Consider the following 57,212-nt stretch of genomic DNA (forward strand, 5'->3'; position numbering starts at 1 on the left):
GCGCCTGCGGCTGGTGTCGTACAGCCCCATGGCCAGAAACGGCCCCAGCAGCAGGCAGCCGCTGGCCATGGACATGGTGTATTCGGGCCGGGTGCGGAACACCCAGCCCAGCACCACCGCCATGCCCCAGAAACACAGGCCATAGAACGCCGCAATGCCCGGCGCGGCGCGCACATCGTCCAGCCCCCGCATCAGCCACCGGAAGGGATCGGCCAGGCGCAACGGCTGCAACTGCACAGGCTGGGCCGTCTGGGCTTTGACGCGGTTGGCAATGGCCTCGGCCTGCCGGGCTTCCGAGGCGTCTGGCGTGCTGAGGGCGTCCGGTGCGGGCTTGGAGGATGTCGCGGTCATGCCGCCACACTAAGCCCGCCCGTTCGGCCGCGCCACTGAGGAAAGCCCGTAGCCCGGACGGCGTCGGCCGCTGGGGTTGGGGCCTGAATGCAAACTCAGGCGGCAGGGAAAGCCCGCTCCATCGCCTGCTGCAGGTCACGCCGCAGGTCCTCTACCGCCTCCAGCCCGATGGAAAAGCGCACCAGCGTGCCCGGTTTCAGGTGGGACGAAGGGCGGCTGCGCATGCTGGCGATGGTGTAGGGCACCACCAGGCTCATGGGGCCGCCCCAGCTGTAGCCTAGCTTGAACAGGCGCAGGCCGTCACAGAACGCATCCACCTGCTGCTGGGTATAGCGCGCGTCGATCATCACGCTGAATAAACCCGCCGCGGCGCCCTGCCCGCCGTCTGCGGCACCACACAGAGCCTTCCAGTGGGCGTGGCCGGGGGCACCCTCCAGCGCCGGGTGCAGCACCTGGACGATGGCGGGCTGCTGCTGCAACCAACGCGCCAGTGCGCGGGCTGCTTCGTCGTGGGCGCGATAGCGCAGGCCGATGCTGGGCAGCGCCCGCAAGATCGCCTCGGCATCGTTGGCGCCCACGCCCAGGCCCAGCCGCATGTGGGTGAGCTTGATCTTCATGTGCAGGCCCTGGTCGCGCGTGATGACGCTGCCCATGAGCACATCGCCCCCACCGCTGGGGTACTTGGTGAGTGCATGGGCAGAAATGTCCACGCCCAGGCTGCCGTCGCCCGTCAGGTCAAACGGCGCAAACGCCAGGCCCGCGCCCCAGGTGTTGTCCAGCGCGGTGGTCACGCCCCGTGCGCGGCAGATGCGGACCTGCTCGCACAGGTCGGGAAACTCCATGCTCACCGAGCCCGGCGCCTCCAGCCACACCAGCCGGGTGGCAGGCGTGATACGCGCGGCCAGGTCGGCCGGGTCCAGGGGGTCATAAAACGCATGGGTGATGCCGAAGCGGGCCAGCTCGCCATTGGCGAAGTCCTTGCCGGGGCCGTAGGCGTTGTCGGGGATCAACACCTCGTCGCCGGGCTTGAGCAGGGCCAGCCCCACGTTGGCGATGGCGGCCAGGCCGCTGGGCACCAGCACACACTGCAGGCCGCCTTCCAGTGCGCACAGGCGCTCTTCCAGGATGAAGGTGGTGGGCGTGCCGTGCAGGCCATAGGTGTAGCCGCTCTTGTCTTTCCATTCGCGCGATCGCATGGCCGCGACGTTGGGGAAGATGACAGTGGACGCCTTGTAGACCCCGGGCTGGGGGGCTTCAAAACCGGTGGGCGGCAGGTAGTCGTGGTGAACGAGGCGGGTGGCGAGATCGGTTTCGTGGTCTTTCATGGCGGCCATGGTAGCGCGCCGCCCAGGACAAGCCTGGGCGGCGCGGTGCCTGCGGGCTGCAACGGGTTTAGCTGGCGCTTACCACCAGCTGGTTGTTCACAGCGGTGACGCCGCTGATCGCCTTGGCAATGGTCTCGGCACGGTCACGGGCCAGGGTAGAAGGCGCAGGGCCGTTCAGCGTGACCTTGCCATTCACGGTGTCCACGTTGATCTTGACGGCGCTCAGATCGGGGTCCTTGGCCAGGCCAGCACTCACCTGGGCGGTGATGGTCGCGTCGTCGATCACGCCCTTGGCTGCCTCCGCTGCCTGCTTGGCCTTGGCCTCGGCGCTGACGGCGCCCTGCTCCACCTTGGTTTCGGCGCTCTGCATCGCGGCCTCGGCCTTGGCGCGGGCATCGGCAGCGGCCTGCTCGGTCTTCTCTACAGCCGAGTCAAGCCGCTGGCCCACGGTGGGCTCCTCGGTCTTGCTGCAGGCTGCCAGGCCCAGGGCCAGTGCGCTCACAGCCAGCAGGCTGGCCACGCGATGGGCGGGGTGGAAGTGGGTCGTCTTCGATGTGTTCATGCTGTGACTCCTTGCGGTTGAAACATGGGCCCCACTGTAGGCAGCGGCACGCGGCCACCGGGTCGGACAGGGCCGAAGTGCCTGTAGGACGGAGTCGGGGCACACCGCCGGATTTCCCCCGACCCATCCCTGCAGAGCGGCCTTGACACGCGACAATCGGGCCATGATTTCGCCGTCGCTGACCCGCTGGTTTCCGTTTCTCGCATGGCCCCGCCCCGACCGTCACCTGCTCAAGGGCGAGTTCTGGGCGGGCATGACGGTGGGCCTGATGCTGGTGCCCCAGGGCGTGGCCTATGCCGCGCTGGCGGGCATGCCCCTGGTCACAGGGATCTACGCCTCGCTGATCCCGGCGCTGATTGCCGTGCTGTTCAGCGCCTCCACCCGGCTGGGCGTGGGGCCGACGGCGCTCACCAGCTTGCTGATTGGTGCATCGCTCACCGGCCTGGCCGAGCCCGGCAGTGCTCAGTGGGTGGCCTTGGCGGCGTGGATGGCCATGCTCTCGGGCCTGCTGCAGCTGGTGATGGGGCTGGCGCGGTTTGGCTGGCTGCTCAACCTGGTCACATCGCCCGTGCTCAATGGTTTCACGCAGGCGGCGGCGCTGCTGATCCTGGGCTCGCAGCTGGGTGCGCTCACCGGCCTGCGGGCGGCGGAATGGAGCACGCTGCTGACCACGCCCTCGCCCGGCCTGTTCGACCTGACAGCTGCTGCCTTCGGGCTGGGCAGCCTGGCGCTGCTGATGCTGGCACGTCGCTGGAGGCCCAATTTTCCGGCCGCCATCGTGGTGGTGGGCGCAGCGGGTGCGCTGAGCTGGGCCCTGGGGTATGCCGACGCCGGTGGCGCGGTGGTGGGTTCCCTGCCCTCGGGCCTGCCAGCCCCCTACTGGCCGGGCACCCTGCCCTGGTCCAGCTTTTCTGCCTTGGTCATGCCGGTGCTGGTGGTCACGCTGGTGAGTTTTCTGGAGACGGCCTCCAGCGCCAAGGTCGAGAGCCAGCGCTCGGGCGAGCAATGGAACGAAAACCAGGACCTGATCGGCCAGGGCCTGGCCAAGATCAGCAGCGGCCTGTGCGGGAGTTTCGCCACCAGCGCCTCATTCTCGCGCTCGGCCATCAACCTGTACGCCGGTGCCAAAAGCGGCTGGGCCACGCTGTTTGCGCTGAGCCTGGTGCTGGTGGTGCTGCTGTGGCTCACGCCCGCGCTGTACCACGTGCCGCAGTCGGTGCTGGCGGCCGTGGTGGTCACGGCCGTGACCAGCCTCATCAAGCCCGGCACGATGCTGCGGCTGTGGCGGGTGTCGCGGGTCGAGGCCGTGATCGGCGGCATCACCTTCGCCCTGACCCTGGCCACGGCGCCACGCATGTACTGGGGCGTGCTGGTGGGGCTGCTGATCAACCTGAGCCACTTTCTGTACCAGCGGCTTCATCCGCGCATCATCGAAGTGGGCCTGCACCCGGACGGCAGCCTGCGCGACCGCCACCTGTGGCAGCTGCCCCCGCTCGCCCCCCGGCTGCTGGCGCTGCGCATGGATGCCGAACTGGACTTCGCTTCGGCCAGCGCCCTGGAGCGGCGGGTGGCCGAGCACCTCGCGCAACACCCCGACGTGGTGCACCTGTGCCTGCTGGCCCAGCCCATCAACCGCATCGACGTGACCGGGGTGGAGACCTTTGCGCAGCTGCTGGGGCTGATGCAGTCCCGGGGCGGAACCCTGCACCTGAGTGGCCTCAAGCTGCCTGCCGAGCAGGTGCTGCGGCAGGCGGGCCTGCTGGAGCCCCGTGCCGGGCTGGCCATGTACCGCACCGATGCCGACATGCTGGTAGCCATGCAGCACCTGCCCGAACCCACGCCCAGGGCGTAGAACAGCGCCAGACAAGCCCCTGCGCGGGTTTTACCTACACCCCGGGCAGGCGCTCGGGTGGCCCTTGCGCTGGTACACTGCGCAAACTCTCTTTGCTCCATTTGTGTCTGACTCTGCGGCCTCTCATCTGGTAGATCTGCGCGAGCTTCGCCTGGATACTGCTCACGCGCTGGTGGCTCAGGCCGGCGGCAGCGAAGCAGCGTTGCACCGCGAAGCCCCTTCGCGCTACTTGCAAGGCCTGATCGACGGCCTGTGCGAGCTGTCCCTCAAAGACCCCCTCACCGGCCTGGCCAACCGCAGGCATTTCCGTGCCGTGCTGGAGCGCGAGATCGACCGCGTGACGCGTTCTGGCGAAGCGGCCCTGCTGCTGATGCTGGACATCGACCATTTCAAGAAAGTGAACGACACCCACGGCCATTTGGCCGGTGACGTGGTGTTGCAGTCGGTGGCCCGTACGCTCAGCGCCTGTGTGCGCCCCATGGACACCCTGGCGCGCTACGGCGGCGAGGAATTTGCCGTGGTGCTGCCCGCCTGCCAGGCCGCGTTTGGCCGCGTGGTGGCAGAACGCATCCGCCGCGCCGTGGCCAACACCCCCATCCGGATCTCGCCCGGTGTGGAGCTGAACGTGACAGTGAGCGTGGGTGGTGCCTTTGCGATGCAGTGGATCCGCTCGACCACCCTGCTGTGGACCGACCGCGCCGACCACCAGCTCTACCAGGCCAAATCGGCCGGACGCAACCGCGTCAGCATTGAGGAGCAACCCGACAGCACCGTCAGTGCCGAGGAAAAAAGCCTGTTGTTTGGCCCGCTCTACACCCCCTCGGGTTGGGGCGACCTGCCTCCGCTGGACCCCAACCCCACAGGCAGCGCCTACTGAAAGTTAGATGATGAGCGACGCGCTGACCCCTCACCCCACCACGCCCGCAGCCCCTGCGGGCCCCGCCACACCCGCCGCCGCCACCCCGGATGGCGCCCGCATCATTGCAGTCACCAGCGGCAAGGGCGGCGTGGGCAAGACCTTTGTTTCCGCCAATCTGGCGGCCGCCCTCACCCGCCGGGGCCAGCGTGTGCTGGTGCTGGACGCCGATCTGGGCCTGGCCAACCTCGATGTGGTGCTGAACCTGCACCCCAAGATCACGCTGCACGATGTGTTCACCGGCAAGGCCGCGCTGGACGACGCCGTCATTACCGCCCCGGGTGGTTTTGACGTGCTGCTGGCCGGCTCCGGCATGGTGGAGTATTCGCGCCTTACCCCCGAAGTGCGCAACCAGTTCCTGAGCGTGATCCAGGCGCTCACCCCGCGCTACGATGTGGTGCTGCTCGACACCGGCGCAGGCATCTCGGATGTGGTGCTGTTCTCTGTGTCGCTGGCCTCCGAGGTGCTGATCGTAGCCACGCCCGAGCCCACCTCGCTCACCGACGCCTACGCCGCCATCAAGGTCCTGGCCATGCAGCAAAAACGCCAGCATGTGCGCATGGTCATCAACCAGGCCGCGCGCCCGGGTGATGGCCGCGCCATTACCAGCCAGCTGCAGCAGGTGCTCGACCGATTCGTCAGCACCGAATCCGGCCGCCCCATGCGCCTGATCCACATGGGCGACATCCCGGCCGACCCTTCGGTGCGCGATGCCGTGATGCGCCGCCAGCTGCTGCTGCTGCAAACCCCCGGCTGCCCGGCGGCGCTGGCGATTGCCCAGCTGGCCAACAAGATAGAGACCACGCTGCTGTCACCTGCAGCCTGACCGGCATATGCCAGGGCGCGCCTTGGCCACTGTGCCAACCTGAACCACAGGCCCGCCAGCGGGCCTTTGTGCATTTTTACTGCCGTGAACACCACCGACACCGTCCTCAACATCTCCTGCTACAAGTTCGTGCCGCTGCCCGATGCCGCTGCGCTGCGTGAGCTGCTGCACGAACGCGCGGTGGCCGCCCAGCTCAAGGGCACCATCCTGCTGGCCGAGGAAGGCATCAACTTCTTTCTGGCAGGCCCCGCCGATGCCGTGCGGGGTTTTGTCGCGCAGCTGCGCACCGATGCCCGCTTTGCCGACCTGGAGCCCAAAGAGAGCTGGTCGGCCACGGTGCCGTTCCGCAAGATGCTGGTCAAGGTCAAGCGCGAAATCATCCGCATGGACCACCCCACCATCCGCCCTGCCGCAGGCCGCGCGCCTTCCGTAGACCCAGCCACACTGCGCCGCTGGCTGGAGCAGGGGCATGACGACGAAGGCCGCGAAGTGGTCACGCTCGACACCCGCAACGCCTTCGAGGTGGACGCGGGCACCTTCGATAACGCCATCGACTGGCGCATCGACAAGTTCACCCAGTTTCCACCCGCCCTGCGCGCTCACAAGGCCGAGCTGCAGGACAAGACCGTGGTGAGCTTTTGCACCGGCGGCATCCGCTGCGAAAAAGCCGCCATCCTCATGCGCGAGGAAGGCCTGCCGCATGTCTATCAGCTGGAGGGCGGCATCCTCAAATACTTCGAACTGACAGACGGGGCGCACTACCACGGCGGCTGTTTTGTGTTCGACGAGCGTGCGGTGCTGGCCACAGATCTGTCGGCCCCGGACGCTGAATAACTATCAAAAGAGTAGCTTAAAAAGCTTACCCATCGCGCGCAGAAGGCCTTTTTACTCATATTTTTAGCCTCCCTGCAGCGCCTGAGCAAGGTCGGCGGCACAGGGCTGCTGCTGCAGGATCTTGCCGTACTCCCCCGACTGGCGCAGCGCTTTCAGGCCCCGGTTGAAGGCCTCCATGCGCTTGGCGCTGGCGGGCAGCTTTTCGCTCATCATCAGGTGGGTCGTGAAATCGGGCACAAACAGCTTGGGGTGCGCCCGCACGCGGCGCGCCTGCTCGCCCGTGAACTTGGCGCCCAGCAGGTCGCAGGCCACGTTGCGGTCCAGCGGCACCACATCCACGCGGCCCGCCAGCAACTTGTTGAGGTTGCTCACATCGTCGGGCGCCACGTCTGCGCGCAGGGTGCCGTCCTTCGCCATGCGCCAGAACGCGGGGGTGTAGGTGTAGTCGGCCACCACCCCAATGCGCAACCCCGCCAGGTCCTGCAGGCTGCTCCAGGTGAAGTTCCGGTCGCTGCGATAAAGAATCTGCCACTGCTCGGTCAGCACGTTGTCGCTGACCAGAAACCCCTTGTCGCGCTCGGCATTGCGGCCCCAGGCGGCGGTGGCGTCCCACTTGCCGTCGCGTGTCTCCACCAGGGCCCGTGTCCAGGGCAAGAAGACATATTCCACCTGCACCCCCGCCTTGGCAAAGGCCTGGCGCACGATGTGCAGGGAGATCCCCTGGTCGGGCCGTGCCGCGCTGGCATAAGGTGGCAGCTCGCCGGTGGCGATGCGCAGCGTTTCGGCCTGCACAGCAGCGCCCAAAGCACTCGCCAGCAGCAGCCCCCAGAACAGGCAAAGATGGCGTCGCATGGTGTGTTCCCTTTTTCCGGCCACGGAGGAAAACAACGTAACCACCTGTGTGCGTTGTGTCAACTTCCGCACGCCGACATAATGAATGAACCCGCCCCGCTGGCAAGATGATTGCTTGCATCCCCTGCAACCCGGCCGTTCAGCCATGGCACCTCTTCTTTCAAGCCCCCACGGCCCATGCGTTTGCTCCACCCCTCGTCGCTGACCTCCAAGACCCTGGCCTGGGTGGTTGTGGCCAGCCTGGTGGCATTTGCCGCCATCACCGGGGTGACTGTGTGGCAAGAAAGGGCCCGGCTGCTGGAGCGGGCGCACGAGCAGGCCCAGCGCAGCGTGCAACAAAACCTGCCCGCGCTCAGCGATAGCCTCTGGAACTTCAACAATGCCAGCCTGCGCGCCCTGCTCACCGGCATGGTCGGCGAAGGGGCCATCGTGCGGGCCGACATCCTGGACGGGGACCGCACGCTGATGACGGTGTCGCGCCCTGGCGAAGTCCCGCCCATCGACACCACCTGGACCCACGCCATCGCCGACCCCACCCACACCGGCCCGAACCAGCCCCAGCTGGGTGAGATCCGGGTGTACGAGTCCTATGCCGCCCTGCGTGCGCAGCAGGCCGAGACTGCCTGGCGCATCGCCATCGCCCAGCTGCTGCAGATCGCCAGCATCGCCGCCATGCTGGTCGTCATCGTGCGCTGGCTCATCATGCGCCACCTGTCGGCGCTGGCGCGGGCCGTCACCGGCCTGAACCCGTTGGACAACCGGGACCGCATCCGCCTGCAGCGCAAAACCAGTGGCACGCAGCCCGACGAACTCGACGCCCTGGTGGATGCCCTCAACCGCTTTCACACCGAACGCGCCACCGAAGCCGGGTTGCGCCTGCAGGCCGAGCGCGCGCTGCGCGCACGGGTGCAGGAGATCGAGGCCACGCTGGGCGCGCTCAGCGACGGGGTGCTGGCCCTCAACGGCGCAGGCGACGTGGCCTATGCCAACGGTGCGGCTGCGCGCCTGCTGGGCATGGCAGAGCCCACGCTGCAGGGACAGCCCTGGCACAACCTGTTCCGGCTGCTGGACGAAGCCAGCGGCGAGCCACGCGGCGAATGGCTGGAACAGGCCCGGCAATCCCGGCAGCCGCGGCGTGTGCGTGGCGAACTGCGCATTGCCCCGGCACACGCGCGCGCCTTTGTGGCAGAACTCAACGCCGTGCCGCTGCACAACCCGGGGGACGTGGTGCTGCTGCTGGTGCTGCGCGACATCTCCGAAGAAATCGACAAAGAGCGGCAGATCGTCTTCCAGGCCTTCCACGACCCACTCACAGGCCTGGGCAACCGCTCTAAGCTGGCGCGCGACCTGCCGCTGGACCTCGCCCATGCGCGGGCAGCCCAAGGCCAGCTGGCCCTGCTGTTCATCGACCTGGACAACTTCAAGGACATCAACGACACCCTGGGCCACCAGGTGGGAGACCTGCTGCTGCGCCAGCTGGCGCTGCGCCTGCAGGCCACGGTGATGCCCCCGGCCTGGGTCACGCGCCACGGTGGCGACGAGTTCCTGGTGGTGCTGCCACAGCTGAGCGGCGAAGAGCAGGCCATTGCCCTCGCGCAGGAGCTGATGAACCAGATCCGCCGCCCGTTCACCCTGGAGGGCTACCAGCTGCACGTCACGCCTTCGGTGGGCATCAGCCTCTTCCCCGATCACGGCAGCACACCGGCCGAACTGGTGAGCCGTGCGGACATGGGCATGTATGCCGCCAAGAAGCTGGGGCGCAATACCTACTGCGTCTTTGACGACCGGCAGCTGCAGGAGTCTTCGCGGCGGCTGAGCGTCGAAAACGGGCTGCGCACTGCATTGGCCCAGAGCGAGTTCTGGCTGGCCTACCAGCCCAAGGTGGAACTGGCGAGCGGCCGGATCGTGGGCGTGGAAGCCCTGCTGCGCTGGGAGAGCCAGCAACTGGGCCGCATTCCGCCCGCCAGCTTCATCCCCGTTGCCGAGGAAAGCGGCCTCATCATCGACATCGGCGACTGGGTACTGCGTGAGGCCATTGCCGCCGCGCGGCGCTGGCGCGACATGCTGGGCACCGAAGTGCCTGTGGCGGTCAACGTGGCGGCAGCGCAGTTCCGCAGCCCGCGCCTGCTGCAGACGCTGCGCGCCATCGCAGCCGAAGACCGCGACATCCCGCGCCTGATCCAGCTGGAAGTGACCGAAAGCGCGCTGATCAGCGGGCTGGAGGACGTGACCGGCAAGTTCATCGCGATCAAGGAGCTGGGCTACAGCATCGCTATCGACGACTTCGGCACCGGGTACTCATCGCTGTCGTACCTGAAGAATCTGCCGGTGGATACGCTCAAGATCGACCAGGCCTTCATCCGCGACCTGCACCGCAGCACGCAGGACGTGACCATCGTCTCGGCCGTGGTGCGCATGGGCCAGAGCCTGGGCTTTGCCATCGTGGCCGAGGGGGTGGAGGAATCCCGCCATGTGCAGATTCTCCAGGGCCTGGGCTGCGACCAGGGCCAGGGCTACCACTTCAGCCGCCCCGTGCCCGAGGCCGAGCTGATCCCCCTGCTCCGGCAAGGATGTGGCGCGGTCAAAGCCTGAAAGGCGTTGACCGCAGGCGAGTTCAGTCTGCCTTGAAGCGCTGGGGCGGCAGCGGAATGAATTCCGTCTCACCCGGCACCTGGCCCAAACGCTGCGCGTCCCAGTCTTGCGCGGCCTGCACGATGCGCTCCTTGCGACTGGATACAAAGTTCCACCACATGTGGCGCGGGGCATCCAGCGCATCACCGCCAATCACCATGAGCCGGGCGCCTGTATCGGCAGGGGCCGCCAGGTGCATGCCCTGCCCGCTCTCCACCACACCCAGCAACTGGGCGTCCAGAGTCTGGCCATTGAGCTGCACCGGCTGGTCCACGGTGTAGACCGCCATTTCCTGCGCCAGCGCCGGGATCTCCAGCGTGGCACCTGCGGACAGCTGCACATCCAGGTACAGCGTGGGCGAGAGTGTGGCCACCGGCGAGGCCTGGCCAAAGGCCGTGCCAATGAGCACGCGCACCGTGGCACTTGCGGCACCACCGGCGCTGCCCACATGCACTTCAGGAATGGCAGCTGCAGGCGTGTGCACAAAGGAGGGATCGGCCTCTTCATGCGCCACGGGCAAGGCCGTCCACAGCTGAATGCCGTGGTTCACATAGGCGGTGTCAGCCAAACTTTCGGGGCGGCGCTCGGAGTGCACGATGCCCCGGCCCGCCGTCATCCAGTTGATGGCACCGGGCTCGATCTGCTGCACGCAGCCCAGGCTGTCGCGGTGCATGATGGCGCCAGAGAACAGATAGGTCACCGTCGCCAGACCGATGTGCGGGTGGGGCCGCACATCGTGGCTGTCGCCCGGCATCACGGTCACCGGGCCGAAGTGGTCAAAAAACAGGAACGGCCCCACGGCCTTGCGCTGCACGGCGGGCAGCAGACGGCGCACGGTGAAGCCGCCACCGAGGTCCTTGGCGTGGCCCTTGAGGGGCAGAAAGCTGGGGGTATCGCTCATGGCGCACGCTCCACCGAGGTGCTGATCTCAGTCGTCACCGTAGTCATCAGCTTGTGCACGGGGCATTTCTGCGCCACGGTTTCCAGCTCGGCGATCTGGGCATCGGTGAGGTCACCGCTGACCCGCAGCCGCGTTGCGAGGCGGTAGACGCCTGTGCGCTCGGCCGAGGCGTCGCGCTCGACCACGGTCTGCACATCGTCCACCGGCAGGCCCTTGCGGCGTGCGTACCACAGCACCGTGAGGGCCTTGCAGGCCCCCAGGGCAGCGTCATACAGGTCGTGCGGGCTGGGGCCGCTGTCGGTGCCGCCCTCCTCCACACTGCCATCGGCCACAAGGTCGTGCGCACGGATATGCACGGTCTGGGCCATGGGCGCGCCGGGGACGCGCCGCAATTCAACTGCCATGGGGTGTTCTCCTGGTTGTATTGGGGCGCGCCACTGTAGCGCCAAAAGGGGGCTTAACGGTCGAGGCGGCGGGCCACGTCGGCCACACGCTGGCCGAACTGCTTGCCCGTCTCCAGGTCGCCAGGGAACATCTCGGCGGCCGAGGCGTCGGACGGTGACTGGGACATGGCACCGCTGAACGAGCCGATCCAGTTCACATCGTTGCGCGTGGCCGCCTTGGAGTTGGCGGGCATCATGCCGTTGCCCACCCAGATGCCGCCGTGCTGCATGGCCAGGTGGAACATGTAATCCAGCGTGATCTGCTTGTCGCCATTGGTGCTGGCGCTGTTGGTGAAGCCTGCGAACAGCTTGTCCTTCCAGGCCTGGCTGAACCAGGGCTTGGACGAGGCGTCGGCAAACTTCTTGAACTGCCAGCTGGGGCCGGCCATGTAGGTGGGCGAGCCAAAAATGATGGCACTGGCTGCGGCCAGCGTTTCCCAGCCACCTTCGGGCAGGTTGCCCTCTGCATCAATGGCGACCAGCTGGGCGCCTGCGCCCTCTGCCACAGACTGCGCCAGGCGCTGCGTGTGACCATAACCCGAGTGGTAAACAACTGCGATGTGTGCCATGAGATAACTCCTGTTGAAACGATGAGGGAACGAGACCAGGGGAAAGAACCAAAAGAACTGCCAGCAGAACGACAACCAATGGCGAGATTGAATGCCAGAACCTGCACCCCTGCGGGCTGCAGGCCCTTTCTATGCAAACCGGATCAGCGGTCCGAGCGGCGTGCGTCCAGGCTCCAGGCGCCGGCGCCAAACGCAGCCAGGGCCAGCAGGCCGCCGGTCACGCCCACGTTCTTGAAGAACATGAGCTGCTGCATCATTTGCTTGTCGGCGGGCAGGTTCCAGTAGGCATGGAAGAAGAAGCTGGCCACCAGCGTGAAGAAAGCCAGTGCCAGCGCAGCAAACCGGGTGCCCACGCCAAACAGGAGCGCCAGGCTGCCCAGCACCTCGACCGCCGCGGCCAGGGCCGCCGCCACCGTGGGCATGGGCAGGCCCACCGAGGTGATGTAGCCCACGGTGCCGGCAAAGCCGGTGAGTTTGCTGATGCCCGCAGGCAGGAACAGGGCAACCAGCAGCAGGCGTGCGGCCAGGGCCAGGGGGTTTTGCAGGGATGTGAGCATGGTGAAGAACTCCTGAGTGAAAGTGGTTACGAAGTAAAAATCACGCGGCCAGGTCAAACACCAGCACCTCGGCGTCGTGGCCATCGGTCAACGACAAGGTGGTTTCCTTTTCCATCAGCAGCGCATCGCCGCCCGACAGGGCCTGGCCGTTGGCGCTCAGCGCGCCACGCACCAGGTGCACATAGGTCTTGCGGCCGGGGTTCAGCGCCAGCGTGACGGATTCCGCGCCATTCAGCAAACCTGCGTACAGGGCTGCATCGGCATGGATCTTGACCGAGCCCTGGGCGCCGTCGGGCGATGCCACCAGACGCAGGGCGCCGCGCTTTTCCGCCTCGGCAAAGGTCTTTTGCTCGTAGCTCGGCGGGATGCCGCGCACATTGGGCTCGATCCAGATCTGCAGGAAATGCGTGGTCTGGCCCGCAGCGTGGTTGAACTCGCTGTGCTGCACACCGGTGCCTGCGCTCATGCGCTGCACGTCGCCGGGCGGGATGCCCTTGATGTTGCCCATGCTGTCCTTGTGGGCCAGTTCGCCCGACAGCACGTAGCTGATGATTTCCATGTCGCGGTGGCCATGGGTGCCAAACCCGGTGCCGGGTGCAATGCGGTCTTCGTTGATGACGCGCAGGTTGCCAAAGCCCATGTGGGCGGGGTCGTAGTACCCGGCGAAAGAGAAGCTGTGGAAGGAATTGAGCCAGCCATGGTCGGCGTGGCCCCGGTCTTGCGATTTACGAACAGTCAGCATGTGAGTGCTCCTTTCAAGACTCGACTGTAGGACTGCCACACCCGCTGCGGGCACAGACGGATTGATGGCAATGTTCAAATAATCTGAATTAACATGGCGCCACCATGCAAAACGCCCGCGATGTCCTCACCCCCGATGCGCTGACCATGCTGCAGGTGATTGCCGAGGCCGGCAGCTTTGCCGCCGCTGCACGGCAACTGGGCCTGGTGCCCAGCGCCCTCACCTACCGCGTGCGCCAGATCGAAGACGCTTTGGACGTGCTGCTGTTCGACCGCAGCGCGCGCCAGGCCCGTCCCACCGAGGCCGGGGTGGAGCTGCTGCGCGAAGGCGCGCGCCTGCTGCAGGACATCGACGCCGTGGCCCACCGCGTGCGCCGCGTGGCCACGGGCTGGGAGCCGCAGCTCACGCTGTCCATCGACGGCATCATCTCGCCCCACACCATGCTGGAGCTGGTGGACGCTTTCTACGCCATGCAGCCGCCCACGCGCCTGAAGCTGCGCGACGGCATCATGACCGGCACGCTGGAGGCCCTGACCTCGGGCCGCGCCGACCTGGCGATAGGCGTATCGGTGGCCAGCAACAATGTGGCGGGCCTCCAGCAAGGGCTGCTGGGCGATGTGCTGTTCATCTATGTCGTGGCACCCCACCACCCGCTCGCCTCCGCGCCCGAACCGATTTCTGACGCCACCCTGCTGGAGCACCGTGCCGTGGCCGTGGCCGATTCGGCCACGCGCGGCGGCGCCACCATGGGCCTGCTGGGCGGGCAGGATGTGCTGACGGTGGACACCATGCAGGCCAAGGTGCAGGTGCAACTGCGCGGCCTGGGCGGCGGCTTTCTGCCCGAACCCATGGTGCGCCCCTACCTGGAGGCAGGCCGCCTGGTAGCCCGCCGCGTGGCCCGGCCCGAGCGCAACGTGCGCGTGCACTACGCCTGGGGCGGCCCCGGCTTCACCGCACCCGGCCGCGCGCTGCAGTGGTGGCTGAACCAGTTGCAAAGCCCCGCCACACGCCGCGCTCTGCTGGAAAACCACCATCATTTCTGATCCCGATCAAGCGCCCATCCCCCGGCTGCGCGTGTAGAGTGGTCACCGTTGGTTCTGTACTGCATTTCATCTGCCGACCGTCACCGAAAGGCCTCCCATGAGCACACCCGATCCTCGCCCCGCCAAACGGCTCCGACGCACCAGCGCCCCGACCACCGCCCCCGTTGCGGCACCCGCAGCCCCCACCACTCTGTCGGGCAAACCCCAGCGCCACTTCGCCATCATCGGCGCCGGCATGGCAGGCATTGCTTGCGCCCGCACCCTGGTGCAGGCCGGGCACCGCGTGACGGTGTTTGAAAAATCCGCCCAGGCCGGTGGCCGCACCGCCACCATCGACACCCCGTTTGGCAACTTTGACGCCGGGGCCCAGTACTTCACCGTGCGCGACCCACGCTTTGCCCGTGCCATCGACACCGTGCCCGGCATCTGCAAGCGCTGGAGCGCCAATTCCGTCCAGGTGCTGGACGCCGCAGGCCGCGTGGCCGCCGCAGGCCTGCCCCACCGCGAGGCCCACTGGGTGGCCAGCCCGGGCATGCAGGCCCTGGTGGGCACCTGGGCCGAGCCGCTGCGCCTGTCGGGCCAGTTGCTCACCAACACCCGCGTGACCCGCATTGAGCCTGATCCCTTGAACACCCCCGGCTGGCAACTGCGCACGGAAGGCCCTGGCGGCAGCCAGCATGTCTACGCCGGGTTTGACGCCGTGCTGCTGGCCCAGCCCGCCGTGCCTGCGCAGGCGCTGCTGGCCAGCTCGGCCGTGGACACGCCCCTGACCGACGCCCTCTCCAAGGTGGCCATCGCCCCGTGCTGGACGCTGATGCTGGCCTACCCCCAGGCCGTGCGCCCGGGCCTCACCACGCTGGGCCCGCAGTGGAACGCGGCGCGCAGCACCCACCACCGCATCGCCTGGCTGGCGCGGGAATCCTCCAAGCCCGGCCGCAATGTGGTCGAACGCTGGACGGTGCAGGCCAGCCCCGCCTGGTCGGCAGAACACCTCGAAGACGACGAAGCCCGCGTGCAGGCCAAGCTGCTCAAGGCCTTTGCCGAAGTCACCGGCATCCGCGCCACCCCGGCCCACGCCGACACGCGCCGCTGGCGCTATGCACAAACCACCCACCCCCTGGGCAAAAGCCACCTGTGGGACACCGCCATGGGCCTGGGCGCCTGTGGCGACTGGTGCCTGGGGCACCGCGTGGAAGACGCCTTCGTGTCGGGCCTGGAGCTGGCACTCGCGGTGGCATGACTGCGACCACGGGCGCCGCAGGGCGCTACGTGGGCCGCTTCGCCCCCTCCCCCACAGGCCCGCTGCATGCGGGCTCGCTGGCCGCGGCGCTCGCCAGCTGGCTCGATGCACGCGCCCATGGCGGGCAGTGGCTGGTCCGCATCGAGGACGTGGACACCCCCCGCTGCGTGCCGGGCGCCGACCGTTTCATCCTGCAGCAGCTGGCCACCTGTGGCCTGGTGCCCGATGCGGAGCCCCAGTGGCAGTCGGCGCGTTCTGCCCACTACCAGCGGGCGCTGGACCAGCTGGTGGCGCATGGCCACGCCTACCCCTGTGCCTGCTCACGCAAGGACATCGAAGACGCCCAGGCCGCGCTGGGCCATGCGCGCGAACGCCACGCCGCACTGCCCTACCCCGGCACCTGCCGCCACGGGCTGCGGGGCCGCACGGGCCGCTCGTGGCGGTTCAATGCCACGGATTTCAAGCAAAAAGAGGCCCTTCCGCGCGATGGACATGCCCCGTCAGCTATTAATTCAATAGCAAGTCACGTTCTGCACTGGTGCGACCGCCGCCTGGGCCCGCAGCAGCAGGACGTGGCCCGCAGCGTGGGTGACTTTGTGCTGCACCGGGCCGACGGGCTCTGGGCCTACCAGCTCGCCGTGGTGGTGGACGATGCGGACCAGGGCATCACCGATGTGGTGCGCGGCGAAGACCTGGCCGACAACACCCCGCGCCAGATCCTGCTGCAACAGGCCCTGGGCGTGCCCACGCCCCGCTATCTGCACACCCCGCTGGTGTGTGGCGCCAACGGCGAAAAGCTCTCCAAGCAAAACGGCGCCCGCGCGCTGGACCTGGGCAACCCGCTGCAGGCCCTGTCGCAGGCCGCCCAGGTGCTGGGCCTGCCCGCACTGGAACATCCGCACAACAATCACCTGGGCGACGCACAAACACAGTGGGTCGCGGCGTGGCGACGAAACTACAATGGCTCACCGTGATTGAACCGACCCTCGTTTCCGCCCCCCTGAGCGCAGCGCCCGCTGCCGCTCCTTCCGCCCCCGGCGCTGCGCCTGCGGGCGTGACCCATCCCAAGACCATCAAGAGCTTTGTGCGCCGTGCAGGCCGCACCACCACCGGCCAGGCCAAGGCCTTTGAAGACTTTGGCCCCCGTTTTGTTCTGCCCTATGCCCCCGCTCCGCTGGACGCCGCGGCCGCCTTTGGCCGCAGCGCCCCGCTGGTGCTCGAAATCGGCTTTGGCATGGGCGAGGCCACGGCCCACATTGCCGGGGTGCGCCCAGCCGACAATTTCCTGTGCTGCGAAGTGCACGAGCCCGGTGTGGGTGCGTTGCTCAAACGCATCGGCGAGCAAGGCCTGACCAACATCCGCATCCTCCAGCACGACGCCGTGGAGGTCATCGACCACATGCTGCCGATGGGCTGCCTGGACGGTGTGCACATCTTCTTCCCCGACCCCTGGCACAAGACCAAGCACAACAAGCGCCGTCTTATCCAGTCCCCGCTGGTGGCCAAACTGGCCGCACGTCTCAAACCCGGTGGCTACCTGCACTGCGCCACCGACTGGCAACCCTACGCAGAGCAGATGCTGCAGGTGCTGAGCGCCGAGCCCCTGCTCCAGAACACCGCCACCGGCTTTGCGCCGCAGCCCGACTACCGCCCCCTCACCAAGTTCGAGAACCGCGGCCTGCGGCTCGGGCATGGAGTGTGGGACGTGGTGTTCGTGCGGCGCACCTAGTTGCTGTAACAGCCCATCCCATGCCCCGACCGGCCCGCCAAACACCGCCTATGAAACCCATCCTGCAAAACCTGGTGGAGATGACTGGCCACCGCGACCACCTGCGGTTGGAGGTGTCGGTGTTGTCCACGCTGCAAAAACTCAGCAGCATCACCGAAGTGCGGGCCCTGGAGCTTTTTACCGATGCAGGCGTTCCCTATGTGCGCCCGCGCACCTGGGTGGACAACGGCCAGTTGGTCTCCACCGACTCGGAGGCCGCCGCAGACCCCCGCCGCGAGCCGCTGGACAACTACCCGGCGCTGCGCGGCTGCGTGGACACCCACGGCGAAAGCGCACTGGCCTCGCCGCGCAAGGGCCGGTATGTGCTGTGGCTGCCGGTGTGGATGCATGACAAGGTCAGCACCTGTCTGGAGATCACCCAGTCGCGCCCGTTCTCGGCCCACAAGCTGGATGTGCTCATGGGCGTGTTCCAGGTCTACCAGAACTACCAGAGCCTGCTCGACTACAGCGAGCGCGATGCGCTGACCGGGCTGTTCAACCGCAAGACGTTTGACGAGCAGTTCTCGCGCCACACCATGAGTGGGCTGGCCAGCCGCAACAGCGCCGCCAACGAATCGCTGGTGGCCGAAGAAAGCCCTGTGGCCAATGAACACGAACCCGTGCAGCAATGGCTGGCCGTGGTGGATATCGACCACTTCAAGCAGGTGAATGACCGCTTTGGCCACCTGTATGGCGATGAGGTGTTGATCCTGATTGCCAACATCCTGCGCAGCTCGTTCCGCAGCCACGACCGCATCTTCCGCTTTGGCGGCGAGGAGTTTGTGGTGCTGCTGCGCTCCACCACGCTGAGCACGGCCCACAAGGTGTTCAACCGCTTCCGGCTGGCCGTGCAGGAGTACAACTTTCCGCAGGTGGGCCGGGTCACTGTGAGCCTGGGTTTTGTCTGCACCACCAAGGGCTCGCCAGTCGAAATCCTCGGCCAGGCCGACCAGGCGCTTTACTACGCCAAGGAGCACGGCCGCAACCAGGTCTGCTTTTACGACGACCTGGTGGCCAACGGCCACCTTGCGGCCAAGGTTGCCAACGACGACGTCGAACTGTTCTGACGCTGCCCCGCCGGGCGGGCCCTCGCCTGCCCGCCGCCTGCCGCGCCCCGCCGTGGCTTGATCAGGCCAGCGACGCCAGAATGGCGTCCACATCCACCACATCGCGCTGCGCAGGTGCCAGGAACTGCTCGGCATACTCGCGCCACACACCGCTGGTGAGGAAAAACCGGAACACCTCGGCGTCGATATGCCGGTCGCGCACCATGTGCGTCATGATTTTGAGCGACTCGGACAGCGTCTTGGGCGGCTTGTAGGGCCTGTCGGCGGCCGTCAGCGCCTCGAAGATGTCGGCCAGGGTCATCACCCGGTCGGCCAGGGTCAGCTCGGCGGCCTTGAGGCGGCGCGGGTAGCCTGTGCCATCCAGCTTTTCGTGGTGCGAGCCCGCGATCATCGGCACCCGCGCCAGGTGCGGCGGAAACGGCAGGCTGCTGAGCATGATGATGGTCTGCACGATGTGGTCGTTGATCTTGAAGCGGTCTTCCGCCGTGAGCGTGCCGCGTTGGATCGACAGGTTGTGCAGTTCGCCCAGGTGCGCCTCCTGCGGCGGCAGCACCATGTCGAAGCCCCAGCGGTTGGCCGGGTGGCCCGCCTCCACCGGTGGCCTGCGCGTGCCCCAGGGCACGATGTGCTCGGGACGGTCGGCCAGCAGGGGTTCGTTGGCAGGCAGCGGGCGCGCGGGCACGTTGGCCAGCCGCAGCATCTCGGCGGCCGACAGGCCCAGGCGGTCGTCAAAATGCCGCTGCCACACCTGGCGGCCCATGGCCTTGAGGCGGGCAATGTCGGCCTCGGCCATGAATTCGCCGCCCACGTTGCAGCGAGCCACAAAGGCAAAGTCTTGCTGCAATTGCTCGCGCCGCTGCAGCAGCTCGCGCTGCAGGCGCACCGGGTCCACCCCCGTCACCTGCTGCTTCCAGTAGTCCAGCTCGGCATCGCGCCACAGCACCTCGAAGCGCATGCGCACCTCGTGGATGCGGTTGTACAGCGTCTCCAGCTTGGTGGCCTTGTCGATGATGTGCTCTGGGCTGGTGACCTTGCCGCAGTCGTGCAGCCAGGCCCCCAGGCGGAATTCATAGCGCTCGGCGTCCGTCATGGACACAGGCGCAAAAGGCCCCTCCTTGGCCTCGCACATGCGCTGCATCAGCGATTCGGCCAGCTGTGGCACCCGCTCGCAATGCCCGCCCGTGTAGGGGCTCTTGGCGTCAATCGCATCGGCCAGCAGGCGGATCACGGCGTCCAGCAGCTTCTTTTGCGCTTCAATCAGGTTGCGCGTTTCAATCGCCACCGACAGCGTGCCCGAGAGCTTCTCGACAAAGGCGCGGAAATGCGCGTCGTCCTGCAACGCGTCGGCCACATACCGCAGCACCAGCAGCCCCAGGGGTTGCCCGTCCCGCGTGCGCAGTTGCACACGCAGCACGCGCACCGGCTCTGTGTCGTCGTCGTCCTCGTGCTGGTCGCCTGCCTGGGGCTGGGTGTGGTTGATGAAATGCACCATGCCCAGGTGATCAGGAAAGCGGGACTGCTGAGCGGGGTCTTCGCAGTAGCGGGCTGTGCGCAGCAGCCCTGCGCGCTGGGGCTCGACCATGTAGACCGCGCCTCCGGTGCAGCTGGTGGCACGCACCAGCTCGTACAACACGCTGGACAACATCAGATCGGTGCGCGATTCGGCACTGATGTGGTGGGTGATGTGCAGGAACTCCTGGATGGTGTCCGACATGCGGTCCATCACCTGCCCCAGGTCGCGCACCTCGCGCACGGGCGACAGCGGGCGATCCGCACGCCGGAAGTCGAACCGCGCCAGCGCCCGCGCCTGCGACGCCAGGCCAAACAGGCTGCGCCCCACGCGGCGCCCGGCCAGCCAACCCACGGGCAGCATGAGGCCAATGAGCGACACCGACAGCCACACCTGGCGCCGCAGGTTCTCGTTCACATCAGCCAGCAGCGCCTGGGTGGGAATCGCCATCAGGATCTGCAGCCCGCGCCAGCGCATGGATTCGAGCGGCAATGCACGCGTCAGCCACTCCTCACCATCGGCCACCAGGCGTTGCGATTGGCCACTTTGCAGCCCCGCCCCCTGCATGGCCTGCAGGCTGCTCACCCCCAGGTCGTCCAGCATGCGCAGGCGCAAGCTGGACGTTGCGCCGTCGCGCATGATCACGCGAGACATATCCGGGTAGGCCAGCACGCGCAGGTCCTTGTCCACCACCGCGATTTCGGTGCGGGGCATCAGGCGCAGCCCGGCAATCTCGCGCCCCAGGTCGGTCAGCGCCACATCGAGGCCAATCACGGCGCGCCCGTCTTCGCTGGGCTGGCTCAGCGTGACACCCACCTCCTGCGTGGTGAAGAACACGTACGGGGCGGTGAGGATCTGGGTGTTTTTCTCTGCCGCCTCGGCATACCAGGGCCGGGGGCGCGGGTCGTAGCGGTATTCGGGCCGCACGGAAGAGTCGATCTGGCGCAGCGCAGCGTCGTAATAGCTCCAGCGCCCCACCAGGCCACTCATGCCCCGCTCGCGCGCCATGGACTGCACCAGAAAGGCCGTCTCACGGGGCGCATCCAGCCGCAGGCGCATGGCCTCATCGCGCACCGGGCGCACCAGCAGAAACTGACCGTCGGGGTAACCAATGAACACTGCCGACAGCAGCGGGTTTTGCCCCAGCAGGCGCGCCAGCACCGGCAGTCGGCGCATGCGCGCAGGCAGAGATGTGGCCGAGGCAATGGGGTCGAATGCCAGCAGGCGAATGGACGCATCGGCCGGGTCCACGATGCGCTGCACCCGCTCAGCCACCAGCTGGCTGATGTGCTGCGCGCTGTCGTCAGATGCGGCAATGATGGCCTGCCGTGCGCTGGTGCTGACCTGGTAGACCAGCAGCGCCGTGAGCAGCAGCATGGCCGAGACCACCACGGTGGCGATCAACACCTCGAACGGCACCGTGATGCGCCGCCACCAGGGCAGGTCTGCCGCCGCCCCCTGGCTGAGTAGGGTCGGCGAATCGCCCGGCACGGTGGGCTTGGGCGCCGGTGGGCTTTCGCGCATGGTGTCGTCCATGCGGCTGAATGTAGGGGGAAAGCCCGTCGCCCGTCATCCCCTTTTTGGCAACACCACCCCAGCGGCCCATGCCGCCCGGGTGGTGCCGGGCATCAGCCCAGCTGCTGCGTGACCCAGCCCGTCACCGAGGCCAGCGCTGCAGGCAGCTTGGCCGCGTCGGTGCCACCGGCCATGGCCATGTCTGGCTTGCCGCCACCCTTGCCGCCCACTTGCTGGGCCACAAAGTTGACCAGCTCACCGGCCTTGAGCTTGCCCACGCTGTCGGCAGTCACGCCTGCAGCGATCTGCACCTTGTCGCTGTCCACCGCGGCCAGCACGATGGCAGCGGTCTTGAGCTTGTCCTTGAGCTTGTCCATGGTGTCGCGCAGGGTCTTGGCGTCGGCACCAGGCAGCGCGGCAGCCAGCACCTTCAGGCCCTTCACCTCCACCGCCTGGTTCACCAGTTCGTCGCCCTGGCTGGAGGCCAGCTTGCCCTTGAGGGCCGCCACTTCCTTTTCGAGCGCGCGGGCGTTATCGAGCGCCTGGCTGATGCGGCCGTTGAGTTCGGCCACGGGCGCCTTGAGGGTGCTGGCAGCCTGGTTCACGGTGTCTTCCAGGTTCTGCAGATAGGCCAGCGCGTTGGCGCCCGTCACGGCCTCGATGCGGCGCACACCTGCGGCCACGCCGCCTTCGCCCACCACCTTGAACAGGCCGATGTCGCCCGTGCGCTGCACGTGCGTGCCACCGCAGAGTTCACGGCTGGTGCCTATGTCGAGCACGCGCACGGTTTCGCCGTACTTCTCGCCGAACAGCATCATGGCGCCAGTCTTCTGAGCAGACTCGATGTCCATCACGCGCGCCTGCGTGGGCTGGTTGGCCAGGATTTCTTCATTGACGCGGCGCTCGATCTCGCGGATCTCGGCCGCAGTGACGGCGCCGTTGTGCGTGAAGTCGAAACGGGTGCGGTCGGCATTGACCAGGCTGCCCTTTTGCTGCACGTGGCTGCCCAGCACTTCGCGCAGGGCCTTGTGCATGATGTGCGTGACCGAGTGGTTGCGCACCGTGGCAGCACGCACGGCGGTGTTGACCTGGGCCTGCACCGTGTCACCCACGTTCAGCGTGCCCTCTTCCAGGGTGCCGTGGTGGCCAAACACATCGGCCTTGATCTTGAGCGTGTCGCCCACCGCAAAACGGGCCGAGCCGCTGGTGATGACGCCCTCGTCACCCACCTGGCCACCGCTTTCGGCGTAGAACGGGGTCGTGTCCAGCACCACCACACCGTTTTGACCGGCTTTCAGGGCCGCTGCGCCTGTCCCATCTATATAGATTGCTACGATTTTTGCAGTCTCGGACAGGTGTTCGTAGCCGGTGAACTGGTTGGCCACGCCGGTGTACTCCAGCGCCTTGTCCATCTTGAACTTGCCTGCAGCACGGGCCTGGGCCTTCTGCTTTTCCATGGCGGTCTTGAAGCCGGCTTCGTCCACTTCCACGTCGCGCTCGCGGCACACGTCGTTGGTCAGGTCGAGCGGGAAGCCATAGGTGTCGTGCAGCTTGAACGCAACGTCGCCGGGCAGCACCTTGGCGCCGCCGTCCAGCGCTGCATCCAGAATTTCCATGCCGTTGGCCAGCGTTTCAAAGAAGCGCTCTTCTTCGGTCTTGAGCACGTCGGTGATGCGCTGCTCTTGCTCGCGCAGCGATGGATAGGCGTCGCCCATCAGCCGCACCAGATCGGCCACCAGCTTGTGGAAGAACGGGGTCTTCTTGCCCAGCTTGTAGCCGTGGCGGATGGCGCGGCGCACGATGCGGCGCTGCACGTAGCCCCGGCCTTCGTTGCTGGGGATCACACCGTCGCTCACCAGGAACGCGGTGGCGCGGATGTGGTCGGCAATAACGCGCAGGCTCTTGTTATTCAGGTCCGCCACGCCGGTCTCGCGGCCGGCGGCCTTGATCAGTGCGTCAAACAGGTCGATCTCGTAGTTGCTGTGCACGTGCTGCAGGATGGCGGCCAGGCGCTCCAGGCCCATGCCGGTGTCCACGCAGGGCGCGGGCAGCGGCGTGACCGAGCCGTCTTCGGCCATGTCGAACTGCATGAACACGTTGTTCCAGATCTCGATGAAGCGGTCGCCGTCTTCATCGGGGCTGCCGGGAGGGCCACCTGCAATGTGCGGGCCGTGGTCGTAGAAGATCTCAGAGCAAGGGCCGCAGGGGCCGGTGTCGGCCATCATCCAGAAGTTGTCGGACTTGTAGCGGCCGCCCTTGTTGTCGCCGATGCGGATCACGCGCTCGGGCGGCAGGCCGATTTCCTTGGTCCAGATGTCATAGGCCTCGTCATCTTCCTGGTACACCGTGGCCAGCAGGCGCTCCGGCGGCAGCTTGTAGACCTGCGTCAGCAGCTCCCAGGCCCACTTGAGCGATTCGCGCTTGAAGTAGTCGCCAAACGACCAGTTGCCCAGCATTTCAAAGAAGGTGTGGTGGCGCGCGGTGTAGCCCACGTTTTCCAGGTCGTTGTGCTTGCCACCGGCACGCAGGCAGGCCTGTACGGACACCGCCCGGTTGTAGGGGCGCTTGTCGGTGCCCAGGAACACGTCCTTGAACTGCACCATGCCCGAGTTGGTGAACATCAGCGTGGGATCGTTGCCGGGCACTAGGGGGCTGGACGCCACAACGGTGTGGCCCTTGGAGACGAAGAAGTCCAGGAAGGACTTGCGGATGTCAGCGACAGAAAAAGTGGGAGTGCTCATGGTGTTGTGGAGTGGTTGCACGGAGCAGGCAGACCGCAGGACCCGCGCCTGTGCGCTGCCTGTCGCTGCCCCTATGGGGACCAACCTTTCATTATAGGTTTGGCGCCTTGCAGCCCGTGGCTGGAGAGCGACACCGCCGAGCTACCGGCCGATACCCACTCCCATACGCCCCATCCGATCGCATATCTCCGCAGTCAGGCAGCGTTCCTCACGCATTGCAAAAAGATGAAAACGCCCATTGCATTTCAAATATTTCTTTAATATATTTACAACATACTTAAATTCTTCACCCACCCGGAGCACGCTTCCATGAATCCCCAACCCCGCTGGCAAGGCATCTTCCCCGCCATCACCACCAAGTTCCACGCTGACGAGTCCATCGACGCCGAAGGCACGGCCCGCCACATCGACTTCCAGATCCGCAACGGCATCCACGGCTTGGTCACCTGCGGCTCGCTGGGCGAAGCCAGCACCCTCAGCCTGGAAGAAAAGCTCCAGGTCGCCAAGATCGCCCTGGAAGCGGCCGACGGCCGCGTACCTGTGCTGGCCAATGTGTCCGAAACCAGCACCCGCGAGGCCCTGCGCTACATCGACGGCGCCAACAAACTGGGCGTGGCGGGCTACATGGTCATGCCCTCGGTGATCTACGTGGCCGACGCCCGCGAGGCCATGGCCAATGTGCGTGCCATGGCGGCTGCAGCCCAGCGCCCGCTCATGGTCTACAACAACCCTGTGGCCTACCGCGTGGACCTGAAGCCCGAGCACATGCTGGAGCTGGCCGACTGCGAATGGATTGCCGCCATCAAGGAGAGCACGGGCGACATCCGCCGCATCACCGACCTGCGCAATACCGTAGGCAACCGCTACCAGCTCTTCCTGGGCGTGGACGACCTGGCCTACGAAGGCCTGGCCTTGGGCTGCGACGGCCTGCTGGCCGGCGTGGGCTGCGCCTTCCCCCGCGAAACCGTGGCGCTGTACGACCTGATGAAGGCCGGTAAGTTTGCCGAGGCGCTGCCGCTGTACCAGTGGATGACACCCATGCTGCACCTGGATGTGTCCAACAAGCTGGTGCAGAACCTCAAGCTCATCGACCTGCTGGTGGGTGTGGGCACCGAACACATGCGCCGCCCCCGCCTGCCACTGGTGGGCGAAGAGCGTGCATTTGTCGAGCGCGTGGTCCGCAAGGCACTCGAAACCCGCCCGACCAAGTACCAGTCTGTAGCCTGACAAGCCACCACGACCCTGTCACCGGGCCGGACGAGACACCGGCCTTTTCCATCACGCACACACAAGAGGTTTTCCATGACACGTGCATCTTTCGGATTTCGGACGCTCACGCCCGCTGCCATTGCAGCCCTGCTGCTGGCGGGCACTGCCCACCATGCCAGCGCCCAGGAGCAGGTCGTCAAGATCGGCCACAGCGGGCCGCTTTCGGGCCCCAACGCCTTTGCCGGCAAGGACAACGAGAACGGCGTGCGCCTGGCCATCGAGGAACTCAACGCGAAAAAGATCGTGGTCGAGGGCAAGACGCTGAAATTTGAGCTCGTGTCGGAAGACGACCAGTGTGACGCCCGCACCGGCGTGAGCGTGGCGCAAAAGCTGGTGGACAGCGGCGTCAAGTTTGTCATGGGCCCCTACTGCTCGGGCGTGGCCATCCCGGCATCGCGGGTCTACAACGACGGCGGCGCGATGGTGTCCACGGTGGGCACCAACCCCAAGGTGACGGAGGGCGGCTACAAGAACCTGTTCCGCATCATTGCCAGCGATACCCAGATCGGCTCCAACATGGCCATCTATGCCGCCCAGGTGCTCAAGGTGAAGCAGGTGGCCGTGATCGACGACCGCACCGCCTTCGGCCAGGGTGTGGCCGACCAGTTCACCAAAGAGGCCAAGAAACAAGGCCTGACGGTGGTGGGCCAGGAGTTCACCACCGACAAATCCACGGACTTCCTTTCCATCCTCACCAGCCTCAAGGCCAAGCAGCCCCAGGCCATCTTCTTTGGCGGCTACGCGCCCCAGGCCGCGCCCATGGCACGGCAGATGAAGCAACTGGGCCTTACCGCCAAGCTGCTGGGTGGCGACACCCTGTGCAGCCCCGAAGTGGGCAAGCTGGGCGGCGAGGCCGTGAACGACACCGTGGTCTGCGCCCAAGGCGGCACCATGCTCGACAAGGTGGCCAACGGCCCAGCCTTCAAGGCCAAGTACAAAGCGCGCTTCAAGCTCGATGCCGACGCGTATGCCGCTTCCTACTACGACCAGGTGATGTTCATGGCCGACGCGATGCAGAAAGCCAACTCCACCCAGCCTGCCAAGGTGGGCGCGCAGATGCTGCAATCCAGCCACCAGGGCGTGGCGGGCACCTACGCCTACGATGACAAGGGCAACCTCAAGCAGGCGCCCATCACGGTGCTGACCTTCCGCAATGCTGCGCCTGTGCCTTTGGCAAGCTACTAAGCCCCCCTGAGTCGCCTGCGGCGCCTTCCCCCGAAGGGGGGAACGCCCCCAGCGCGGCAGGGCGGCCCTTGCGCGGGGGCACTGGCAGGGGCGGCGCCTCATCACGCGCCCGCTACGATTTGATTTCGCCAAGAACCACACAACCCGATCCACACGCCACCATGAAACGCATCCAGATCCTTGACTCCCACACCGGCGGCGAGCCCACACGGCTCGTCATCGGCGGCTTCCCTGACCTGGGTACGGGCAGCATGGCCGAGCGGCGCGAGCGCCTGGCGCGCGAGCACGATGACTGGCGCGCCGCCACCGTGCTGGAGCCGCGCGGCAGCGACGTGGTGGTGGGCGCGCTGCTCTGCGCACCGCAAGACCCCGCCAACGCGGCGGGCGTGATCTTCTTCAACAACAGCGGCTACCTTGGCATGTGTGGCCACGGCACGATTGGCCTGGTCGCATCACTGGCCTACATGGGCCGCATCCAGCCTGGCGATCACCGCATCGAAACGCCGGTGGGCACCGTCACCACGACCTTGCACACCGATGGATCGGTGAGCGTGCGCAATGTGCCCGCCTACCGCCTGCACCACCAGCTGGCGGTGGATGTACCCGGCTATGGCCGCGTGGTGGGTGATGTGGCCTGGGGCGGCAACTGGTTCTTTTTGATCTCGGACCACGGCCAGCGCGTGGCCAGCGACAACCTGGAGGCGCTGATGCACTACACCTACGCGGTGCAGCAGGCCCTGAAGGACCAGGGCATTCGCGGCGACAACGGCGGTGAGATCGACCATATCGAACTCTTCGCTGATGACGACAGTGCCGCTGATCCCGCCTATGTGCCTGCGGACAGCCGCAACTACGTGCTGTGCCCCGGCAAGGCCTACGACCGCTCCCCCTGTGGCACCGGCACCAGCGCCAAGATTGCCTGCCTGGCCACCGATGGCAAGCTGCAGCCGGGCCAGGTGTGGCGCCAGGCCAGCATCATCGGCAGCCAGTTCGAGGCCAGCTACACGCTGCAGGACGATGGCAAGCTCATCCCCACCTTGCGTGGCCGCGCCTACATGAGCGCTGAAGCGACCCTGCTGATCGACGATGCAGACCCGTTCGGCTGGGGCATCCGGCTGTAAACCACGTTTTTCCACCGCACAGGCTCCATGCAAACCACCGACGTCCTTGTGATCGGCGCTGGCATCGTCGGTGCTGCCTGTGCCCATGCGCTGGCGCGAGCGGGCCTGTCGGTGCGAATCATCGATGCGCGCCTGGGCGGTGCCACGGCGGCGGGCATGGGCCATCTGGTGGTGATGGATGACAACCCGGCTGAGCTGGCGCTGAGCAAATCGTCGCTCGACCTCTGGCACGCCTGGGCACCACAGATGGATGCAGGCTGCTCCTTCACCGCCTGCGGCACGCTCTGGCTGGCCGCCGACGAGGAAGAGCTGCAGGCCGCGCACACCAAGCGTTCTACTTTGCACGCACAAGGCGTGGCCTGCGAGATGCTGGATGCCGCAGCCCTAGCCCGCGCAGAACCGGCGCTGCGCCCCGGCCTGGCGGGCGCGCTCAAGGTACAGGGCGACAGCGTGGTTTATGCCCCGCGTGCCGCCCGGTGGTTGGTGACCCAGGCCGCAGCGCATGGCACCGTGGTGGTCGAGCAGGCCGAAGCCACGCAGATCGACGGCCACACCGTCACCCTGCGCGACGGCAGCCACCGCAGCGCTGGCGCCATCTTGCTGGCCAGTGGCATCCAGGCCCCGCAGCTGTGCCCCGGCCTGCCGCTGCGCCCCAAAAAGGGCCACCTCGTCATCACAGACCGCTACCCCGGCACCGTGCACCACCAGTTGGTGGAGCTGGGCTACATCACCAGCGCCCACCACAGCGATGGCACCTCGGTGGCCTTCAACGTGCAGCCCCGGCCCACGGGGCAGTTGCTGATCGGCTCGTCGCGCGAGTTCGACACCACCGACCCGGCCGTCAACAACGCCGTGCTCGCGCGCATGCTGCAGCGCGCGCTCGGCTACCTGCCCGGCCTGGCGGACCTGAACGCGATTCGTACTTGGACGGGTTTTCGCGCTGCCACGCCCGACAGCCTGCCCATCATCGGCCCGCACCCTGCGCACCCCCACCTGTGGCTGGCCGTGGGCCATGAGGGGCTGGGCGTAACCACGGCCCCCACCACCGCACAGCTGCTGGCTGCGCAAATCACCGGCAGTACACCGCCCATCGACCCCATGCCCTACGCCGCGCAGCGTTTTGATTCGTGGGGTGCTGCATGACGCGCCCCGCCTCCCACACCCCGACCGTGCAGATCGTCGTGAACGGAATTCCCCGGCAAGTGCCAGCGCTCACCAGCGTGGCCGCCGCGCTGGCGCAACAACCGCCGGGCACCACCCGCACCTCGGTCACTGGAGAGGCGCGCGCGCCGCTGTGTGGCATGGGCGTGTGCCACGAATGCCGCGTGCGCATCCAGGGCCGCATCCGCCTCGCCTGCCAGACGGTGTGCGTCGAAGGCATGGCCATCGACACCGATGCAGGCACGGCCCCCGGGAGCGCCACGCCATGCCCCTGACCCCCATGCTTGCACCAGCCCCCATGCACGAACGCTGCGACGTCCTCATCATCGGCGCGGGCCCAGCAGGCATGGCAGCAGCACTGGCGGCGGCCCCCAGCGGCGCCGCCATCACGGTGGTGGACGATAACCCCCAGCCCGGCGGCCAGATCTGGCGCGATGGCCCGCAGGTGGCCCTGCCCCCGCTAGCGCAGCAACACCGTACCGACCTTGCCCGACACCCCAACATCCGCGTGCTGTCCGGCACCCGGGTAGTGGGGCTGGGAACCAATCAACCCACAGACAAGGCCCCCGCCCTGCTGCTGGAGGACGTCGACCGGGGCTGGACCCAGCACAGCCACCGCATCATCCTGTGCACCGGCGCACGCGAGCTGCTGTTGCCCTTCCCGGGCTGGACTTTGCCCGGCGTGACGGGCGCGGGCGCGCTGCAGGCCCTCATCAAGGCAGGGCTGGACGTGCGCGGCCAGCGCATCGTGATCGCAGGTACCGGCCCGCTGCTGCTGGCGGCCGCCGCCACAGCCACACAGGCGGGCGCCACCGTGGTGCGCATTGCCGAGCAGGCCCCCTGGGCAGCGCTCGCGGGCTTTGCGGCACAACTGCCACGCTGGCCAGCCAAGGCGCTGCAGGCGCTCACCTTGATTCACCCTGGCTTGCGCGCAAGCACCCATGTGCTGGAGGCACAGGGCACCACCCAGGTGCAGTCCGTGCGGCTGCGCAAGGGTGTGCATGCAGAAGAAACTATCGCCTGCGACCGCATCGCCTGCGGCTTTGGGCTGGTGCCCAACACCCAGCTGGGCCAGTTGCTCGGTTGCACGCTGGGCGGACCGCTGAGCGGCGGCCTGGGCCTGGCGGTGGATTCGCAGATGCGCACCACGGTGCCGGGCGTGTTGGCGGCCGGGGAAAGCACGGGCTTTGGCGGCAGCGAACGTGCCTTGGTGCAGGGCGCCATCGCAGGCCATGTGGCAGCGGGCCATGTACAGCAGGCCCAGGCACTGCGCCTGCAGCTTGCGCGCTGGGAAGGTTTTGCCCAGGCACTGCAGACTTCGTTTGTGCTGAACGAGCAGCTCAAGGCCCTGCCCCGGCACGACACCCTCGTGTGCCGCTGTGAAGACGTGGCCTATGCCGACCTGGCACCACGCCAAGGCTGGATCGACGCCAAGTTGCACACCCGCTGCGGCATGGGGGCCTGCCAAGGGCGCATCTGCGGGGCGGCCACACAGCACCTGTTTGGGTGGACACCGACCGCGCCCCGCCACCTGCTGGCGCCTGCACGCATCGGCACCCTGGCCGCCTGTGGCGGGCCTGCGCCGGAAGACGCCAGCGCAGTGCCGCCTGCCTGAGCGGCTGCCTTTTCTCCAGCCCCGCAGCGCGACCCCACGACCCGCTATGAACAGGCATCCATCTTGCTTGCAAATATATCAATCAGATATTAAAAACTCCGCATAGCAAAGCCGCCCCGCCCAACCCATCCACAGCGCACCGCACCATGCCTTCATCCCACAGCCCCGCCCCACCACCCGCTGCCACGCCGCGTGCACCTGTTCGCTGGGTGCTGGCGCTGTCTTCGCACATCCTGCGCACCGAGCGGCAGGTGCTCACCGGCCTGATGACGCTGCTGGTGCTGCTCATCCTGCTCAACGTGGTCACGCGCTACACCGGCATGCCCATCTATTGGGTGGACGAGGCGGCGGTCTACACCGTTGTGTGGCTGACCTTTGTGGGCGCCTCGATCATGACGCGGCTGCGCATGGACTTTGCCGTGACCATGCTGACCGACCACCTCGGCGCGCGGGGAGCCCAGGCGTTCAAGGTGGTGGCCACATCCGGCGTGCTGCTGTTTGGCCTGGCCATGCTGGTGATGTGCTGGGTGTGGATGGACCCCATCGGCATTGCACGCTACGGCTTTGACGCCAAAGAGTTTGCGGCCGAGAGCTTCAACTTCCTCTACACCGAGCGCACCCAGACGCTGAACTGGCCCACCTGGGTGCTGCAGCTGATCCTGCCGATCTTCTCGGCCACCTTCAGCGTGCATGCGCTAGCCAACCTGCTCGAAGACATGGGCGCCGCAGAGCGTGTGCAGCACGCAGGCTTTGACGTGGTCAACGCCGACGCCGTGAACTGAACGCTCCCCTGCAAACCCACCGAGCCCCGACCATGATCACCACCCTGTTCTTCCTCGCCGCCTTGATGGTGGGTGTGCCCATCGGCGTGTGCCTGTGCCTGTCGGGCGCGGTGTACATCCTCAGCATCGACAGCCCGGTGCTGTTCCAGTCCTTCCCCATGCAGATGTTCGGCGGGGTAGACAGCTATGGCCTCATCGCCATCCCACTGTTCATCCTGATCGGCGAGATCATGAACAGCGGCGGCATCACGCGGCGGCTGGTGGACCTGTCGATGGCTTTCATCGGCTCGGTCAAAGGGGGCCTGGCCTACGTGAACATCCTGGCCAACATGCTGGTGTCGTCCATCATCGGCTCGGCCACTGCGCAGGTGGCCATCATGTCGCAGGTCATGGTGCCCGAGATGGAGAAGCAGGGCTACGACAAGACCTTTGCCGCAGGCCTCACGGTGTATGGCGGCATGCTGGGGCCCATCATTCCGCCCTCGGTGATGTTTGTGGTCTACAGCGTGCTGGCCCAGGTGGCTGTGGGCGACATGCTGATTGCTGGCATCCTGCCCGGCGTGCTGCTCACGCTGCTGTTCTTTGTCGTGATCGCGCTCATGGGTTTTGTCTACAACTACCCGCGCAGCGAAAAGCGCACGCTGGCCCAGCGCGCACGCACCGTGGTGCAGGCCAGCCCCACGCTGCTCATTCCCATCATCATCGTCGGCTCCATCCTGAGTGGCGTGGCCAACCCCACCGAATCGGCTGCCGTGGGCGCGCTGGTCTCGGCCCTGGTGGGCCGGTATGTGACCAAGGAATTCCGCTTCAGCGCCATGCCCGCCATCCTGCTGCGCTCGGCGATCTACTCGGCCATCGTGCTGTTTCTGGTGGCGGCGGCGGCCGTGTTCTCGTGGCTGCTGATCTACGGCAAGGTGCCGCAGATGGTGGCCGCCTGGGTGCAGACCGTGGCGCACGACCCGGTCACCTTCCTGCTGCTGACCAACGTCATTCTGCTGGTCATCGGCACGGTGATCGACGGCATCCCCGGTCTCATCATGACCGCGCCCATCCTGCTGCCGATTGCCACCGAGGTCTATCACATCGACCCGCGCCACTTTGGCGTGGTGATCGTCGTCAACCTGGTGCTGGGGCTGATGACCCCGCCCGTGGGCCTGAGCTTTTTTGTCGCGTCGGCCGTCACCGGGGCCAAGCCCGGAAAGATGTTCATCGTGACCCTGCCGTTTTTCATCATCAGCTGCGTGGCGCTGGTGATGTTGTCGCTGTTCCCCAGCCTGTCGCTCGGCCTGCTCAAGTAGCGGGGCATGCCGTCCGACAGATCCGTCCCCGTCCCAACGTTCTTTCACACGGAGTTCACCATGACGACCCAGCCTGCCCGCCCAGTCTCCCGCCGCCACTTCATCCAGCGCCACGCCGTGGCCGCAGCCGCCGTCACGGGGCTGGGCTTTCCAGCCCTGGTGCGGGCAGCAGATGCCAAGGAATTCCGCCTGGGCCTGATAACGCCCGCAGGCCACTCCTGGAACCGCGCTGCGCTGCAGTTTGGCGAGGCGCTGAAGAAGGAAACCGACGGCCGCCTGAGCGTCACCGTCTTCCACTCGGGCCAGTTGGGCAACGAGGCCGCGATGATGCAGCAGCTGCAGTCCGGCGCGCTCGACATGGGCTGGATCCAGGCGGCCGAGCTGGGCTCGCGGGTGTCGAGCATCGCGGCCATCAACGCACCCTACCTCGTGCGCTCCACGCCCGCCGTGGCCAAGCTGGTCAAACACCCCGCCGCCACCAAGCTGCTGGAGGTGCTGCCGCGCGAGACCGGCACCATCGGCCTGGGCTGGGGCATCACCGGCATGCGCGCCGTTTTCTCCACCAAGGACATCAACCTGCCCACCGACATCAAGGGTATGAAGCTGCGCATCAACCCCACGCCCGTGTACCGCGACTTTTATCAAATGCTGGGCGCCGCCCCCACGCCCATCCCCACACCCCAGGTGTTCGATGCGATGAGCAATGGTCAGGTGGACGGGCTGGAGGCCGACATCGAGTTCTCGTGGAACCAGCGCTTCGACAAGGTGGCCAAGACGCTGCTGCAGATGAATGCGCTGTTCATGCCGTTTGCTCCGCTGGTCTCCGGCCGCATCTGGCAAGGGCTGGACGCCAAGGACAAGGACATCATCCGCAAGCTGGTGGCCCAGTCGCTCGATGCGCAGATCAACGACATCGTGACCACCGAGGCCGGGCTGATCGAGAAGTTCAAGGGCACGTCCATCGCGTTCAAGACAGCATCGGCCTTCAACCCCGACAGCACCATCCAGGAGTTTGACAAATTGTGGCTGCCCAAGGCACCGCAGATTGCCGAGCTGCGCAAGGCGGGCGCCAGCCTGGCCTGATGGCAGCGGGGCCGCTACCGCAAGCCACTAAGATGCGGTCCGCGCTTCCCCCGATCCTCTCAATAGCCGCTCCATGACCACCCGCAGTGCCCCCACCCAGCGAGACCCCGCGCCCAAACGGCGTGCGGCCGACGTGGCCTATGACGCCATCGAGGCCATGATCTCCACCCTGCAGCTGCAGCCTGGCTCGCCGGTGGTGGAGGCCGAGATTGTGGAAAGCACAGGCCTCGGCCGCACCCCCGTGCGCGAGGCGCTGCTGCGCATGGTCTCCATCGGGCTGATTGCGCAGCAGCCCCGGCGCGGGCTGCTGGTGTCGCACATCGACCTGGCCGACCACCTGGACGTGATCCAGACCCGCCGCGTGCTGGAGCGCCTGATAGCATCGTGCGCCGCGCGCCGCGCCACGGCACCACAGCGCCAGGCCATCGTGCAGTGCGCCGAAAAGATGGTGGAAGCCGCCGCACGCGGCCACCTGGACGACTACATGCAGGCCGACCACGCGCTGGACGTGGTGGTGCACCAGGCCAGCCAGAACCATTCGGCCGTCAAGTGTGTGCAGCCGCTCATCGTGCAGTGCAGGCGCTTCTGGTACGCCTACCAGCACGAGGGCGAGGTGTCCGAAGGCGCGCGCGCCCACATGCAACTGGCCCAGGGCATTGCCAGCGGCGACGAAGCGCACGCCATGGCCGGGGCAGAGCAGCTGATGGAGTACCTGGAGCGGTTTGCGCGGCGCATCATCGACCGCTGACGCGGGCTGTGGCGGCCCTCTTCAGGCCCTGAGCCAGGCTCTATTGCTATCTATTTAATAGCTTAAAAGGCATGCCCAGAGCGCGGCAACGGCCTAAAAACCTTCAAGAAATCACCCATCACTCCGCCACCTGCTGCCCCAGCAGGATGCGTTGCTCCAGAAAGCGCCACAGCCGCTCGTCCTGGCTGAACGACACATTGAAGCGCAGCCACCCCGTGGGGCGCGGCTCCACCAGAAAGAGCTGGCCGGGGCCCAGCATGATGCCCGCGCCCGTGGCCTCTTTCGACAGCTCGGCGCTGTCGGGCAGATCGGGGTGGCGCGCCCACAGGTACATGCCCGCCTCGGGTTCGTGGAACAGTTCAAACCCCAGGTTCAGCAGCCGCCGGCCCACCGCGCGGTGCGCCTCGGCCAGGCGCTCGCGCAGCGACTTGAGGTGCTTGCGCCAGCGGCCATCGGTCACCACGCCGAAGGTGATGCGCTCGGTGATCTCGGAGGACGTCAGGCCCGAAATCATCTTGAGCTGCACCAGCTCATCCAGCAGATCGCGCCGCGCCGCCACATAGCCCGTGCGCAGGTTGGGCGAGATGGTCTTGGAGAAGCTGCCGATGTAGACCACGCGGCTGAGCTGGTCCAGGCTGGCCAGCGAAGGACGCACGGTCGAATCCATGTCGGCGTAGATGTCGTTTTCCACCAGCGCAAAACCATGTTGCTCGGCCAGCTGCAGCAGCCGGTGCAGGTGCGCGACCGATGCCATGGAGCAGGTGGGGCTTTGCAGGCGCGGCTGGGTGAAGAACACCGTGGGGCGGTGCGCGGCCAGCAGCGCCTCCAGCGCGGGCAGGTCGTAGCCCGTGGGGGTGCGCGGCACGCCCACCACCTGCGCTCCCGCAAAGCGCAGCATGAAATGCAGGTTGGGGTAGCCGGGGTCGTCCACCAGCACCACGTCGCCAGGCTTGACCAGGCGGCGTGCCACCAGGTCCAGCGCCTGGCTGGAGCCCTGGGTCAGCAGCACCTGCTCGGCATCCACCGCCAGGTGGTGCTCGGCCAGTGATTCGGCCACCACCATGCGCAGGGCCATATGGCCGTGCGGCAGGCCATAGCCGTCCAGCTCCGGGCCATCGGACGACAGCTGGCGCATGCTGCGCTTGACCGCATCGCCAAACAGCCAGTCGTGTGGCAGCCAGCCGCAGCCCGGCTTCATGGGCAGGTTGCGGTTTTCAAAAATTTGTTTGAGGTACCAGCGCGCATCAAAACGGGGCACCGGCCGCGCTGGCGCACCAGCCCCGGGCGCTGCGCCTTCGTCGCCCCGCCGCTTCACAAAAAAGCCCGCGTTGGCGCGCGACACCAGCCAGCCCTGCGCCACCAGGCGGTCGTAGGCCTCGACCACGGTGAACACGCTCACGCCATGCGCAGCGGCAAAAGCGCGGATGGACGGGAGCTTGCTGCCGGGTTTGAGCACCTGCCCAACGATCAGGCCCCGCAGCCCATCAACGATCTGGCTGACCAGCGGTGTCTGCAGGTCCGGGCTGAGAGTGAGCATCAGGAGGGGAAAAAAGGAGGCGAATTGTGCACCGGCTTGGCGCACACCAAATCAGGGATTGCCTGTACAGGATTCTAGACCTGCACAGTGCGCGCCAAACAGCGCTGCGCTGTACATGGACGGTGTGTGGCGCGACTTCCAGAATCCGCCCCATTCCTTCATTTCCTCGTCAACCACAACGCCGACCGCCATGCAGCAAGACCGCCACTTCACCAACGCCGCCCTCCTCACCCGCCGCCACGCCGCCGTGGCCCGGGGCGTGGGCCAGGCCCATGACCTCTTCATCCAGAAGGCCCGCAACGCCGAGCTGTGGGATGTGGAGGGCCGCCGCTTCATCGACTTTGCCGGCGGCATCGCCGTGCTCAACACCGGCCACCTGCACGCTGGTGTGATCGCCGCCGTGAAGGCGCAGCTGGACCTGTACACCCACACCTGCTTTCAGGTGGTGGCGTACGAGCCCTACGTGGAAGTGTGCGAGCGCCTGAACACGCTGGCCCCCGGCGCGTTTGCCAAAAAGAGCCTGCTGCTCACCACGGGCGCTGAGGCCGTGGAAAACGCCATCAAGATCGCCCGCGCCTACACCAAGCGCCCTGGCGTGATCGCCTTCACCGGCGGCTACCACGGCCGCACCAACCTCACGCTGGGCCTCACCGGTAAGGTCGTTCCGTACAAGACGGGGTTTGGCCCATTCCCGGGTGAGACATACCACGCGCTGTTCCCCAATGCGCTGCACGGCGTGAGCGTGGAGCAGGCGCTGCACTCGGTGGAGCTGATCTTCAAGAACGACATCGAGCCCGAGCGCGTGGCGGCCTTCATCGTCGAGCCAGTGCAGGGCGAAGGCGGCTTCTACGTCGCCCCACCCGAATTCATCAGCGGCCTGAAGGCGCTGGCCGACCGCTACGGCATTCTGCTGATTGCCGACGAAGTGCAGACCGGCGCAGGCCGCACCGGCACCTGGTTTGCCAGCGAACAGTGGCCCGTGGCGCCCGACCTGATCACCACGGCCAAGTCGCTGGCGGGCGGCTTCCCGCTGGCAGGCGTGGTGGGCCGGGCCGATGTGATGGATGCCCCCGCCCCCGGTGGCCTGGGTGGCACCTACGCAGGCAGCCCCGTGGCCTGCGCCGCCGCGCTGGCCGTGATCGAGGCCTTTGCACAAGAAAAGCTGCTGGCCCGCAGCCAGGACATGGGCGCGCTGCTGGTGCGCAGCCTCAAAGACACCGCAGCCAAGGTGCCTGCCATTGGCGACGTGCGCGGCCTGGGCGCCATGGTGGCGATTGAGTTGTTCGAGAACGGCGACCTCAGCCGCCCCGACGCCGCCCTGACCAAGCAGGTGGTGGCCGAGGCCGCGCGGCGCGGGCTGATCCTGCTGTCGTGCGGCACGCATGGCAATGTGATCCGCATCCTGGTGCCGCTGACCGCCTCGGACGAGCTGCTGCACGAGGGCCTGGCCATCCTGGCCGACAGCCTGGAGGCCGTGGCTGCGGCCACGCACTGACATGCGCCCGGCCCTTCACTCCACCTACCAGGCACCGCCCGCCATGAACCAGCCTGCCGAACCCCTGGTGCGCTTTACCGGCGTGCAAAAGACCTACGACGGCGAGCAGCTCGTGGTGCGCGCGCTGGATCTGGACATCCAGCGCGGCGAGTTCTTGAGCCTGCTGGGCCCGTCGGGCTCGGGCAAGACCACCACGCTGATGATGCTGGCCGGGTTCGAATCGCCCACGGCGGGCGACATCCTGCTCGATGGCAAGCAGATCACGCGCACGCCGCCGCACAAGCGCAACTTTGGCATGGTGTTCCAGAACTACGCGCTGTTCCCCCACCTCACCGTGGGCGAGAACGTGGCCTACCCGCTGACGGTGCGCAAGGTGCCCAAGGCCGAGCAGGCCGAACGCGTGAAGAAGGCGCTGGACATGGTGCGCCTCGGCGGCATGGCAGACCGACTGCCCGCACGCCTGTCGGGCGGCCAGCAGCAGCGCGTGGCGCTGGCGCGCGCGCTGGTGTTCAACCCGCAGCTGGTGCTGATGGACGAGCCCCTGGGCGCGCTCGACAAGCAGCTGCGCGAGCACATGCAGATCGAGCTGAAAGAGCTGCACCGCCAGCTGGGCGTGACCTTTGTGTACGTGACACACGACCAGGGCGAGGCCCTGACCATGAGCGACCGCGTGGCCGTGTTCAACGAAGGCGTGATCCAGCAGCTGGCCGATGTGGAGAGCCTGTATGAAACGCCCAGCAACCGCTTTGTGGCGGGCTTTGTGGGCGACAGCACCGTGCTCTCGGGCACGCTGCAGGGTGCGGGGGCCGACGCGGCCATCCAGATGCCCGGCGGCTTTCTGCTGCCCGGCATCAACGTGAACCAAGCCCCCGTGGGCGCGCGGGTGCAGGCCTGCGTGCGGCCCGAGCGCATCGTGCTGCACCCGCAGTCCGAATACCCCCGGCCCAACGCCATCCCGGCCACTGTGGCGCGCACCATTTACTACGGCGACCACCTGCGCCTGGTCTGCGAGCTGGGCCATGGCCAGGAGCCGGCCACGGTCAAGCGGGCCTTGTCGCCGCTGGGCACCAGCCACGCGCAGCCGGGCGACCAGGTGCTGCTGGAGTTCCCGCCCGCCGCCACGCGCATCTACGCCGTGTGAGGGTGTTGCAAACCCCGTTGCGCCCCACCGCCCCTTTCACATCTCCGTTCCCATCCCTGTCCCCGTTCCTCCACTACCCAAGGAAATCTGCACCATGAAAAAGAGCCTCATCGCCTGCGCATCGCTGGCTGCCTGCCTGGTCACCCTGCCCAGCTTTGCGCAGCAGCAACTCACTGTCGTGAACTTTGGCGGCGCCAATGCCAATGCGCAGAAAAAGGCGTTCTATGAGCCCTACGAAAAGCAGGGCACCAAGATCGTGGCCGTGGAATACAACGGCGAGCAGGCCAAGGTCAAAGCCATGGTCGAGACCAAGAAGGTGACCTGGGACGTGGTGGAGGTCGAATCGCCCGACGCCGCACGCGGCTGCGACGAGGGACTGTATGAAAAGCTGGACTACAGCAAGATCGTGCCCAAGGCCGACCTGCTGCCCGCCGCCGTGCACGAATGCGCCGTGGGCATCTTCGTGTGGTCCACCGTGATGGCCTACAACGGCGACAAGCTCAAGACCCCGCCCACCAGCTGGGCCGACTTCTGGGACACCAAGAAGATCCCCGGCAAGCGCGGCATGCGCAAGGGCGCGCGCTACAACCTCGAATTTGCGCTGTTGGCCGACGGCGTGAAGCCCGCCGACGTGTACAAGGTGCTGGCCACGAAGGACGGCGCCGACCGCGCCTTCAAGAAGCTGACTGAACTCAAGCCCAGCATCCAGTGGTGGGAGGCCGGTGCCCAGGCGCCCCAGTTTCTGGTGGCGGGCGATGTGGCGCTGACGACGGTGTTCAACGGCCGCATCGACGCCGCCAACCGCGAAGGCCGCAACCTCAAGATCTACTGGCCCGGCGGCATCTACGACCTGGACTACTGGGCCATCCCCAAGGGCACACCCAACAAGGATGCGGCTGTGAAGTTCATCGCCTTCACCATGCAGACGCCGCAGCAAGCGGCCTACGCGCAGAACATTGCCTACGGCCCGGCCAACAGCAAGGCGCTGGCGTCGCTCGACAAAAAGGTGCTGGACGACCTGCCCACCTCGGCCACCAACGCCAAGGAGGCGCTGCAGTTCAGCGTGGGCTTCTGGGCCGACCAGGGCGAGGCGTTGGAGAAGCGCTTTGCCGCCTGGGCCACGCAGTAAGAGCGGCTAACAAAACTCTTCTGGCGTCGTTGCTGTGTCTTGTCGTACTGCTCGTACTGCCTGCGACACAGCGCCTAGCCAGAACCGCTTCGCTGAGTTTTGTTAACCACTCTAAGCCTCCTATGTTGCCCCTTTGAAGATGCCCTTGTGAAACGCTGAGAGCAGGACACCCGCATGCAAGCCACCCTGGCCCACCCCCACGCCATTGCCCCCGAAGGCAGCCCCCCCGGTGCGCTGCGCCAGGCCCTGGCGCGCGCCGAATCGCGCCGCAAATGGCGCGCCTTTGCGCTGACCTTGCCCCTGCTGGTGTTCCTGCTGCTCACGCTGCTGGTGCCCATTGCCGCGCTGCTGCAGCGCGCGGTGGAAAACCCCGAGGTCGCCAACGCCCTGCCCGCCACCATGCGCGCGCTGGACGGCTGGGACCGCAAGGACGCCCCCGGCGCGCCCGCTTATGCCGCGCTGGTGCAGGATCTGGCCCGCCTGCCCGACAGCTCTGACGCCGGGGCGCTGGCGCGGCGGCTCAACACCGAGGTGCCCGGCGCGCGCTCGCTCATCATGGGCGCGTACCGCGCACTGCCCATGGAGGGCACACCCGAGGCCATCCGCGCGCAGCTGCTGGACAAGGACCCGCGCTGGGCCGAAGCCCCGCTGTGGCAGGCCATCGCCAAGAACGGCGCCCGCTGGACGCCCGACTACCTGCTTGCCTCGGTGGACCTGCAGCGCGACGCACTGGGCCACGTCGAACGCATGCCCGAAGAGCAACGCGCGTTTGGCGGCATCCTGCTGCGCACCTTCCACATCAGCCTGGTGGTCACGCTGGTGTGCCTGCTGCTGGGCTACCCGCTGGCCTGGTGGCTGGCCACCCTGCCCGCCCGCCCGGCCAATGTGTTGATGATTCTGGTGCTGGTGCCGTTCTGGACCTCCATCCTGGTGCGCGTGGCCGCATGGATTGTGCTGCTGCAGTCCGAAGGGCTGGTCAACCGGGGCCTGATGGGCATGGGCTTGATCGAGCAGCCGCTGGCGCTGCTGTTCAACCGCACGGGCGTGGTGATCGCCATGGTGCACATCCTGCTGCCCTTCATGATCCTGCCGCTGTACAGCGTGATGAAAAGCGTGCCGCCCACCTACCTGCGCGCGGCGGTGTCGCTGGGCAGCTCGCCGGTGGCAGCGTTCTTTAGGGTGTATGTGCCGCAAACCTACCCCGGCATTGGTGCGGGCGCGCTGCTGGTCTTCATCCTGGCCATTGGCTACTACGTCACGCCCGCGCTGCTGGGCGGGGCGGACGACCAGATGCTGAGCTACTACATCGCCCGCTACACCAATGTGGAAGTGAACTGGGGCATGGCCTGCGCGCTGGGTGCCCTGCTGCTGGCGGCCACGCTGGTGCTGTATGGCGTGTACCGCCGATTCGGCAAGGCCGAACTGAGCCTGGGCTGACCCATCTTCTGACGCAGAAAGCCGCTGACCATGTTTCGCCTTCCCTCCTTCCCCCTCTATGCCACGCTGGCCGACAAGCTCGGCTGGTGGGCCGTGCGCGCGCTGTGTGTGGCCGTGCTCGCCTTCTTGCTGGCGCCCATCCTGGTGATGGTGCCGCTGTCGTTTTCCGAGAGTTCGTTCCTCGCCTACCCCATTCACGGCTGGTCGCTCAAGTGGTACCAGCACCTGTTCGAATCGCCCGAATGGGCGCGCGCCACGCGCAACAGCTTCATCGTGGCGCCTGCGGCCACGCTGGTTGCCACGGTGCTGGGCACGCTGGCTGCGGTGGGGTTGTCGCGGGCGGACTTCCGCTTCAAGGGGCTACTCATGGGCATTCTGATCGCGCCCATGGTGGTGCCCATCATCGTGGTGGGCGTGGCCACCTACCTGTACTTTGCGCCGCTCGGGCTGGCCGACAGCTACCTGGGCCTCATCGTCGTGCATGCAGCGCTGGGTGCGCCGTTTGTGCTGACCACCGTGCTGGCCACGCTGGCCGGCTTCAACCACAACCTGGTGCGAGCCTCGCTGAGCCTGGGCGAGACGCCACTGAACACCTTCTTCCGCATCACGCTGCCGGTGATTGCACCGGGGGTGATCTCGGGCGCGCTGTTTGCGTTTGCCACCTCGTTCGACGAGGTCGTGGTCACGCTCTTCCTGGCCGGGGCCGACCAGTCCACCCTGCCGCGCCAGATGTTCAACGGCATCCGCGAAAACATCTCGCCCACCATCGCCGCCGTGGCCACGCTGCTCATCTTGTTCACCACCAGCCTGCTGCTGGCGCTGGAATGGCTGCGGGGGCGGCGTGCGTGATGGAGCCCCCCTGGGCCGCGCCAGTTGCATGCGCTGCGAGCAAACGCGCCGCATCCGTAAGAACCGACCTGAAACCCCGCCGTCCATGCCACATTGGTGACAAGTGCGGCGGCAACGCGTGCTAGCCTTTCCCCTAACCCTGACCTCATTTTTTCTTCACCCGGACGCATCCCATGGACATGAAGACATCCCCCCTCGCACTGCTGAACGACCCCACCCTGCTCAAGACCGACGGCCTCATCAACGGCCAATGGGTGGTGGGCAGCAGCCGCTTTGATGTGAACGATCCGGCCACGGGCCTGAAACTGGCCGACGTGGCCAACCTGAGTCCGGCCGACGCCGAGGCCGCCATTGCCGCCGCCAACGCCGCATGGGGCCCCTGGAAAACCAAGACCGCCAAGGAGCGCAGCATCATCCTGCGCAAGTGGTATGACCTGCTGATGGCGAACCAGGACGACCTGGGCCGCATCATGACCGCCGAGCAGGGCAAGCCCCTGCCCGAGGCCAAGGGCGAAGTGGCCTACGGGGCGAGCTTCGTAGAGTGGTTTGCCGAAGAAGCCAAGCGCATCAATGGCGAGACCCTGCCCCAGTTCGACAACAACCGCCGCCTGCTGGTGCTCAAGCAGCCCATCGGCGTGTGTGCGGCCATCACGCCGTGGAACTTCCCGCTGGCCATGATCACGCGCAAGGTGGCGCCCGCGCTGGCCGCAGGCTGCCCCGTGGTCATCAAGCCCGCCGAGCTGACGCCGCTCACCGCCCTGGCCGCCGCAGAGCTGGCCATCCGCGCGGGCATCCCGGCCGGTGTGTTCAACATCCTGCCCGCCGACAGCGACAACTCCATCGCCATCGGCAAGGTGCTGTGCGCAAGCGACGTGGTGCGCCACATCAGCTTCACCGGCAGCACCGAAGTGGGCCGCATCCTGATGGCGCAGTCGGCCCCCACGGTCAAGAAGATGTCGCTGGAGCTGGGCGGCAACGCGCCCTTCATCGTGTTCGACGACGCCGACATCGACAGTGCCGTGGAAGGCGCGTTTGCCAGCAAGTACCGCAATGCGGGCCAGACCTGCGTGTGCACCAACCGCTTTTATGTGCAGGAAGGCGTGTACGACGAGTTCGTGGCCAAGTTCGCCGCCAAGGTGAAGACGGCCAAAGTGGGCAACGGCTTTGAGGCCGGTGTGAACCAGGGCCCGCTGATCGAGGAAGCGGCGCTGACCAAGGTACAACGCCATGTGGACGATGCACTGGCCAAGGGCGGCCAGGTGGTGGCGGGCGGCCAGCGCCTCACCGCCCTGGGCTCGGGCCAGTTCTTTGAACCCACGGTGGTTGCCAACGCCACGGCAGACATGCTCTGCGCCCGCGAGGAAACCTTTGGCCCCTTCGCCCCGGTGTTCAAGTTCAAGACCGAGCAGGAAGCCATCGACGCCGCCAACAACACCGAGTTCGGCCTGGCCAGCTACTTCTACAGCCGCGATGTGGGCCGCATCTTCCGCGTGACCGAGGCGCTGGAATACGGCATGGTTGGCGCCAACGTCGGCATCCTGGCCACCGAGCACGTGCCTTTTGGCGGCGTCAAGCAGTCCGGCCTGGGCCGCGAGGGCTCGCACTACGGCATGGACGACTATGTGGAGATCAAGTACCTGTGCCTGGGGGACATCCAGAGCGGCCAGTAGCCCTGCCCTTCTCCGCCCTGCTCACCGCGCGCCGCCACTGCCCCAATAGCTACTATTTTTATAGCTATTTGCACAGATGGGGCGCGCGGAAAAGGCTAAAAAAGCTCAAACTTTTGGTCACCCCACACCGCTGCGCACCTACACGCAGCGGTAGGCCGCTTCAAACCGGCTGACCTGCACAGCCAGCTCCGCCTGCAGGCCATACCGCGCACAGTGTTTGTCAGCCGCCTGCTGGGCGCCATCCGGGCCCAGCGTGGAGTTTTCCCAGTTGATGGACACCACCTTGTCGTTGCCCACAACGATGAAAGGCGCGGGCGGCGAATAGGCGCAGCCGCCCAGGCCTGCGGCCATCACCGCCATCCAGAAGCAGGCCATGAGGGGTCTCGTTGTCGTGTGCGTATCCATGCGGGCCGCAGTGTATCGGACGACCCTCTGCCTGCCCCCTCAGCGCCCGGCGGGCCACAGCCGCTTCAGCCGCAGCCCCGCCCACACGGCCGCAAACACTGCCGCTCCAAACACCCAGCCCGACAGTGCCCCCGCCATGCCGCCGGACAGCAGCGTGCCGATGGTGCAGCCCAGCCCCGTCATCGCGCCCCAGCCCAGCAGCACGCCGCCTGCCAAGCCCCGCGCGGCATCGCGCCAGGTAGGCCAGCGCAGCACACACTGGCGGCTGGCCAGGGCCGCGACAAACGCCCCCGCCACCAGGCCTGCCAGCAGCAAGGCATTGGGTGTGAACCAGGTGGACTGTGGCGCGGTGGCGCAACCGGCAAAGCCGTCCAAACCTTCCAGCCGATCGGGAATCCAGCCCTGCCCTTGCGCCCACTGGCGCGCGGCGCTGCCCAGCGTGGCCGTCACCCCCAGCGGCCGCATGCGCACAATGGCAAAGGCGCCGATCAGCCCCACGGCCAGGCCCCCTACCCAGTAGGGCCAGCGCCCTGCCCACAGGTCGCGCCACACGCCGCCCAGGCTGGGCACCGCGCCCCCTGGCACCGGTTCAGCAGCCGCCTCGCGTGCAAATCCGCGCCACAGCCAGGCCGCCACCAGCGCCAGCCCGCCCAGTTGCACCAGCAGCGCCCCGCCATACCCCAGGTGTGCGGGCAGCCACACCACGGGGGCATCGGCCACACTCAAGCTGTACAAGGGGTTCCAGGTTTTGAAGCCCAGCACAAAACCCAGGGCCGACCCGACCAGCGCAAACGGCGACACCGCCGAGCCCTCAGCCAGCCGGTACCAGTGCGCGCTGATGCACGAGCCCGACACCACCATGCCCGCACCAAACGACAGCCCCGCCACCACCAACACCCAGCTCACGGGGCCGATGTGCATGTCGGGCGGCAGCTTGCCAGGCTGGGGCACAGGCAGCCAACTGCCCAGCACCACGGTGTAGCCCACTACACCCACGGCCAGCGCCAGCACGATGGCCAGCAGTCCGCGCGGGTTGTGGTCCTCAAACCAGTCGCGCGCGTGGCAATAAAAACAAAAGCGCGAGCGCTGCAGCACCAGCCCCAGCACCGCACCCGTGGCCAAAGCAAACGCCAGCGTGCTTCCGCCCGGCAGCACCTGCACCGCGTGCGCTGCACCCGCCATCGCCACCAACAGCGCCAGGGCACCCGCATGAGAAAAATTGATCTTGAACGCCATGAATCCCCCAGGCATAAAAAAGCCCGCACGAAGCGGGCTGTAAAAGAGACCCCCTACCAAAAATCAAAAACTCTCTTTGTTTTGCATTGCACCTTCTTCCCAAAAGGTCCTGTCGGCCAACCCGATCATTTGGCGGCCCAGATGGTGCCCGCCGGGTTGGTGATGGGTACACCCACCGCGTTGCCATATTCCGTCCACGAGCCGTCGTAGTTCTTCACGCTGTAGCCCAGGATCTTGGACAGCGCAAACCAGGTGTGGCTGGAGCGCTCGCCAATGCGGCAGTACGTAATGATGGGCTTGCTGCCATCCACGCCCGCACTGGCGTAGAGCTTCTTCAGGTCTTCGGCCGACTTGAAGGTGCCATCTTCCTTGACCGCCTGACCCCAGGGCACATTGGCTGCGCCGGGGATGTGGCCGGCACGGATGCTCAGCTCGGGCACCCCGGCAGGCGCAAAAATCTTGCCCGTGTACTCATCGGCCGAGCGGATGTCCACCAGCTTCGCGTTGCTCTTGCCTTCGGCCGCCGCCAAGGCGTCTGACAAGCGGGCCCGCAGATCGGTGTTCACCTTGGCCACCTTGTAGTTGGTGGCTGCAAACTCGGGCACGCGGTTGTTCAACGGCTGGTTCTCGGCCTCCCACTTCTTGCGGCCGCCGTCGAGCAGCTTCACGTTCTTGACGCCATAGATGTCAAACACCCACGCGCCCCAGGCGGCAAACCAGTTGTTGGTGTCGCCATACAGCACCACCGTGGTGTCCTGCGATACGCCTGCCTTGGACAACAGCGCCTCAAACGCCTCCTTGCCCACAATGTCACGGCGCACACGGTCGTTCAGATCCTGGTGCCACGAAAAATTGACGGCCCCCGGCACATGGCCACGCTCGTACAGGCCAGGGTTCACGCTCACTTCCACGATGCGGACCTGCTGGTTATCGAGGTTTTGCGCCAGCCATTCGGTGGTGACCAGGGGGCCTGCGGGGATGGGTGTGGCCGCAAACGCTGCATTGCAAACCAGCATGGCACCGCCCAGCACTGAAGAGCGAAACCATGTGCCCACTGCTTGCAAAAAAGGGGCTGTGTGGGGTGCGGTGAACATCGTTTTCCTTTCCGTGTGGTTGAAATGCCGGGGCTTGACGGCACCCGATGCACGGAATTTAGGAGAGATGGGGCCTTAGCCCAACCAAGCAAAACAGCTATGAATATGCGAAACACGCACTTGCCTGGAATGGACCACGCCATGGCTGCGCCACACACGCAGTGCTCAAAAGGTGGTCAAAGGAGGAAAGGAGAAGAAACTGATCAGCCAAGAAGGGCTGGAGCGGGTGAAGGGAATCGAACCCTCGTATGAAGCTTGGGAAGCTGCCGTTCTACCATTGAACTACACCCGCCTTCTGTAACCCATTGATTAACAACGGCGTTTCAGTCAGTTGATTGGAACGATCTGATGGGCTTTTGCCATTTCAGCGCTTCAATCGCAGGCGTATTGTAGCCACGCCGCCGCGCCTTCTGAACGCCCGCTACATGGTGTTTTTGCGGGCAGTTTCGGCAACCGATGCCAAGCGCCGGGCTGAAAGCAGCACAATTGAGGGTTCACCACTCCCAGCGAAAGAAGGAAAAGCTCCATGCAACTGAGCGACGACCGCACACAGGCCACTCTGGCAATCAACAAGACCCTCACGGCAGCCGAAATCGAGAATCTGATCCGAGAGCTGGCCACGTTGCGCTCGCAGATGACGCCGGAAGTTACGACAGCCCCGCAGGACAGCGATGGGAATGGCGTCCCGCTGATATCGCAAGACAACCCGACACTTGCTATCCAGTACCCGCTGGAAGAAGCGCACGTCACCGTGTACTTGCGTAGTATCGGTCTCGGCTGGACAGGATGGCGTCTGCACCCGGACACCCAGCGTGCGTTGTCCGAATTCTTCAATGCCCGGCTGGCGAAAACGCCGCCCTCGCAAGCCAAGCCTATTCCCTACCGTTGATCTTTCAAGAGCAAGGCACCGGCAGTATCGGTGCGCTAACCGTGCCCGCCGCTGTCGTCCAAGCTCTTTCGAAGAAACACTGGTGAATTGGCCTTGTCACCACCGACACCCAAGTTAAACCGCGCAATCGCCTCCACCATCTGCTGCGCCTGCGTGCGCAGGCTGCTGGCGGCGGCGGCCATTTCTTCCACCAAGGCGGCGTTCTGCTGCGTGGTTTGATCGAGCTGGGTGACGGCTTCACCAACCTGCCCCACGCCGGCGGTCTGTTCGTTGCTTGCGGCGCTGATCTCGGAGACCATCTCGGCCACGCGCTGGATGGAGCGGACCACCTCCTGCATGGTGGTCCCGGCCTGATCGGCGAGCACCGAGCCCTGCTGCACCATGGCGCTGCTGGCGCCAATCAGCTCCTTGATGGCCTTGGCCTCGGCGGCGGTGCGCTGGGCCAAATTGCGCACCTCGGCCGCCACCACCGCAAAGCCCCGGCCTTGTTCACCCGCACGGGCGGCCTCCACGGCCGCGTTGAGCGCAAGGATGTTGGTCTGGAACGCAATGCCGTCGATCACACCGATGATGTCGGCGATCTTCTGGCTGCTGTTGTTGATGTCTTGCATGGTGCTGACCACCTTGGACACCACCTCCCCACCCTGTTGCGCCACGCGGCTGGCGCCCACGGCCAGCTGGTTAGCCTGGCTGGCGCTGTCGGCGTTGTGGCGGATGGTGGCGCCCAGTTGCTCCATGCTCGCCGCCGTCTGCTCCAACGCGCTCGCCTGGCTCTCAGTGCGGCCTGAAAGGTCCTGGTTGCCCTGGGCGATTTCCGTGCTGGCGGCCGACACGCTGTCGGCGCTGGTGCGCACGGTGCCCAGGCTTTCCACTAGACGAGTCCGAAAGCCCTCCATCGCCTGGGCCAGTGTGCCAATTTCGTCGCGGGACCGCACCGACACCGCGTGTGTGAGATCGCCCTGCGCCAGGTAGGCCAGCGCGGTGCTCAACTGCTGCACGGGCGCGCCCACCAGGCGGCGGGTGGCCATCACCAGCACCACCGTCAGCAAGGCTAAGGCCACCACCACCCCCAGCCACAGCCAGATCAGCACATTGCGGGCCTCACTCATCATTTCGGTCAGAGGCGCCTCGGCCACGATGGCCCAGTTCCAGGGCTTATAGTGCTCCACCGCCAGGTAGCGCGTGGCGCGGTCACCTTCGCCGCTGCGGCGCGGAGACCAATCCGACTCCATATTCCCCTCCTGCCCCACCGCCGCCAGCGCCGTCATCCAGGCCTTGGCCTGCTCGTCCTTTTCGTCCACCTTGAGGGTCTTGCCCGCGCCCGGCAGGCCAAAAATGCTGCCCCGCACAGGGCCCGCCGAAAGGTTGACCGCATAAACCGCACCAGTTGCAAACAGCTTCTGCCCCGCCATCACGGTGTCGAGCTTGCCCAGAATGGCCCCCATGTCGGAGCCGATGAACAGAATGCCGATGGTGCGGTTGCCATCGCGAATGGGCTCGTACACGGTCATGTACTCCCGGCCAAACAGGCTGGCACGACCGATGTAGGTTTTGCCTTCATTCATCAGGGCATAGGCCGGGTGCTTACGGTCCAGCAGGGTCTTGTATGCGCGCTCGCCATCCTGCTTTTTGAGCGATGTGGTCACGCGGATGAAGTCATCCCCCGTGCGCGCAAAAATGGTCGCCACCGCACCCACGCTGTCCTTGGCAAAGCGGTCCACCACTTCGAAGTCGCCATTGACGGCCGCCCCCTGGAACGAGAGCACGGCCTCGGATTTGCCGTCTGCTCCCGGAGCCTCGGCCACCGAAAACTGGCCGGGGAAATTCGCTTTGAACAGGGCGAAGTCCCGCTTGGCCTGCTCTTGTGCGGTGTCGTCAAAGGTCTGCACAAGCATGCGCACCTGGGCGGCGTACTGCATAGCATCGTCCCGCGAGAGGCGGCCAAAGTCTTTCCAGAGCAGGCCGCTGACGATGCCCATGGTGGCCAGCAAGACCACCAGCAGGCTGAACAAGGCGGTTGCCGACAGTTTGAAGGCTACGGAATGGCGGGTGTCTGATGGAATCATCTGGTGCTTTTGTGTAATTTATGCAAGGGCGCGCACTGGCTGCAGACAAAGTACCCGATCTCAGGGCGAATGCCAAATGGCGCAATCACCAATGACCTGCCAAAAATCAGGGAAAACCCTTGCACAAAAAGATTCCAGCAGCCGTGCCTTGCTGGCAGCGCCGCCAAGCCCACCAGTCACTGGATACATCCAGCAGAGGAAAGAAAGAGAACAGAAAGTGAACGCCGCTACCCACCGCTAGGCAAGCGCAGCGACTGCCGACTCTCGAACATCCGCTGCGCCCCCGTGACCGGATCCACAAACGCCAGTGACTGCGCCAACAGCTGCAGGGGCCGCGAATAGTCGCCTTCGGGCGGATCGTTGACAACGGGGTAGAACGGGTCATTGCGCAGCGGAAGGCCCAGGGCCGCCATGTGCACGCGCAGTTGGTGCCGCTTGCCGGTAATCGGCGACAGGCGGTAGCGCGCCCAGCCGCCTGCTACCTCCAGCACCTGCATGTGGGTGTGGCTGTTGGGCTCGCCAGGTACTTCCTGCATGCGAAAGAACTGCGGGCTTTCTTCCAGGCGGCTGGCATGGTCGCGAGGAAAGGCCACATCCGCACGCCAGGGCGCGATCGCGTCGTAGTGCTTGGTGATCTGCCGGTCGCGAAACAAGGCCTGGTAGGCGCCGCGCGTGCGCTGCTGCACCGACAGCATCACCAGCCCGGCCGTATCGCGGTCGATGCGGTGCAGCGGTGACAACTCGGGCACACCAAGCTGGCGCTTGAGCCGCACCAGCAGCGTGTTGTGCAGATACCGGCCCGAGGGCGTCACTGGCATGAAGTGCGGCTTGTCGGCCACCACCAGGTGTTCATCCTGGTACAGCACCACTTCGCTGAAAGGCAGCACGGGCTCGGCAGGCAGGCTGCGGTAGTAGTACAGGCGCAGGCCACCCTCAAACGGCCGCTCGGGCACCACTGGCTGGCCTCGCTCATCCATCACATCGCCTGCCAGCATGCGCTGGCGCCATTCATCGCGGGCCACCACCGACAGCCGCTGGGCCAGAAAGTCCAGCATGCTGCCCTGCCCGCGCGGGGGCAACACCACACAACTGGGGCTCACGCCATCGCGCACGGGCAGGACACGGGGGTGGTGGGGGTTGTGCATGGCGCGGGGATTTTAGGGTGCCCCCCAAGAGTCGGATAGTTCGATGCGGGTCACTCAAGGCTCAGTTGCACGGGCCACGCACAAATGCGAACGATGTTGTACATGCCAGCACCAGCGACTTTGTGGCACAACGGCGTGGTCAAGGCGTTCGGTGAAAGACTGCGTAAAGCGGACCTTAAGCCCATGGCAGTAGGGCGCGCGAGCATGCACAAGCTGGTGATGCTGATCTACAGCCTACTGTGCCGGGCGCAACGTTCGATGCGCACATCCGATAGCACGACTTGATTTCAAGACGGTATCTGCCCCCAACTGCTGATGCCTGCGCTCGATGTGTCACTTAACTTCATTCGATTGATCAATAAGTTTCCATAATTTTTGATCAATATCTCGCCATTGATGAACATTCCAAGAAGATGATATCCACGACACCTCAACCCCTCCATAAGCCTCAGAGTAATATTGCGCATGCATTATTGGATTTGGAGCACCCCCCTCGTAAATTTCACTGACACGAATCACCATCCATTCATTAAATCCTCTTTGGGCAAGGCAATCTATCCTCCGCCACACTCGCTCCTTTTTTGAATCCCGAAGGCATTCCATGCCATAAATAATTTCCGCGCTTTTCTCTTTCAACGAATTATTCCAAGATTTTATATTATCCCATTGAATTCTGGCATTCTTGCTTGCATCAGTAGCTCGTTGATGCTCCGTTGAATTCCATGGTTTTATATATAAAACCCGTACAACATCCACATCCAGCCTCCCATTCACCACTCCATTTCTGTAATTTTTCTCTGAATCAACGTCTCGCCCTGGAACAATAAAAGTCAGCCCATTTAAAGAACCATTCCCAAGAAGATTCGGATTAGATATATCACCCAAAAACATCAGATTCATATTATTCTTGTTGCGCATGTCAAAGGATCCGACCACCACCCGAAGTCGATCATTCAGAAAAAAAGTTTTCCTCTCCATAACCTTTATCTCTTTGCGCATACCGCCCAAGTCTTTGCACCCGAGAGAAACCAGCACCGTCAAAAATAATGCAAAAAGCAGGCGAATTGACCTCAAATCCCCCCAAGACATATTCATACCTAACGACATAGAATTCACCCCAAATCTCACTTGCCGCCCAACGAATCGAACTGAGCAGATATTAGATAACTCGGCGCTATTCAGTCTTGATCTCCCTGGCGATATTAAACCCGACGCCAGCCTTATCTGCTCACCATCAATGTCGATGCTGATCTGATCGAGCTTCAACATGGTCGAAAATATCGCCCCGCGTTTCTCGTCATTCACCGCGTCCGGCATGACCTTGTCCGCGCAGGTTTTCACCGTGCCGTACCGGGTAAAGGGGAGGCTCTCTCACTTGATAGCCACGTCCCACCCTAGCGCCACAAACCCGATGTCCTTGTTCTGCAAGCGTAACCTCCGTGCTAACCCCGGCAGCATCTGGAACGATCCCCATCAGGGCCTGGGTTGCGACGGCCACGCCGCCTTCGGTATGCAGAGCCAGTTGTTGATCGGTGTCTGATACCTGAGTATCGGCCTTGTCGGCGGCAACTGCTTGGTTGATAGTTTTTTTGGCATCTACCGCCTGACAGGCATGCGTTGAAAGCTCTTTTTTTAATAGCATTCTCTGCAGAATCGGCGGGCGCAGGCATTCAGCCTGGGCGGTGGTGGGGCTCAGTTCTGCCAGGGGCAGGCCCGCGACCACATAGTTGCCATCTTTGAGTGGAATACGCTGCCTCGGCTGTCCTGTCACGCACCTATTTCTGCAAGCCATAGTGCGCAGTTCTCAACAAGAAGGGCTCAATGAAAATCCCGGCTGCCCTGCAGCGCCTGGGCCATGCGGCCGAGCAGCGGGGTCAGGTCCCTGAAGCGCTGGGCGACCAAGTGGCGCACCACGGCGGGTGCCTGGCCTGAGGTGGTGGAATGCGCGCTGCCGCCCTCGGGCACGCTGCACTGCCACAGGCCTTCCACGGCCAGCAGTTGGGATCTGAGCAGGGCGTTGCGCCAGCGGTCCACCATGGCGGGCCAGACGATGACGTTGACGGGGCCGGTTTCGTCTTCGAGGGTGACGAACATGGTGCCCTTGGCGGTGCCGGGGCGCTGGCGCACGGTGACGATGCCGCAGGCGCGCACATGGCGGCCGTGGGGCGTGGCCACCAGCTGCAGCGCGGTCTGCAGGCGCCAGCGGGCCAGGCGGGGGCGCAGCAGGGCCAGGGGGTGGCGGCGCAGGGTGAGGCCGGTGGCGGCGTAGTCGAACAGGATCTCTTCGCCCTCGGGGGCGGCTGGCAGCGTCAGCGGGGCCTCCAGCACGGGCACCTCGCGCAGCAGGGCCGGGGCGCTGTGCTGGGCGGCTGCGTCCCACATTTGCTGGCGCCGGTGGCCTGAGAGACTGGCCAGCGCATCGGCGGCGGCCAGGGCCTGCATGTCCTGCTGGCTCAGTGGGGTGCGCAAGGCCAGGTCTTCGGCACTGGCCCAGGCGGGGCCCTGGCTGCGCACCTGCACGAGGCGCTTGGCGGCCTCTTGCGACAGGCTGGCCACCAGGCGCAGCCCCAGGCGCACTGCGGGCTGTGGTTGGGATGGTGCTGGCAGACCTTTGTGGGGCCGCAGCAGCTCGGGGGGGCCTTCGAGGGTGCAATCCACGTCGCTGTGGCTCACATCGATGGGCAACACGCGCACGCCGTGGCGGCGCGCGTCCTGAACCAGCTGGGATGCGGTGTAGAACCCCATGGGCAGCGAGTTGAGCAGCGCGGCCAGAAAACACGCAGGCTCGTGGCACTTGAGCCAGCTGCTGGCGTAGGCCAGCAGGGCAAAGCTGTGGGCGTGGCTTTCAGGAAAGCCGTATTCGCCAAAACCGAGCATCTGCTGGAAGATGGCCTGGGCAAATTCAGTGCGGTAGCCGCGCGCCTCCATGCCGCCAATCAGAGGTCGCTCGAAACGGTGCACGCCGCCTTTGCGCTTCCAGGCGGCCATGGAGCGGCGCAGTTCATCCGCCATGCCGGGCGTGAACCCGGCGGCGATCATGGCGATCTGCATGACCTGTTCCTGGAAGATGGGCACGCCCAGCGTGCGTTCGAGGGCATCCTCCAGCTCGGGCTTTTCCAGCTCCAGCGGCAGGCCCTGCCGCCTGCGCTCACGCGCCTTGAGGTACGGGTGCACCATGCCGCCCTGGATGGGCCCGGGCCGCACGATGGCAACCTCGACCACCAGGTCGTAGAACGTGCGCGGGCGCAGGCGCGGCAGCATGCTCATCTGGGCGCGGCTTTCGATCTGGAACACGCCCACAGTGTCGGCGGCGCAGATCATGTCGTAGGTGGCGGGGTCCTCGTGCGGGATGTCCTTGAGGCCCCAGTGCTCGCCGCGCAGCACAGCCCGCAGTTGCAGGCAGCGGCGCAGTGCGCTGAGCATGCCCAGGGCGAGCACGTCCACCTTGAGCAGGCCCATGTCGTCGAGGTCGTCCTTGTCCCACTGGATGACGGAGCGGTTGTCCATGCTCGCGGGCTCGACCGGCACCAGCCGCGTGAGCTTGCCCTGGGTGAGCACGAAGCCGCCCACATGCTGGCTGAGGTGGCGCGGAAAGCCCTGGAGGTCGGCCGCCAGCTCCAGCCACAGCGTGGCGGTATGTGGGTGCAGCGCGGTGCCGACGGCCTGCGCCAGCTCCTGCAGGCGGTCGGCAGCGAAGACTTCGTCGAACCAGTGGTGGTCTTTGGCAAACGCATCCACCAGCGCGGGCGCCACGCCCAGGGCCTTGCCCACGTCGCGCAGGGCGCTGCGCGTGCGGTAGCTGGTGACGACGGCGGCGATGGCGGCGCGGTCGCGGCCGTATTTGTCGTAGATGTACTGGATGACTTCCTCGCGCCGGTCGTGCTCGAAGTCCACGTCGATGTCGGGCGGCTCTTTGCGTTCCTTGCTGATGAAGCGCTCGAACAGCAGGTGGGTGTTTTCGGGGGGCACGGCCGTGATGCCCAGCATGTAGCAGACCACCGAGTTGGCAGCAGAGCCACGCCCCTGGCACAGGATGTTCTGGCTGCGGGCGTAGCGCACGATGTCGTGCACGGTGAGGAAGTACATCTCGTACTGGCAGTGCGCAATCAGCTCCAGCTCTTTGCGGATCTGTGCCAGCACTTTCTCGGGCGCGCCCTGCGGATACTCGCCTTCGACACCCATCTGCACCAGCCAGGCCAGCGCCTGGGCGGGTGTCATGCCTTCGGGCACGGTCTCCAGCGGGTACTGGTACTTGATCTCGTCCAGGCGGAAAGTGCAGCGCCCGGCCACCGTGAGCGTGGCCGCCAGCAGGCCGGGCGGGTAGATGCCCGCCAGCCGCACGCGCTGGCGCAGGTGGCGCTCGGCATTGGGCTGCAGCGCAAATCCGCACTCGGCCACGCTGCAACCCAGGTGCACGGCGGTGATCACGTCCTGCAGTGGCTTGCGCGAGCGGGCATGCATGTGCACATCGCCCGCCGCCACCAACGGCAGGCCCAGCTGGGCGCCCACGCGCTGCAGTGTGGCGAGCCACAGGCCGTCGTCAGGAGCCAGGTGCAGTTCGACCGCGAGCCAGACATGGCCGTCAGCATCAAGGTCAAAATGGGCCTTTGCGCGCGACAGGCAAGCCTCAACAGCTACAAAATCAGTAGCATCAAAGCGTTTGCGGCAAGGTGCCAGCAGCAGTTCGCACCCTTGCAGCAGGTGCCAGGGGCTGGCCGGGCCCACGTGGTACTGGCCCTTGGGCGCTGCACGGCGCGCGGCCGAGATGAATTCGCACAGGTTGCCCCAGCCCTCGGCGTTCCGCGCCAGAGCCACCAGCCGCAGGTCGCCCCAGAGGAACTCGCTGCCCACGATGAGGTGCAGACCCGTTTGCTGGGCGGCCTTCCAGGCGCGCACCACACCGGCCACCGAACATTCATCGGTCAGCGCCAGGGCCTGGTAACCCAGCTTGGCAGCGCGTTCCACCAGCTCGGGCGGGTGTGAGGCGCCGCGCTGAAAACTGAAGTTGGACAGGCAGTGCAGTTCGGCGTAACCCGGCAAGGATGCGGTCATCTCAAGGCTCCATGGCGCTGTGCCAGCCGATGGCCCGTGCTACCCGCAAGCGCCGCCACACCGCAGACTGCCCGGCAAGGCAATTGCCCGGAAGTTTGGGATGGAATCGGGCCGATGAACGCCAATGCGATCTCCAAAAAGACGGTGAACAGGCTCAAAAGATGGTTCACAGGCTCTCGGGGCTGTCAAAACACCCCGTGCAGAAACCAGCGGGGGGTGCGCGCCTGGGCCTGCGCACCGTCTGGCAACGGCGCGAGCCGCTCGCGGAACACCCACACCAGGCCCGCCACGGCGTTGTGCGCGACGAAGTAGTCGCGCAGGGCCAGGCCCGTGCTGGGGTGTGCGGGGTCGGTCCCGCCATCGGCCGCAGACCACCAGCCCGCCTCAAAGCGGTGGGGCCCGGCCAGCAGACGCAGCAGGCCATGGTGGCAGGGGCGGTTGCCCTGCACGGCCAGCCGCTGGGGCGGGTTCAGCAGCCAGGGGGGCAGCAGACAGGCATCGGGGCTGGTATCCAGCGCAGCCCTGTCGGCGTTGGCAGCGCTTGTGGCGCTTGTAGCGGCGGCGTGCCGGGCGGGCGGGCGGCCCAGCACCTCGGCCGCTGGGCGCCACTGCTGCATGTGCTCGGGGCGGTGGTCGGCCCACAGCACCGGGGCCTGCACCTGCTCGGGCCCCAGGCGGGCAGACAGGCGTTCCAGCAGCTGGTGCAGGGCTTCGCCTGGGGGCGCAGGGTCGTCGGCACGGCCACGGTCGCCAGGCGGCAGCAGGCTGGCACTGCGGTGGGGCAGCGGGGCCGACTCCAGCAGGCGCAGCGTGATCTGGTTGGCCGGTGCGGCCAGGGTGGTGCGCGCCAGATTTTCAGACAGCAGGCGCCGCAGGTGCGCCATGTCCTGCGTGGCCTGGGCGGTGCGCACCTGCAGGGCCTGCGTGGGGGCGATCACCACCCCGTCGATACGTCGCAGGTCGTGGCGCCAGGCCAGCTCCAGGGCCAGCGCCCCCTGCTGGCGCGCCTGCAGCCAGCCCTGCAGGGCCGTCAGGCAGCGGTGGGCGCTCCACAGCAGGGCGTCGGCCGAAGTGGCCAGCGCGGGCAATTCGGCGGTCAGCGCGAACTGCTCGGGTAGCTCCAGCCAGGCATGGGCCTCGGGGGCATCGCCCAGGGCCTGGTCCAGCACCTGCAGCACCGCGGCCCCCAGGCGCCGGGCCAGTCCGGCACGCGGCAACGCGCGCAAGGCTCCCCAGGTGCGGCAACCCATGCGCTCCAGGCTGGCCACATGCGGGCGCAAGGCAGTCAGGGTGTGCAAAGGCAGGGTGTGCACCTCGGGCCCCTGGGGGCCCCGTGGTGCAGGCCCTGCCAGCGCCATGCGCAGCCAGGCCTGCGCCACCAGCGCGGTGGGCCCGCAGCCCCACGGGGGTTGCTGCAGTGGTGCCCCCACTTCCCCGGTGGCTCCGGGGTCTGTCACCTCCTCGGCGGCTTCGGCCCAGGCCTGCAGCACCAGGGCCAGCAAGGCATCGCGCCCGCCCCAGAGGCGCTCGGTGGTGGAGACCTCCAGCAGCACGGTGTCG

At 66.1% G+C, this 57,212-nt stretch carries 48 protein-coding genes and 1 tRNA gene (2 of these 49 cut by a window edge); 27 read left to right on the forward strand and 22 right to left on the reverse strand.

What is annotated here, in order from left to right:
- The 3 genes from ACSQ3O_RS14125 to ACSQ3O_RS14135 form a co-directional block, all read right to left on the reverse strand.
- Positions 1–351: the beginning of a DUF2189 domain-containing protein gene (locus ACSQ3O_RS14125; protein ID WP_436139343.1), read on the reverse strand. 522 nt of this gene lie to the left of the window's left edge; the window shows 351 of its 873 coding nt (coding positions 1–351); the start codon lies at positions 349–351; its stop codon lies beyond the left edge, outside the window.
- A 95-nt stretch (positions 352–446) separates the two neighbouring features.
- Entirely contained in the window at positions 447–1,685 is a 1,239-nt protein-coding gene (locus ACSQ3O_RS14130) for a PLP-dependent transferase (protein ID WP_436139344.1), read from the reverse strand.
- A 58-nt stretch (positions 1,686–1,743) separates the two neighbouring features.
- Positions 1,744–2,238 (reverse strand): BON domain-containing protein, encoded by a 495-nt coding sequence (locus ACSQ3O_RS14135; protein WP_436139345.1) that lies wholly within the window; start codon positions 2,236–2,238, stop codon positions 1,744–1,746.
- A gap of 163 nt (positions 2,239–2,401) precedes the next feature.
- Between ACSQ3O_RS14135 and ACSQ3O_RS14140 the strand changes: the two genes are divergently transcribed.
- From ACSQ3O_RS14140 to ACSQ3O_RS14155, 4 genes are all read left to right on the forward strand, one after another.
- Entirely contained in the window at positions 2,402–4,090 is a 1,689-nt protein-coding gene (locus ACSQ3O_RS14140) for a SulP family inorganic anion transporter (RefSeq protein WP_436139346.1), read from the forward strand.
- Positions 4,091–4,193: 103 nt separating this feature from the next.
- Positions 4,194–4,967, forward strand: a complete 774-nt coding sequence (locus ACSQ3O_RS14145) for a GGDEF domain-containing protein (RefSeq protein WP_137745593.1) — start codon at positions 4,194–4,196, stop codon at positions 4,965–4,967.
- 10 nt (positions 4,968–4,977) lie between these two features.
- Complete coding sequence (locus ACSQ3O_RS14150; protein ID WP_436139347.1) at positions 4,978–5,832, forward strand: MinD/ParA family protein; 855 nt, start codon at positions 4,978–4,980, stop codon at positions 5,830–5,832.
- 84 nt (positions 5,833–5,916) lie between these two features.
- Complete coding sequence (locus ACSQ3O_RS14155) at positions 5,917–6,666, forward strand: sulfurtransferase (protein WP_436139348.1); 750 nt, start codon at positions 5,917–5,919, stop codon at positions 6,664–6,666.
- Between the two features lie 63 nt (positions 6,667–6,729).
- Here the strand turns inward: ACSQ3O_RS14155 and ACSQ3O_RS14160 are convergent, their stop codons facing one another.
- Positions 6,730–7,518 carry a substrate-binding periplasmic protein gene (locus ACSQ3O_RS14160; protein WP_436139349.1) on the reverse strand — a complete coding sequence of 263 codons (789 nt, stop codon included), beginning with the start codon at positions 7,516–7,518 and terminating at the stop codon, positions 6,730–6,732.
- A 177-nt stretch (positions 7,519–7,695) separates the two neighbouring features.
- On the opposite strand from ACSQ3O_RS14160, the gene ACSQ3O_RS14165 reads away from it, so the two are divergent.
- Positions 7,696–10,110 (forward strand): putative bifunctional diguanylate cyclase/phosphodiesterase, encoded by a 2,415-nt coding sequence (locus ACSQ3O_RS14165; protein WP_436139350.1) that lies wholly within the window; start codon positions 7,696–7,698, stop codon positions 10,108–10,110.
- A 22-nt stretch (positions 10,111–10,132) separates the two neighbouring features.
- Here ACSQ3O_RS14165 and ACSQ3O_RS14170 read toward each other — a convergent pair whose 3' ends face one another.
- The 5 genes from ACSQ3O_RS14170 to ACSQ3O_RS14190 form a co-directional block, all read right to left on the reverse strand.
- Complete coding sequence (locus ACSQ3O_RS14170) at positions 10,133–11,050, reverse strand: pirin family protein (protein ID WP_436139351.1); 918 nt, start codon at positions 11,048–11,050, stop codon at positions 10,133–10,135.
- A complete protein-coding gene (locus ACSQ3O_RS14175; protein ID WP_436139352.1) occupies positions 11,047–11,454 on the reverse strand; it encodes an OsmC family protein in 408 nt (135 codons plus the stop codon). The genes ACSQ3O_RS14170 and ACSQ3O_RS14175 overlap by 4 nt, the downstream gene beginning before the upstream one ends.
- A 53-nt stretch (positions 11,455–11,507) precedes the next feature.
- The gene (locus ACSQ3O_RS14180) at positions 11,508–12,062 is read right to left on the reverse strand and encodes a flavodoxin family protein (RefSeq protein WP_056063158.1); all 555 of its coding nucleotides are present in this window, start codon (positions 12,060–12,062) and stop codon (positions 11,508–11,510) included.
- Positions 12,063–12,205: 143 nt separating this feature from the next.
- Positions 12,206–12,619: a DoxX family protein gene (locus ACSQ3O_RS14185; protein ID WP_137745600.1), complete on the reverse strand. Its 414-nt coding sequence runs from the start codon at positions 12,617–12,619 to the stop codon at positions 12,206–12,208.
- A gap of 40 nt (positions 12,620–12,659) precedes the next feature.
- Entirely contained in the window at positions 12,660–13,361 is a 702-nt protein-coding gene (locus ACSQ3O_RS14190) for a pirin family protein (protein ID WP_137745601.1), read from the reverse strand.
- Positions 13,362–13,465: 104 nt separating this feature from the next.
- Between ACSQ3O_RS14190 and ACSQ3O_RS14195 the strand changes: the two genes are divergently transcribed.
- From ACSQ3O_RS14195 to ACSQ3O_RS14215, 5 genes are all read left to right on the forward strand, one after another.
- Positions 13,466–14,404 (forward strand): LysR family transcriptional regulator, encoded by a 939-nt coding sequence (locus tag ACSQ3O_RS14195; protein WP_137745602.1) that lies wholly within the window; start codon positions 13,466–13,468, stop codon positions 14,402–14,404.
- Between the two features lie 235 nt (positions 14,405–14,639).
- On the forward strand, positions 14,640–15,644 hold the full coding sequence (locus ACSQ3O_RS14200; protein ID WP_436141128.1) for an NAD(P)/FAD-dependent oxidoreductase: 1,005 nt from the start codon (positions 14,640–14,642) through the stop codon (positions 15,642–15,644).
- Positions 15,641–16,618: a tRNA glutamyl-Q(34) synthetase GluQRS gene (gene gluQRS / locus ACSQ3O_RS14205; RefSeq protein WP_436139353.1), complete on the forward strand. Its 978-nt coding sequence runs from the start codon at positions 15,641–15,643 to the stop codon at positions 16,616–16,618. The genes ACSQ3O_RS14200 and gluQRS overlap by 4 nt, the downstream gene beginning before the upstream one ends.
- Positions 16,618–17,373, forward strand: a complete 756-nt coding sequence (trmB, locus tag ACSQ3O_RS14210) for a tRNA (guanosine(46)-N7)-methyltransferase TrmB (protein WP_436141129.1) — start codon at positions 16,618–16,620, stop codon at positions 17,371–17,373. The genes gluQRS and trmB overlap by 1 nt, the downstream gene beginning before the upstream one ends.
- A gap of 50 nt (positions 17,374–17,423) precedes the next feature.
- Positions 17,424–18,479 carry a GGDEF domain-containing protein gene (locus ACSQ3O_RS14215; RefSeq protein ID WP_298450478.1) on the forward strand — a complete coding sequence of 352 codons (1,056 nt, stop codon included), beginning with the start codon at positions 17,424–17,426 and terminating at the stop codon, positions 18,477–18,479.
- A gap of 61 nt (positions 18,480–18,540) precedes the next feature.
- On the opposite strand, the gene ACSQ3O_RS14220 is transcribed toward ACSQ3O_RS14215, so the two are convergent.
- Both ACSQ3O_RS14220 and alaS read right to left on the reverse strand, forming a co-directional pair.
- Complete coding sequence (locus ACSQ3O_RS14220; RefSeq protein ID WP_436139354.1) at positions 18,541–21,525, reverse strand: HD domain-containing phosphohydrolase; 2,985 nt, start codon at positions 21,523–21,525, stop codon at positions 18,541–18,543.
- A 92-nt stretch (positions 21,526–21,617) separates the two neighbouring features.
- Entirely contained in the window at positions 21,618–24,245 is a 2,628-nt protein-coding gene (gene alaS, locus ACSQ3O_RS14225) for an alanine--tRNA ligase (RefSeq protein ID WP_436139355.1), read from the reverse strand.
- Between the two features lie 309 nt (positions 24,246–24,554).
- Here alaS and ACSQ3O_RS14230 point away from each other — a divergent pair, with 309 nt between their 5' ends.
- From ACSQ3O_RS14230 to ACSQ3O_RS14275, 10 genes are all read left to right on the forward strand, one after another.
- On the forward strand, positions 24,555–25,472 hold the full coding sequence (locus tag ACSQ3O_RS14230; protein WP_436139356.1) for a dihydrodipicolinate synthase family protein: 918 nt from the start codon (positions 24,555–24,557) through the stop codon (positions 25,470–25,472).
- Between the two features lie 75 nt (positions 25,473–25,547).
- Positions 25,548–26,699: a branched-chain amino acid ABC transporter substrate-binding protein gene (locus ACSQ3O_RS14235; RefSeq protein WP_436139357.1), complete on the forward strand. Its 1,152-nt coding sequence runs from the start codon at positions 25,548–25,550 to the stop codon at positions 26,697–26,699.
- Between the two features lie 161 nt (positions 26,700–26,860).
- Positions 26,861–27,820 carry a 4-hydroxyproline epimerase gene (locus ACSQ3O_RS14240; RefSeq protein ID WP_436139358.1) on the forward strand — a complete coding sequence of 320 codons (960 nt, stop codon included), beginning with the start codon at positions 26,861–26,863 and terminating at the stop codon, positions 27,818–27,820.
- Positions 27,821–27,847: 27 nt separating this feature from the next.
- Positions 27,848–28,963, forward strand: coding sequence for an NAD(P)/FAD-dependent oxidoreductase (locus ACSQ3O_RS14245; RefSeq protein WP_436139359.1), 1,116 nt, complete (start codon positions 27,848–27,850; stop codon positions 28,961–28,963).
- Positions 28,960–29,256 (forward strand): 2Fe-2S iron-sulfur cluster-binding protein, encoded by a 297-nt coding sequence (locus ACSQ3O_RS14250; RefSeq protein WP_436139360.1) that lies wholly within the window; start codon positions 28,960–28,962, stop codon positions 29,254–29,256. Before ACSQ3O_RS14245 ends, ACSQ3O_RS14250 begins: the two co-directional genes overlap by 4 nt.
- Positions 29,247–30,596: an FAD-dependent oxidoreductase gene (locus ACSQ3O_RS14255; protein WP_436139361.1), complete on the forward strand. Its 1,350-nt coding sequence runs from the start codon at positions 29,247–29,249 to the stop codon at positions 30,594–30,596. Before ACSQ3O_RS14250 ends, ACSQ3O_RS14255 begins: the two co-directional genes overlap by 10 nt.
- Before the next feature lie 146 nt (positions 30,597–30,742).
- Positions 30,743–31,378, forward strand: a complete 636-nt coding sequence (locus ACSQ3O_RS14260) for a TRAP transporter small permease (protein WP_436139362.1) — start codon at positions 30,743–30,745, stop codon at positions 31,376–31,378.
- A 32-nt stretch (positions 31,379–31,410) separates the two neighbouring features.
- Positions 31,411–32,676 (forward strand): TRAP transporter large permease, encoded by a 1,266-nt coding sequence (locus tag ACSQ3O_RS14265; protein ID WP_436139363.1) that lies wholly within the window; start codon positions 31,411–31,413, stop codon positions 32,674–32,676.
- 60 nt (positions 32,677–32,736) lie between these two features.
- A complete protein-coding gene (locus tag ACSQ3O_RS14270) occupies positions 32,737–33,759 on the forward strand; it encodes a TRAP transporter substrate-binding protein (RefSeq protein ID WP_436139364.1) in 1,023 nt (340 codons plus the stop codon).
- A gap of 73 nt (positions 33,760–33,832) precedes the next feature.
- A complete protein-coding gene (locus ACSQ3O_RS14275; protein ID WP_137745616.1) occupies positions 33,833–34,507 on the forward strand; it encodes a GntR family transcriptional regulator in 675 nt (224 codons plus the stop codon).
- Between the two features lie 118 nt (positions 34,508–34,625).
- Here ACSQ3O_RS14275 and ACSQ3O_RS14280 read toward each other — a convergent pair whose 3' ends face one another.
- The gene (locus ACSQ3O_RS14280; RefSeq protein WP_436139365.1) at positions 34,626–36,044 is read right to left on the reverse strand and encodes a PLP-dependent aminotransferase family protein; all 1,419 of its coding nucleotides are present in this window, start codon (positions 36,042–36,044) and stop codon (positions 34,626–34,628) included.
- Between the two features lie 190 nt (positions 36,045–36,234).
- Between ACSQ3O_RS14280 and gabT the strand changes: the two genes are divergently transcribed.
- The 6 genes from gabT (at position 36,235) to ACSQ3O_RS14310 (ending at position 43,765) form a co-directional block, all read left to right on the forward strand.
- Entirely contained in the window at positions 36,235–37,539 is a 1,305-nt protein-coding gene (gene gabT / locus ACSQ3O_RS14285) for a 4-aminobutyrate--2-oxoglutarate transaminase (protein ID WP_436139366.1), read from the forward strand.
- A gap of 43 nt (positions 37,540–37,582) precedes the next feature.
- A complete protein-coding gene (locus ACSQ3O_RS14290; protein ID WP_060985892.1) occupies positions 37,583–38,680 on the forward strand; it encodes an ABC transporter ATP-binding protein in 1,098 nt (365 codons plus the stop codon).
- A gap of 94 nt (positions 38,681–38,774) precedes the next feature.
- Positions 38,775–39,809: an ABC transporter substrate-binding protein gene (locus ACSQ3O_RS14295; protein ID WP_436139367.1), complete on the forward strand. Its 1,035-nt coding sequence runs from the start codon at positions 38,775–38,777 to the stop codon at positions 39,807–39,809.
- Between the two features lie 174 nt (positions 39,810–39,983).
- Positions 39,984–41,246: an ABC transporter permease gene (locus tag ACSQ3O_RS14300; RefSeq protein WP_436139368.1), complete on the forward strand. Its 1,263-nt coding sequence runs from the start codon at positions 39,984–39,986 to the stop codon at positions 41,244–41,246.
- Between the two features lie 30 nt (positions 41,247–41,276).
- Positions 41,277–42,095, forward strand: coding sequence for an ABC transporter permease (locus ACSQ3O_RS14305; protein ID WP_436139369.1), 819 nt, complete (start codon positions 41,277–41,279; stop codon positions 42,093–42,095).
- A gap of 173 nt (positions 42,096–42,268) precedes the next feature.
- On the forward strand, positions 42,269–43,765 hold the full coding sequence (locus ACSQ3O_RS14310) for an NAD-dependent succinate-semialdehyde dehydrogenase (RefSeq protein WP_436139370.1): 1,497 nt from the start codon (positions 42,269–42,271) through the stop codon (positions 43,763–43,765).
- A gap of 138 nt (positions 43,766–43,903) precedes the next feature.
- Here the strand turns inward: ACSQ3O_RS14310 and ACSQ3O_RS14315 are convergent, their stop codons facing one another.
- From ACSQ3O_RS14315 to ACSQ3O_RS14330, 4 genes are all read right to left on the reverse strand, one after another.
- Complete coding sequence (locus ACSQ3O_RS14315; protein ID WP_137745623.1) at positions 43,904–44,140, reverse strand: hypothetical protein; 237 nt, start codon at positions 44,138–44,140, stop codon at positions 43,904–43,906.
- Positions 44,141–44,209: 69 nt separating this feature from the next.
- Positions 44,210–45,406 carry a YeeE/YedE family protein gene (locus ACSQ3O_RS14320; RefSeq protein WP_436139371.1) on the reverse strand — a complete coding sequence of 399 codons (1,197 nt, stop codon included), beginning with the start codon at positions 45,404–45,406 and terminating at the stop codon, positions 44,210–44,212.
- Positions 45,407–45,531: 125 nt separating this feature from the next.
- A complete protein-coding gene (locus tag ACSQ3O_RS14325; protein ID WP_298450890.1) occupies positions 45,532–46,422 on the reverse strand; it encodes a sulfurtransferase in 891 nt (296 codons plus the stop codon).
- Positions 46,423–46,718: 296 nt separating this feature from the next.
- A tRNA-Gly gene (locus tag ACSQ3O_RS14330) sits at positions 46,719–46,792 on the reverse strand.
- A gap of 234 nt (positions 46,793–47,026) precedes the next feature.
- Between ACSQ3O_RS14330 and ACSQ3O_RS14335 the strand changes: the two genes are divergently transcribed.
- Complete coding sequence (locus tag ACSQ3O_RS14335) at positions 47,027–47,389, forward strand: hypothetical protein (RefSeq protein WP_436139372.1); 363 nt, start codon at positions 47,027–47,029, stop codon at positions 47,387–47,389.
- A gap of 35 nt (positions 47,390–47,424) precedes the next feature.
- Here ACSQ3O_RS14335 and ACSQ3O_RS14340 read toward each other — a convergent pair whose 3' ends face one another.
- From ACSQ3O_RS14340 to ACSQ3O_RS14365, 6 genes are all read right to left on the reverse strand, one after another.
- Positions 47,425–49,455, reverse strand: coding sequence for a Cache 3/Cache 2 fusion domain-containing protein (locus tag ACSQ3O_RS14340; RefSeq protein ID WP_436139373.1), 2,031 nt, complete (start codon positions 49,453–49,455; stop codon positions 47,425–47,427).
- A gap of 227 nt (positions 49,456–49,682) precedes the next feature.
- A complete protein-coding gene (locus ACSQ3O_RS14345; protein WP_436139374.1) occupies positions 49,683–50,600 on the reverse strand; it encodes a pseudouridine synthase in 918 nt (305 codons plus the stop codon).
- 333 nt (positions 50,601–50,933) lie between these two features.
- Positions 50,934–51,869, reverse strand: coding sequence for a hypothetical protein (locus ACSQ3O_RS14350; RefSeq protein WP_436139375.1), 936 nt, complete (start codon positions 51,867–51,869; stop codon positions 50,934–50,936).
- Between the two features lie 28 nt (positions 51,870–51,897).
- The gene (locus tag ACSQ3O_RS14355) at positions 51,898–52,371 is read right to left on the reverse strand and encodes a hypothetical protein (protein ID WP_436139376.1); all 474 of its coding nucleotides are present in this window, start codon (positions 52,369–52,371) and stop codon (positions 51,898–51,900) included.
- A 47-nt stretch (positions 52,372–52,418) separates the two neighbouring features.
- Positions 52,419–55,652 carry an error-prone DNA polymerase gene (locus ACSQ3O_RS14360; RefSeq protein ID WP_436139377.1) on the reverse strand — a complete coding sequence of 1,078 codons (3,234 nt, stop codon included), beginning with the start codon at positions 55,650–55,652 and terminating at the stop codon, positions 52,419–52,421.
- A 185-nt stretch (positions 55,653–55,837) separates the two neighbouring features.
- Positions 55,838–57,212 carry the 3' portion of a Y-family DNA polymerase gene (locus ACSQ3O_RS14365; protein WP_436139378.1) on the reverse strand. It continues 161 nt past the right edge of the window, so the window shows 1,375 of its 1,536 coding nt (coding positions 162–1,536); its start codon lies off the right edge, out of view — the gene reads right to left on this strand; it ends in the stop codon at positions 55,838–55,840.

This window comes from Acidovorax sp. LjRoot74 (assembly GCF_964254355.1).
In the GTDB taxonomy this organism is placed as follows: Bacteria; Pseudomonadota; Gammaproteobacteria; order Burkholderiales; family Burkholderiaceae_C; genus Acidovorax.

Bases quoted from the DNA above. Each gene is read 5' to 3' on its own strand.
- ACSQ3O_RS14315 (WP_137745623.1), bottom strand. From the start codon at position 44,140: ATGGCCTGCTTCTGGATGGCGGTGATGGCCGCAGGCCTGGGCGGCTGC.
- ACSQ3O_RS14235 (WP_436139357.1), top strand. From the start codon at position 25,548: ATGACACGTGCATCTTTCGGATTTCGGACGCTCACGCCCGCTGCCATT.
- ACSQ3O_RS14325 (WP_298450890.1), bottom strand. From the start codon at position 46,422: ATGCTGGTTTGCAATGCAGCGTTTGCGGCCACACCCATCCCCGCAGGC.
- ACSQ3O_RS14360 (WP_436139377.1), bottom strand. From the start codon at position 55,652: ATGACCGCATCCTTGCCGGGTTACGCCGAACTGCACTGCCTGTCCAAC.
- ACSQ3O_RS14250 (WP_436139360.1), top strand. From the start codon at position 28,960: ATGACGCGCCCCGCCTCCCACACCCCGACCGTGCAGATCGTCGTGAAC.
- ACSQ3O_RS14340 (WP_436139373.1), bottom strand. From the start codon at position 49,455: ATGATTCCATCAGACACCCGCCATTCCGTAGCCTTCAAACTGTCGGCA.
- ACSQ3O_RS14160 (WP_436139349.1), bottom strand. From the start codon at position 7,518: ATGCGACGCCATCTTTGCCTGTTCTGGGGGCTGCTGCTGGCGAGTGCT.
- ACSQ3O_RS14305 (WP_436139369.1), top strand. From the start codon at position 41,277: ATGTTTCGCCTTCCCTCCTTCCCCCTCTATGCCACGCTGGCCGACAAG.
- ACSQ3O_RS14300 (WP_436139368.1), top strand. From the start codon at position 39,984: ATGCAAGCCACCCTGGCCCACCCCCACGCCATTGCCCCCGAAGGCAGC.
- ACSQ3O_RS14190 (WP_137745601.1), bottom strand. From the start codon at position 13,361: ATGCTGACTGTTCGTAAATCGCAAGACCGGGGCCACGCCGACCATGGC.
- ACSQ3O_RS14135 (WP_436139345.1), bottom strand. From the start codon at position 2,238: ATGAACACATCGAAGACGACCCACTTCCACCCCGCCCATCGCGTGGCC.
- ACSQ3O_RS14270 (WP_436139364.1), top strand. From the start codon at position 32,737: ATGACGACCCAGCCTGCCCGCCCAGTCTCCCGCCGCCACTTCATCCAG.
- ACSQ3O_RS14175 (WP_436139352.1), bottom strand. From the start codon at position 11,454: ATGGCAGTTGAATTGCGGCGCGTCCCCGGCGCGCCCATGGCCCAGACC.
- ACSQ3O_RS14280 (WP_436139365.1), bottom strand. From the start codon at position 36,044: ATGCTCACTCTCAGCCCGGACCTGCAGACACCGCTGGTCAGCCAGATC.
- ACSQ3O_RS14295 (WP_436139367.1), top strand. From the start codon at position 38,775: ATGAAAAAGAGCCTCATCGCCTGCGCATCGCTGGCTGCCTGCCTGGTC.
- gabT (WP_436139366.1), top strand. From the start codon at position 36,235: ATGCAGCAAGACCGCCACTTCACCAACGCCGCCCTCCTCACCCGCCGC.
- ACSQ3O_RS14320 (WP_436139371.1), bottom strand. From the start codon at position 45,406: ATGGCGTTCAAGATCAATTTTTCTCATGCGGGTGCCCTGGCGCTGTTG.
- gluQRS (WP_436139353.1), top strand. From the start codon at position 15,641: ATGACTGCGACCACGGGCGCCGCAGGGCGCTACGTGGGCCGCTTCGCC.
- ACSQ3O_RS14180 (WP_056063158.1), bottom strand. From the start codon at position 12,062: ATGGCACACATCGCAGTTGTTTACCACTCGGGTTATGGTCACACGCAG.
- ACSQ3O_RS14350 (WP_436139375.1), bottom strand. From the start codon at position 51,869: ATGTTGAAGCTCGATCAGATCAGCATCGACATTGATGGTGAGCAGATA.
- ACSQ3O_RS14310 (WP_436139370.1), top strand. From the start codon at position 42,269: ATGGACATGAAGACATCCCCCCTCGCACTGCTGAACGACCCCACCCTG.
- ACSQ3O_RS14150 (WP_436139347.1), top strand. From the start codon at position 4,978: ATGAGCGACGCGCTGACCCCTCACCCCACCACGCCCGCAGCCCCTGCG.
- ACSQ3O_RS14140 (WP_436139346.1), top strand. From the start codon at position 2,402: ATGATTTCGCCGTCGCTGACCCGCTGGTTTCCGTTTCTCGCATGGCCC.
- ACSQ3O_RS14195 (WP_137745602.1), top strand. From the start codon at position 13,466: ATGCAAAACGCCCGCGATGTCCTCACCCCCGATGCGCTGACCATGCTG.
- ACSQ3O_RS14335 (WP_436139372.1), top strand. From the start codon at position 47,027: ATGCAACTGAGCGACGACCGCACACAGGCCACTCTGGCAATCAACAAG.
- ACSQ3O_RS14185 (WP_137745600.1), bottom strand. From the start codon at position 12,619: ATGCTCACATCCCTGCAAAACCCCCTGGCCCTGGCCGCACGCCTGCTG.
- alaS (WP_436139355.1), bottom strand. From the start codon at position 24,245: ATGAGCACTCCCACTTTTTCTGTCGCTGACATCCGCAAGTCCTTCCTG.
- ACSQ3O_RS14170 (WP_436139351.1), bottom strand. From the start codon at position 11,050: ATGAGCGATACCCCCAGCTTTCTGCCCCTCAAGGGCCACGCCAAGGAC.
- ACSQ3O_RS14265 (WP_436139363.1), top strand. From the start codon at position 31,411: ATGATCACCACCCTGTTCTTCCTCGCCGCCTTGATGGTGGGTGTGCCC.
- ACSQ3O_RS14230 (WP_436139356.1), top strand. From the start codon at position 24,555: ATGAATCCCCAACCCCGCTGGCAAGGCATCTTCCCCGCCATCACCACC.
- ACSQ3O_RS14345 (WP_436139374.1), bottom strand. From the start codon at position 50,600: ATGCACAACCCCCACCACCCCCGTGTCCTGCCCGTGCGCGATGGCGTG.
- ACSQ3O_RS14165 (WP_436139350.1), top strand. From the start codon at position 7,696: ATGCGTTTGCTCCACCCCTCGTCGCTGACCTCCAAGACCCTGGCCTGG.
- ACSQ3O_RS14245 (WP_436139359.1), top strand. From the start codon at position 27,848: ATGCAAACCACCGACGTCCTTGTGATCGGCGCTGGCATCGTCGGTGCT.
- ACSQ3O_RS14215 (WP_298450478.1), top strand. From the start codon at position 17,424: ATGAAACCCATCCTGCAAAACCTGGTGGAGATGACTGGCCACCGCGAC.
- ACSQ3O_RS14255 (WP_436139361.1), top strand. From the start codon at position 29,247: ATGCCCCTGACCCCCATGCTTGCACCAGCCCCCATGCACGAACGCTGC.
- ACSQ3O_RS14240 (WP_436139358.1), top strand. From the start codon at position 26,861: ATGAAACGCATCCAGATCCTTGACTCCCACACCGGCGGCGAGCCCACA.
- ACSQ3O_RS14260 (WP_436139362.1), top strand. From the start codon at position 30,743: ATGCCTTCATCCCACAGCCCCGCCCCACCACCCGCTGCCACGCCGCGT.
- ACSQ3O_RS14200 (WP_436141128.1), top strand. From the start codon at position 14,640: ATGGCAGGCATTGCTTGCGCCCGCACCCTGGTGCAGGCCGGGCACCGC.
- ACSQ3O_RS14220 (WP_436139354.1), bottom strand. From the start codon at position 21,525: ATGGACGACACCATGCGCGAAAGCCCACCGGCGCCCAAGCCCACCGTG.
- ACSQ3O_RS14275 (WP_137745616.1), top strand. From the start codon at position 33,833: ATGACCACCCGCAGTGCCCCCACCCAGCGAGACCCCGCGCCCAAACGG.
- ACSQ3O_RS14290 (WP_060985892.1), top strand. From the start codon at position 37,583: ATGAACCAGCCTGCCGAACCCCTGGTGCGCTTTACCGGCGTGCAAAAG.
- ACSQ3O_RS14130 (WP_436139344.1), bottom strand. From the start codon at position 1,685: ATGGCCGCCATGAAAGACCACGAAACCGATCTCGCCACCCGCCTCGTT.